We start from the raw sequence: 42252 nt of genomic DNA on the forward strand, positions 1-42252 counted from the left end.
CCACCAGGTGCTTCACGATGGCCAGCCCCAGGCCGGTGCCCTCCACGCTCCGGTTCTTCTTGGAGTCCACCTGGCGGAAATCCTCGAAGATCTTCTTCAGGTCCTCCTGCCGGATGCCGCAGCCGGTATCCTCCACCCGGAAGGTGATCAGCTCCTCGTCCTCCCGCTGGCCGGGCCTGCCGGTGACGTAGGCCCGCACGTAGCCCTCCTTCGTGAACTTGATGGCGTTGTTGAGGATGTTGATCAAGATCTGCTTGATCCGCCCCTCGTCGCCGTTGTACCGGCAGGGGAGGGAGCCGTCGCACTCATATTTCAAGATCAGCCCCCGTTTGGAGGCGGCCATGTCCATCATGCCCACCACCGCGTCCACCACGGTCTTCAGGTGGTAGTCCGTGTACACCAGCTCCATCCTGCCGGCCTCCACCTTGGACAGGTCCAGGATGTCGTTGATGATGGCCAGCAGGTTCTTGGCCGCGGACTGTACGTCCTTGGCATGGGCGTAGATCTGGGGATCTTGGCACTCCTCCATGATGATGTCGTTGAGCCCGATGATGGCGTTCATGGGGGTGCGGATCTCGTGGGACATGTTGGCCAGGAACTCGCTCTTGGCCGTGTTCGCCTTCTCCGCCTGCTGGCGCACCCGCTTGATCTCGTTGATGTAAGCCTTGATGTCGGTCATATCCAGGATCAGGATGACGCAGCCCTGCTTCCGGCCGTTCTCGTCCACGATCCACTTGCTGTGGCTCTCGTAGTGCTGTCCGTTGATGGAGAAGCTCCAGGGGACGTCCTCGTTGAGCATCTCCCTCCGGAACCCCTCCAGCGCCCGGATATCGTCCCCGATCTTGTGGTGGGGCAGGCTGGTGAAGATGTAGGCGGCGGCCCGGTTGTAGCTGATGAGCCGGTCATGGTCGTCCAGGGCGATCACGCCGTCGCCCAGGCTCTCCAGCACCTTCTCCGCCGCCAGATGGCGGAAATCGTAGTTGCGGCGGCTCCACACCACGATCACCACCATGGACATGGCGATGGCCAGCGTCACCGGGGTGAGATCGAACACCTGGATGAGCTTGGACACATAGGCGATGAGCACCACGATGGGCAGGGAGGAGATGCCGAGGATGGTCCAATACTGGCGGCTGATCTGCCGGTCCGACCGGCCGCGGGCCGCCCGCACCAGGGTATAGATCGAGAGGACGTAGGGGATGGCGACGCGGGTGACCAGGAAAAAGGAGTACAGCGGGCCGTAAGAGATGCGGATGTAATGGAACCCGTCCGCGGTGGACAGCCACTGGAAGTCCCGGTAGAAAAGGTCGTTCCAATTGAAGAACACCGTGGGCAGCACGAAGAAGTTGATGATGCCCAGGGCGTTGAGCAGCTTTTTCGGGGGAGGCGCGTAGCAGTAGGTATAAGTGAACCAGCAGTAGCACAGCGGGACGAAGGCGGAGCCCACGTTTTCCACCGTCACCGCCGCCATGGCGGCCTCCACGGTGGGCGCGGTCAGCTCCAGCAGATAGCCCACGTTCTGCACCAGCGTGCCGCACATGATGAAGATCAAAAGCTTTTGTTCCTTGGCCCCGTCCCCGTTGAGCAGGAGGAGCAGGGCGGCGAACGTCAGGCAGACAGCGAAAAACTCCAGCGCGGTCACGAAATTTACCATCCCACATTTACCCGCCTTATATCTCTTGTTCCAGGGCCCGGCTGGGTGAGCCGGGGCCTGCCGCCATTTCAGCATTTATAAGGATAGTATATCTTTCCTCTGATGTCAAGGAATACGGCGGTAAGTATTTTGGATTTTTCCCCGTTGACACGTCCTCGGCCGGCCATATATAATGGTACATGCCATCTTCAGATCTTCCGCCCCGTCCCGGCGGGGGCGCCCGCGGGCGGGACGGGACGCGATCTGGATCTTCGAATACGGGAGGTGTACGGCCGGTGGATGAACGGAGGAAGCACCGCAGGGTCACGATCAACAAGCGCGTATGGATATGCGATCTTGGCGAGGATACGCACCCGGCCGACCGGCAGGACTGCCTGGTCGTCGATATCAGCGAGGGCGGAGCGTGCATCCAATGTGCCGCATGCTTCGAGGTGAGCCAGCCGATCGCGTTCACGTATCAGGATTTCATGGAAGAAGGATCCCGCCCGGTGGTCGGTATGGTGATGTGGAGCAAGCGGTATTCTGAGCGGGACTGCCGGTATGGCATCAAGTTCCTTGGGCTGAGCACGAAGATGCTCCGAAGGATCCAGGATATCGTCGCCAGGTCGGCCGAAGGGACGGACGTGTCAGGAGCATAGCCGCTCCGGGGCTGCCGCATGGGACCGGTCCGCGCCGGGCCGCCGCACGCGGCAGCGGCCGGGAGGCCGCTCCCTCCATGAGGGGGAGCCTGGCGAAGGGCCCGGCATAGAGGCGGTCCCGGATGGAGCGGGTGGAGGGACGCGGCCGCTCCATCCGCTCATGGCGGGGCCCTCCCGGACGATGCGGGGCTCGGCCTCGCCCCGGTCCTCCATGAAGATCTTGTCCCCAAGGAAAAAACATCGCTCACACAGAGGTCCCGAGCTGTCCCGGCACTGTCAAGCCGAGTCCTCCCGGCATAATCTGAGCATGTAAAAAAACTTGGGAGGGCAGATCTATGGCACGAGTGACCAACTTTTTCGTGGGCGCCAACAGCGGGGAAGGGTTCCGAGACCTCTTCCCGGAGATGGTGGATATCGAGGATACATACGATCTCATGGTCCTGAAGGGGGGCCCCGGCGTGGGGAAGAACACCTTCATGCGGGAGATCGGCCGGGTCATGGAGGAGGCCGGGACGGCGGTGGAGTACCTCTGGTGCTCCGGGGACCCGGACTCCCTGGACGGCGTGGTGATCCCGGACCTGCGGTGCGCGGTAGCGGATGGGACTTCGCCCCACGTCATCGAGCCCAAATACCCCGCGGCGGTGGACCGCTATGTGGACCTGGGCTGCTTCTATGACCTCACCGCCGCCAAGGAGGGCGCGGAGGAAGTCAAGGCCAGGACCCGCGCCTACAAAGCCGCCTACGTCCGGGCCTATCACAGCCTCAAAGCCGCCCGCCAGGTGGAGCTGGACGCGGTGGAGTCTGTCCGGAGGTCCTTTGACGGCGAGCGGCTGGAGCGGCGGGTGAGGGGCATCATCGCCCGTGAGCTCCGCGCCAAAGGGGGACAGCGGGGACGGACCACGCGCCGCTTCCTGGGCAGCATCACCCATAAAGGCCATATCTGGCGCTTCGACAGCGTGGATGTCCTGTGCAGCAAGGTCTATGAGTTCGCCGACACCTGGGAGCTGGCGGGCCCGGCGCTCGCCCTCCTCCATGCCGCGGCGGCAGAGAAGGGCTGGGACACCATCGTCTGCCCCTCTCCGGAGGATCTCGAGCGCATCGAGCATCTGCTGATCCCCGGCCTCGGCCTGGCCTTCGTCACCTCCTGCCCCGGCATGGACTACGGCAGGAAGCCCTACCGCCGGCTCCGCCTGGACGCCATGACGGAGACGGAGGGGCGGTCCCGCCTGCGGTTCCAGGCCCGGATGGTGGCCCTGCTCAGGGAGGAGGCGGTGGACGCTTTGAAGGAGGCCAAGGGGGAGCACGACGCCTTGGAAGCGGTCTATAACCCTTACGTCGACTTCGACGGCGTCCGGGCCAAGGCGGCCCTGGAAGCGGGGAGGCTGCTGAGTTATCTGAGATGACGGGGAGACGGCGGCGGGAGGTCCCGCCGCCGTTCCAGCCTGTCGAAAAAGGAGAGGGGACTCCATCGACGGGAAGGAAGAGAGTTACGAGAGGGACCCAGGAAGGGTCCCTTTCGTTTTTGATAAAAAAGTTTTCAGGACTTTCAAAAAAGGCCTGAAAACTTGCTCAGGCTGTCGAAAAGACTTTTTCGACAGCCTGAGACGGCGGCGGGGGGATCCCGCCGCCGTTCGCGGGAGCCGTGATGCCGCGATCTTTTCCGCGCAGTGCGCCGCGACCCGGCTGTGGTCGCCCCAAGGCCCGGGGTTTTGTCCTTCGGCTTCTCTCAGTGATCGTCCCGCCTCGGTCCTGGTGGGCATCATATCCTCATCTACCTCCTCGGCGTTCGATCAGATCGGTACGTACGAAGCATACCACCACCGCGGGCGGTCTTCCACCCCTATTTGCAGGCGCTGCCGGCGGCAGCGTCTGTAGATGGAGGTTGAAAGCCGTCCGCGGCGGTGGTATACTTGGCTCATCTCGATATCGACCCGGCAGGTTTGAGCGGAAGGATGCGTGAGGAGGGGATCTTGATATGGAGTTTCGGACGGTGTATCCGTTCCGCCTCCCCAGGGGCTATGTGGACGCAGAGGGGACCCTCCACCGGGAGGGGCAGATGCGGCCGGCCACCGCCATCGATGAACTCAGCGCCATGCGCGATCCCAGGGCCAAGGCGGACGAGGGATACATGGAGCGGCTGCTGTTCAGTAAGGTCGTCATCGCGCTGGGCACCCTGCCGGAGGTGACGCCGGAGGTGATCGGAGGGCTGTCCCCCGCCGATATGGGGGCCTTGCGGGATATGTACGAGGCTATGGACCGGATGGAGCCCCCCGGATTTCGGTGACGCGCCTCCGCTGCGGGGAGGCGTCCGCCGAGGCCCCGGACGTTCAGGGGACGGGAGGGCCCCCCGGCCGCTGCGGGGCGGGCCCCCCTCCCTGCCGCGGGAAATACTTCTCCCGGAAGGGCACGTCCTCCACCGTGAACTCCCTGCCCCGCAGGTAGTCCAGGATCCCCGCGTCCGTAGGGAGAGGGAAGGCCAGCTTATAGGCGTAGAGCGCCTGCCGGGTCTCGTGGTATCTCCGGTTCACGGCCCCGTCCCCGTACTTCCCGTCCCCCAGCAGCGGACAGCCGATCTGCGCCATGGAGGCCCGGATCTGATGGGTCCGGCCCGTCAGCAGGCGGCATCCCACCAGGGACAGCTCCCCCCGCGTCTCCAGCGTCTCGTATGAGGTGACGGCGCGCTTCCCGCCGGGGACGGGGCGGCGGTGGAAGGTCACCAGCTTCTTCGCCTCGTCCTTGAGGAGGAAGCCCTCGATCGTCCCCGCCGCCGGGCGGGGGCGGCCCACGGTGACGCAGAGGTAGGATTTCTCCAGCTCATGGGCCCGGATCTTCTCGTTGAGGATCCGCAGGGCCTCGGCGCTCTTGGCGGCGATGACGATGCCCCCGGTGTTCCGGTCGATGCGGTTGCACAGGGCCGGGGCGAAGGCGTTCTCCTGCCGGGGGTCCCACTCCCGCTTCTGGTAGAGGTACGCCTGGATGTGGTTGATCAGGGTGTCGACCTTCTCCGTCTCGTCGGCGTGGACCACCATCCCCGGACGCTTGTCCGCTAGGAGCAGGTGCTCGTCCTCATAGACGATGTCCAGGCGGGGCCGGAAGATGGAGAGGAACAGGTCTCCCTCCTTGGGCTTGTCAAAGAACTCGTCGTTGATGTATAATCGTAAGACATCCCCGGCATCGAGCCGGGTGTCCCGCTTGGCCCCTTTGCCGTTGACCTTCACCCGTTTGAGGCGGATGTACTTCTGCAAAAGGGCAGGGGGGAGGAGGGGCAGGTTCTTGGACACGAAACGGTCCAGCCGCTGCCCGGCGTCGTTCTTCCCGATGATGAGTTCCCGCATGGCGGACCTCCTGTATGTGTGGTCTTACCATCATACCTGTTTTTGGGGGGATCGTAAAGGGGGGACGGGGGAGGACGGAGGATCTTTTGCGCGCGGCGCTTCCGCGGACGGCCAAGGGGCCGTCCATGGCGGTGGTCCGCGCCCGGATGAGCGGAAAGGGAGGATGGAGATCTTGAGTGAAGTGTGTGTGGAGGCCCTGCTGGCCGCGATCCAGGACGGGAAGCCCTGGCTGGAGCGGTTCACCGGGAAGGAGTACGATCGGGCGTTCCGGGAGTACCGGGACCGTTTCGCCCCCGTGTACCGGGAGGCGGTGCTGGCCGCCGGGGAGGAGGGGCTCCCCGCTCTGGCGGAGGTGCTGCTGGACGGCCTGGCGGAGGGCTGGGCCGCGCGGAGGCCCTGGGACCGTTCCCTGGCCCGGATGGAGGACAAGCAGCTGATTGTCTGCTACCTGGCCCCCATGCTGCTGGAGGACCCCGTCTGCGTCCCGCTGGAAGAGCGGCTGCGGGAGGGCTGGGCCGCCCGGTGGCCCAAGGACGCGTATCGGGAGCCCTCGCTGGAGAAACTGAGGAAGGGGTTCCGCCCCACGTTCCTGGGGATCCCCCTGCCGTTCGGGGACAAAGAGCGGGACGATCAAAAAAAGGACGGGGAAAATGAAAAAATCATTTGACATCGGCGGGATCATCCTTTATAATACGGAAGGTATCGTTACGAGGCAGTTCATATGGATGGGATCATGTTGATCGATGTAAGACCGATATTGCACGCCCCGGGCCGGCGCCTGGACTTCCGGTTCGAGCTGGATCTGTCCGGCCTGGACTTCGACGGCCGGGCCCCCGTCAGCCGCCCGGTGGAGGTGGAGGGGGAGGTCCGCAACACCGCAGACCTCCTGGAGCTCTCCCTGACGGCCCGGACCACGCTGGACGCGGTCTGCGACCGCTGCGGGAAGGCGTTCCTCCAGGACAAGGAGATCGAGTACCGCTGCATGCTGGCGGAGGAGCTCCAGGACGAGGAGAACGATGAGATCGTCCTTTTGGAGGACGGCAGGGTGGACGCGGGCGACCTGGCCCGCACGGCGTTCGTCCTCGGGATGGACAGCAAAACACTGTGTTCGGAAGATTGCAAGGGATTGTGCCCCCGGTGCGGAGCCGACTGGAACCTCGGCCCCTGCTCCTGCGGGAAGGAGCCGGACCCCCGGCTGGCGGCCCTGGCAAAGCTTTTGGATAAGGACTAACGAGAAGCGCTCCGCGTCTTTTTGTATGATTAGGAGGTGTCACAATGGCAGTACCCAAGGGTAAAGTATCCAAAGCGAGACGGGACAAACGGCGCAGCTCTCATTGGAAGCTGACGGCTCCGAACCTGGTCGTGTGCCCCAAATGCGGTGCTATGCACCTGCCTCACAGAATGTGCCAGGAGTGCGGTACTTACAACGGCCGGGAGATCAAGGTCGTGAAGTCCGTCGTCTCGAAATAAGGTCGACTTCTGTTGGATGAAGAGAGAGGGGCTTGGCGCCCCTCTCTTTTTTCAAAGAGGGAAAGGAGCGTCCCATGCGTCCGATCAAGCGCGCCCGGAGGCCGGTCCGCCGCTACAGGTCCCTGCTGTCCCCCGGCATCGCCGTGCTGGCGGTGCTGGCGTTCTATGCCGCCTTCGCCCGGCCGGGGCCGCAGAGGGGGGAGACCGCACGGTTCGAACAGGACGGGCTGTGCCTGGAGATCACGGGGGTCCACCATATCGGGGGCTTTTTGGGCAATTTCGACCCGGAGCGGGGGGTGGGTGTGCCCTTCGATACGTACTATGTCTATCCCGGCTCGGCGGTGACCGTCCTGGCGGCGCCCGGGGAGGGCGCGCGCTGGGGACTGCGGTGGGGAGAGGACGGGACGCTGGCCCTGGCGGACGGCATGGGGCCGGTGGAGCTCACCGAAGATCTGGACGGCGCGGCCGTGTACGACCGGGACACCGGGCTGACGGTGCTGTCGTTCGAGGTGAGCGAGGAGGATGAGGTGTATTGGAGATAGGCGGGGAGGGACCCCGCCCCGCCCCGGCGTCCGGCCGGGGCGTGTCCGATGCCGCGCCGGCGGCCCGCTCCCCGCGGATCGGGCCGGCCCACCATCCCGGGATCCCTTCACGAAGGGCGAAAGCGCCGGCCTGCGGCCGCGGCGAGATCTTGAACGATATGGTTTCCGACCAACGAGCCCTGCCGGGATCCGCTCCCGACAGGGCTCCTCATATTTTCGGCAGGAGGCGGATCCCGCGATATCCGAGCGGCCCTGGGGCCCGCTCCGGCATCGGGCACAGCCGGCGTGAGGCCGAGCCCGCCGGTATCCGGGAGGCCGGCCGCCTGGAGGCGGCGCCGGGACTGAGGGACGGCATCCGATGCCGGCCCCTGCCGGCTCCCGGCCGCTCAGGCGTTTTTGGCCTTGTATCCTTCCCCCCAGACCTCCATCGCGTCTAAGACCGGCTTCAGGCTGCGGCCCAGCTCCGTCAATGTGTACTCGACCCGCGGCGGGACCTCCGGGTATACCGTCCTCGTCAGCAGGCCGCTGCTTTCCATCTGCCGGAGCTGGGAGGTCAGCACCTTTTGACTCACGCCGCCGACGGATCTTTTCAGTTCCCCGAACCGTTTCGTCCCCGGCAGCAGATCCCGGAGGATGAGCACCTTCCATTTGTCGCCGATCAGCGTCAGCGTCGTTTCCACCGGGCAGGCGGGCAAAGCTTTCCCTTCCATCATCGTATCCTCCTGTCTGTCGATCCTTAAGATCCCTCACGCCCCCATTTTACCGTATCTCCTCCTCCGGGGTCAAGGCGGAAAAAGATCCCCCCTGCCCTCCCAAAGGCCGGGGGCCCCTGCGGCCGCAGGATCGTCCCCTCCCGGCAACGGCCGATCGTTACCTCCGGGTGCCTATGGCACAATATTGTGCGTACTTTTCAAATGGTCTCCGGTGTCGTATGATGCAGATACGAGGACGGGGGATGCCCCGCTTCGGAAAAACGTATCCATGGAGGAACACATCATGAACAAGAAAGACTTTACCACGGTCCGGCTGTCCCAGGGCGAGATGCACATCTACGATCTCGGCGGCGTGAGGCTCCATGCCTATCAGACCGGCGATCCGCTGGCGGACGAGGTGTTCCTGGTGGAGAAGGCGGGGAAGTTCGTGGCCATCGAGTCCCCCTGCTTCACCGCCAGCGTGACCGCGCTGAACGAGTATCTGGCGGGCCGGGACGTGGCCGGCGTGCTGGTGGCCTATCACGGCGCGGGGGCCTCCTTCCTGCCGGAGGTCCCCAAGTACGCCACCGCCAACGCGGCGGAGTATGCCCGCCGGGGCGGCGGCAAGGCCCTGATCGACCAGTTCACCGCCGCCTTCGGCAGCGCCTTCGACGGCTCCATCCATCCCATCACCCACACGCTCACCGAGGGGGAGGCGACCATCGGCGGCATCCGGTTCATCATCCACCGGACGGCGGAGGCCTTCGACGTGGAGATCCCCGAGATCGACGCGGTCTACACCCACATGCTGGGCCACGACTGCCATTCCATCGTGGCCGGGCCCGGCCATGCCGACGCCATGATCGCCCAGCTGCGGGGCTACATCGAAAAGGGCTACGGCCTGATCCTCACCTCCCACTACACCCCGGAGGACCTGAAGGACGCGGAGACCAAGATCGGCTACCTGGAGGAGCTGAAGGCCATCGCCGCCTCCTGCGACGGCGCAGAGGCGTTCAAGGCCGCCGTGCGGGAGCGGTATCCGTCCTACAGCGGGGAAAACTATCTGGAGATGACCGCCGGAGCGTTCTTCGGCTGACCGCATACAGGCCCTCCCTCCGGCAAAGGCCGGAGGGAGGGCGGCTAAAGGAGGGTATGGGATGGACCGTTCGGCGAAGATCCGCATCTTGAACGACATGCTGCTGGCAGAGATGCCCGGATACCGCCGGCAGGCGCAGGCGTTCCCGCAGGACGCGGACAGCCAGCGGCGGCTTCTGCGCAGCCTGATGAACGTCCGCCCGCCCATGCCGCTGGATAGGGAGTTCCTCGTCCTGCAGGACGAGCTCCTGTCCGCCGAACGGGAGGAGAAGGGCGTCGTGGAGGGCGCGGCGCTGCCCGCCGTCAGCGGCCATCCGCAGATCGCGGTTTGGAGGGGGGATATCACCCGGCTGAAGGTGGACGCGATCGTAGACGCGGACAACGCCTCCCTGCTGGGCTGCTTCTGCCCCTGCCACGGCTGCATCGACAACGCCATCCATTCGGCGGCGGGGCTCCAGCTTCGGGACGAGTGCAGCCGGATCATGGAGGCCCAGGGCCATCCGGAGCCCACGGGCCGGGCGAAACTGACGAAGGGGCATGACCTCCCGGCCCGATATGTCCTGCACACGGTCGGCCCCATCGTCCAGGGACGCGTCACCCCCCGGGACCGGGCGGAGCTGGCGTCCTGTTACCGTTCCTGCCTGGAGCTGGCGGCGGAGCACGGGCTGGGGAGCGTGGCGTTCTGCTGCATCTCCACCGGGGAGTTCCGCTTCCCCGCCGAGGAAGCGGCCGAGATCGCGGTCCGGACCGTTACGGACCTCCTCCGGCAGGGCATCCCTATCGAGAAGGTGATCTTCGATGTTTTCAAAGAGAGCGACGAAAGGATCTACCGCCGCATCCTCGGCGCAGATCGAACGGCTGAAAGAGGCCCTTGACCGCGCGGAGGCGGTGGTGATCGGCGCGGGGGCGGGGCTGTCCGCATCGGCGGGCTTCACCTACAGCGGAGAACGGTTCGAGACATATTTCAGTGATTTCCGGGAGAGATATGGCATCCGGGATATGTACAGCGGCGGCTTCTCCCACTTCTCCACCGCTGAGGAGCATTGGGCCTATTGGAGCCGCTATATTTGGATAAACCGCTATATGGACGCGCCGAAGCCGGTATATGAGGACCTGCTGTCCCTGGTGGAGGGGAGGGACTATTTCGTGCTGACCACCAATGTGGACCACTGCTTTCAAAAGGCGGGCTTTGACAAAACGAGGCTGTTTTATACCCAGGGGGACTATGGCCTCTGGCAGTGTTCGGGGCCCTGCCGCCAGCGCACCTATGACAACGAAGAGACGGTGCGCCGGATGTTCGAGGAGCAGCGGGACAGGAGGGTGCCGGCGGAGCTCGTCCCCTGCTGTCCCCTCTGCGGCCGGCCGATGACCATGAACCTGCGGGTGGACGACACCTTCGTGCAGGACGAGGGCTGGTATCAGGCCCGGAGGCGCTATCGGGACTTCCTGAGGCGGCACGAAGGACGGCGGGTGCTCTTCCTGGAGCTGGGGGTGGGGTATGATACGCCGGGCATCATCAAGTTCCCCTTTTGGAGGATGACGCTCCAGGCCCCCGATGCCATATACGCCTGCGTGAACGAGGAGCGGGCGTTCGTCCCCGAGGGGATCGCCGGACGGGCGGTCGTCCTGGAGGCGGATATCGGCGCGGTGTTGACCCAGATGGGCGCTTGACCGGCGGGACGGCGCGGCGGTGAGAGGCCCCCGCGCCGGGATCTGCGGATCCGTGGGCGCCGCCTGCCGGCCCCCGGCCGATCCCTTTTTGAGAGGACCGCGATTTGGCTGCGGCCTGGGCCAAAAGGGCAGCGAGCCCCTGCCGATCCACAGGATCGGCAGGGGCTCGCCCGTTCGGCAGGCCATGGAGCCGGACGAAGGACGGGTAGTGGGGACCGGCCGGTCCTCCCGGTCCTCCCGGCCCGCCGGACCGCCCGCATGGACGGCCGGGGGCCCTTCCCGGTCAGCCGCAGACGATGGAGAGGCCGCCGTCGATGAAGAGGGTCTGCCCGGTGATGTAAGAGGCATAGGGGGACGCCAGGAAGAGGGCCCCGTCGGCGATCTCCCGGGCCTCGCCCCGCCGCCGGAGGGGCAGCTTATCGCACATGGCCTGGTGGACCCGGAGATCGGAATACTGCTCCCGGTTCATCAGCGTGGGGATGCTGCCGGGGGCCACGCAGTTGACCCGGATGCCGCCGGGCCCCCACTCCCTGGCCAGGTTCTCCGTCATCTTGGAGATCCCGGCCTTGGTGGCGGCGTATACCGTCTCTCCGACCGTGACGATCGCCTTGTTCACGGAGCCGATGTTGACGATGCAGCCCCCGCCCTGTCCCAGCATGACCTTCGCCGCCGCCTGGGCGCCGAAGAAATATCCCCGCAGGTTCACGTTCACGGTGCTGTCCCAGTCCTCCTGCGTGACCTCCAGGGACGGTTTGGGGAAGTGGATGCCGGCGTTGTTCACCCACACGTCGATGCGCCCATACTGCCGGACCGCCGCTTCCGCGAAGGCCCGGATGGAGCCGACGCTGCCGGTGTCCGCCTCCATGGCGAACATCCGCCCCGTGTCTTGGCCGGCGATCTCCTCCGCCGCTAGGCGGATGCGGGCCTGGTCATGGCTGCATATGGCCAGCTTCGCCCCGGCGGCGTAGAAATGCCGGGCGATGACGTTCCCGATGCCGATCCCGGAAGCGCCGGTGACCACGACCACCTGATCTCGAAAATCGAACATAAAGACCTCCATGCGCGTTTCGCGCCGTTCGTTCAAAGGGGATAGGGCCGGATGGCTCGAAAACAGCGGACCTATCCTTCCGCCGGGCGCCGCCCGCCGGCGGGTGGGGCGTCCTGCGTCCGGCCGTAACGTCCGCGGCACGCCGCCGCGGTCTCGTACTGCGTGGAGAACTCCTCCAAAAAAGCGGCCGCCGTGACGCAGGCCCCGCTGCCGACGGGCTTGCCGCCCTCCCTCCGGCAGAGGTCGGCGGCCAGCTCCCCCAGGCGGAAGCCCCGGGGATGCGCGTCCAAGAATGCCCGGGTCCACCGGTAGAGGCGCTCCACGCAGAGCAGGCCCTGGCGGAGCTGCTCATGGTAGGCGGCCAGATCCCAGACCTCCGGGGCATGGGCGCTGTACACCCGGTCGGCGTCCAGGGACCCCAGCCGCTCCAGCGTGGCCCGATAGGGCCCCACCTGCTCGATCTGGGGGAGCACGCCGAAAAACCCGCTGCCGCAGACCGTGTCCCCCGTGAAGAGCACGCCCTCCTGCGGCAGGTGGATGCAGACGCTCCCTCCCGAGTGCCCCGGCGCGGCGGCGATCCGCATGGGGACGCCGCCGAGGGTCAGCTGCTGCCCGTCATAGAGCTCCCGGTCGGCGGAGACGGGGGCCGGGACCTCCCGGCGGCAGACGTCCCGCCGGGCGGGCGGGATGTCGAAGTCGCCGGAGAACTGCCCGTAGAGGAGGTCCCACTGCCGCTCCGGCCCCTCCAGGAGGGGCCGGTCGCCGGGGTGGGCGTATACCAGCGCCCCGCGGGCCTGGAAAAAGCGGTGCCCGCCGGTGTGGTCCCAGTGCCCGTGGGTGCTGAGGACCGCCTCGGGCCGGGGCGCCAGGGCGGCGATCCGCCGGGCGCCGCTGGAGAGCCCGGTGTCGATCAGGACGCCGCCCCCCGGTCCGGGGACCAGGAAGCTCTTCGTGTACTGCCCCAGGTAGGGGTGCTCGACACAGATGATGTCCAAGGCCGTCCCTCCTCCGCCTCAGCGGCCGGTCTCCCGGGGGATGATGAATTCGAAATCCCCGTTGCGTTCCGACCGCGTTTCCTCGCCGCCGGCGATCTCCAGGACCCGCTCCAAAAGGGCGGCGCCCACCTCCGGGAGGGGGGCCCCCTCCAGGGCCGTGCCGGCGTTGAAGTCGAAGAGGCTGGGCATCTCCCGGAAGCTCTGGGGGTTGCCGGTGAGCTTGAGCACCGGCATGACCACGTTGCCTAAGGGGGAGCCCCGCCCGGTGCTGAACACGTCGATATGGGCGCCGGACATGGCGAAGCCGCTGGTGGCGTTCCCGTCGATGCCCGGGGCCCGGAGGTCCAGCATCCACAGCCCCGGATGGGGGACGGTCTCCCCCGCGCGGATGAGGCCCTGGATCTTGGAGACGGTGCCCATCTTCTTCACGTTGCCCATGGATTTCTCCACCAGGGTGGTGATGCCTCCGGCCTTGTTGCCGGGGGTGGGGTTGACCTCTTCGATGGCCTGGCCGTGCGCGGCGGCATATCCCGCCCGGAGCTCGTCGCACATCCGGAGGATCTGGAGGCCGACCTCGGGCGTGGCCGCCCGGCCGGCCAGGACATGCTCGCTGCCCGGGAAGCCGGCCACCTCGCTGATGATGACGCTGCCGCCCTGGCCGACCAAAAGGTCCGTCATCGCGCCGATGGCGGCGTTGCCGGACAGGGCGGTGGTCCAGTCCGAGCCGCCGCACTGGACGCCCAGCACCAGCTTGGAGATGGGGATGGGCCTCCGCGTCTGGGCCGCCGCTTCCCGCAGGAAAGCCTCCACGATGGAGACGCCTTTTCCCACGGCCTCCGCCGGGCCGCCGGATTCCTGGATGCCGACGTAGGCCACCGGCCTGCCGGAGGCGGCGATCTGGCGCATCAGGGCGTCGTGGTCCGTCTGTTCGCAGCCGAGGCCCACCAGCAGCACCGCGTACACGTTGGGGTTCAGCGCCGCGGACAGCAGGGCCAGATGGGTCCGGGCGTGGCTGTCCGCGAACTCGATGCAGCCGTACTCGTGGGTGATGGCATGGGTCCCGGTCTTCCAGGCAATCTGCTGGGCCACCGTGTTGGAGCAGTGTACCATGGAGATCGGCAGCACGTAGTTCCGGATGCCGGCCCCTCCGCCGGTCCGCTCATAGCCTTGGAAGGTCCTGATCATGCCCCCGCCTCCTTCCGGAACGCCGCCGCGTACTCCCGGCACAGCTGCGTCGTGATGTCCTCCACGTTCTGGGTATGTACGTGGCTCCCCTGGGGGATGTCCCGGGACGCCCGCCCGATGGGGACGCCGTATTTGATCACCATATCGCCGGCGGCGATGGCGCACAGGGCGATCTTGTGGCCCAGGGGGATCTCCTCCCCGGCGGTCACGGTCAGGCCGCTGCGGATCTCCACCAGGCCGCCGGGGGGGACGGTCTGGGCGGCCACCGCCACATTGTCGGCGGGGTCGACCTGCAATGCTCTCATAGGGTCGCCTCCTTCGCAGATCCATAGTAAGGGCCCCTCCCGCCCGGGGAGGCGGAGGGGATCCTTCGTTCGCAGTGGGCCGCCCCCCGAAGATCCGGGGGACGGGCAGGGGGGCTCCCCGCCCCGCCCGGGGACGAGGCGGCGGGACGGGGAGGGGGGCGCTCAGACGATCAGCAGCTGCTTGCCCAGCCGCCGGAGCTGGCGCTGGATATCGGGGGAGAGCCCGCTGTCTACGATGATGGTGCTGACGGCGTCCAGCTTTTCGAAGGCGAAGCGGGCGTTGGCGGAAAACTTGGAGTGGTCGCACAGGAGGATGGCCTCCCCCGCCTTGGAGATGCAGCTCTTTTTCAGGTTGATGTCGTCCAGGGTGTAGTTCAAGAGGCTCAGGTCGGGGCTGATGGCGTCCACGGAGAAGAAGAGCTTGTCGATCACCAGGCTGTTCAGCATGGCCTCCGCGAAGTAGCTGTAAGAGGAGTAGAACCCCTTGCGTATCATCCCGCCGACGAACAGCATGTCGAGATGTTTGTGGGCCCCGAGGGTCATGGCGATGCGAAGATCGTTGGTGATGAGGGTCCCGTGCAGGTCTTTATCCAAGATCTTCGCCAGCTCCAGCGTCGTGGACCCGGAATCCAGCATGATCCGGTCCCCGGGGGAGATCAGGCTCCGGGCGGCCTGGGCGATCCTCCGCTTCTCCTCCTGGGAGAAGGAGTCCTTCGTGGCCAAGGGCGGTTCCTCCTCATAGGCGGGGAAGGCGGCGGACCCTTCGGGCAGGATGGATCTGGCGCCGCCCCGGACCTTGACGATCTGCTTGCGGGCGTCCAGGGTGCTGATATAGCGGTGGGCGGTGGTCTTGGATATGTGGGAAAGGGACATCAGCTCTTCCACCGAGACGATCCCCTTCTTGTTGACCAGGTCGACGATCTTCTTTTCTCGTTCCAAGCTCAACATGCTGATCTACCTCACAATCAATGAGAGCTGGGAAGCCGGGGGAGAGGGGGCCGGCTTCCTCAGGAGAGGGTGGCGCGATAGGCTTTCACGACGTCCATGAAAGCCTTGACCCGGGAGACGTCGACGGCGTTCTCGAAGACGCCGTCATATTTGAAGGTGGTGGCGCAGACGGCCCCGTCCGAACTGGAGAGCTGGCGGACGATGTTGTCGATGTTGCACCCGGTGTTGCAGAGGATGGGGGTGCGCTTCACGGCGGACTTGACCCGGGTCAGGACCTGGGTGTCCGTCTCGGCCCCGGCGGTGAGGCCGGACACGCAGATGGCGTCGGGCCGGTTGTTGAACTCCGTGGAGCGGGCGATCTCCTCGATGGGGCGGTCGGCCAGGTATTTGGCGGCCTCGGGCACGATGTTGTAGAGCATCCGCACGTGCTGCGCCCCGATGTCCGCCCGGTGCCGGACGGTCCGGCCCACGTTGGTGTTCCACAGGCCGAAGTCCGAGGCGTAGACGCCGGTGATGATCTCCCGGATGAACCTGCCGCCCACGGCGGCGCACAGATCCAAGGAGGCGATGGGGTCCCAGAGGCAGTTGACGCCGTAAGGCACTGCGATCTCATCCTTCAGTGCGCCGATGATCCAGCCCATGGAGGCGATGGTGATGGGCTCCACCTCGGTCAGATAGGGGAGGCTGAACTCGTTCGAGAACATGACGCCGTCCACGCCGCCCTCCTGCAAGGCGCGCAGGTCCCTCCGGGCACACTCCAGGACGTAGTCCATCCCCTTCTCCCGGTCATAATAAGGGTCGTGGGGCAGCGGCTGGAGATGGCACATCGCGATGATCGGTTTTTTCACGCCAAAAAGTTCTTCCATCCAGTTCATGATTCGCTCGATCCTTTCATCGTTTTACTGCATTTACCATGCATATGAACCATTTTAACATAGTCTGATTCAAAATGCAACCAGAGAATGAAAAATTTGAATCAATTTGGAAATAAGTGTTGCAAAATGGTTCAAAGCATATTAAAATGAAAGGAGCGAGACCGGAAAGACCCATTTTGGAGAAGGAGGACAGGGCGGTGATCAGACTCATACCCTCGCTGGCGTCGGCAGATCCGCTGGATCTGAGAGGCGCGATCGACAGCGTGCCGGAGGCGGGGATGCTCCATATGGACATCGAGGATGGGAACTTCATCCCGAACATCACCTTCGGCCTGCGGACGGTGGAGGCGGTCTCCGGGCGCTATCCGGACCGGCGCCTGGACGTGCACCTGATGGTCTCGGACCCGGGGGCGTATCTGGAGGGCCTGCTGGAGGCCGGGGCGGCGCGCATCGCCTTCCAGGTGGAGGCGGCGTCCTATCCGGCGGCGCTCCTCAGCCGGATACGGGCGGGCGGGGCCCAGGCCGGGCTGGCCTTCGACCTGCGGACGCCGCTGGAGCTGGCCGGGATCTACGCGGACCGGCTGGACCACGTGCTGCTCATGACCGCGGAGCCCGACGGGGAGGGGCAGAGGTTCAACCCCTGGGCGCTGTCCAGGATCGCCCGGGCCCGGGCGATCCTGCCGGAGCGGGTGGGGATCGCGGTGGACGGCGGCATCTCGCCGGAGCTGCTGCCCCAGGTGGTCCGGGCGGGAGCGGACACGGTGGTCCTGGGCCGGGCGGTCTGGGGAGCGGAGCGGCCGGGGGAGCGCTATCGGGAGCTGACGGCCCTGGCCAACGAGGCGCGGCGCGGATGAGCGCGGGAAAGGAGGAGCGGATGTACGAACAGGGGAAGGCGGCGGTGCTGAGCGCCGCGCTGGAGATCAAACGATGCGGGCTCGTGTCGCTGTCGGGCGGCAACGTGGGGGTCCGAGCGGCGGAGGACCGGTTCCTGGTGACGCCGTCGGGGATGATCTATGAGGAGATGGTCCCGGAGGACGTGTGCCTCATCGACGGGGAGTGCCGCACGATCGAGGGGAGGCGGAAGCCCTCCTCCGACTCGGCGGCGCTGGCGTATATCTTCCGGCACATGCCGGAGGTGGGGGCGGTGATCCACACGCACCAGCCTTGGGCCACGGCGGCGGGCTTCGTGATGGAGGAGATCCCGGAGCGCCTGGTGACCATCATCGACGCCTGCGGGGCGCCGGTCCATGTGGCGCCCTTCACGCCCTCTTCCGCCGTGGGCATGGGCGTGCTGGCGGTAGAGCATGCCGGAGGGTCCCGGGCGGTAATCTTGAAGCACCACGGCGTGATCGCGTTGGGAGCGGATCTGAAGGAGGCGCTGTACGCCGCGGTCTACCTGGAAGAGGGCGCGAAGACGCTGATGCTGGCGCGGATGGCGGGCGCCGCCGTCCCGCCCCTGGACCCGGAGCTGGTGGCCCGGGAGAAAGCGGGCTGGGAGACGTATGGACAATAAGGGGATGGACGTCCGCAGGGGCCCCGGGCTGTTCCTCAGCGACGTGGATGGCACCCTGCTCAAGACCCGGGAGCCTGTCCCGCCGGCGGCTTTGGCCGCGGTCCGACGGTGGATGGAAGCGGGCGGGCGGTTCGCCCTGTCCACCGGGCGGTGCCTGCGGTCGGCCCGGCGGCTGGTGGAGGAGATCCCGGTCAACGCCCCCTGCATCCTCTGCGGCGGAGCGCTGGTCTACGACTTCTCCCAGGACCGGGCCCTGTATGCCCGGCCGCTGGAGGAGGGGACGCTGGGGAAGCTGGAGGCGGTCCTGGAGGGATACCCGGGCGTCAGCGTCACGGTGACCACGCAGGAGGAGGTATACAACCTCCGCGTGAACGGCCGGCTGAGGGCCCGGGGGGTGGAGGAGGACGCTAATGCGCCCCTGGCCGCCCTGGGGGACGTCCGGGGAGCGGTCGTCAAGGTGCTGTTCACCGAGGACGATCCCGCGGTGCTGGAGGAGCTCCGGGAGCGCCTGTTCAGCGGGGGCGGGGAGACCTTCAGCTTTGCCAGCCGGCATTTCTGCGAGCTGACGGCCCGGGGCGTGGATAAGGGCAGCGCCGCCGCCTTCCTCCGGGGCCTCTTCGGCGGCTGCCGGATGTATACGGCGGGGGACGCGATGTCGGACGTGTACATGGCGGAGATCTCCGATCGCTTTTTCGCGCCGCTCAGCGCCCCGGGAGAGGTGCGGGCCCGGGCGGACCGGCTCTTCCCCCCGCCCTGGGAGGGCGGGATCGCGGAGGCGTTCCGCTGCGCGCTGGAGGACGGCGGGGCCCGGGGAGAGCGGCCGGGAGACGGACAGCAGGGATGGAGGGAGACGTGATGGCGAGATTGATCTGCCCGGCGGAGGGCACAACACCGCGGAAGAGGACCTATCTGGGCATCGAGCTGGGCTCGACCCGGATCAAGTCCGTGTTGATGGACGAGCAGTACCGGATCGTCGCGTCCGGCGGGTATACCTGGGAGAGCACGCTGGAGGGGGGGATCTGGACCTATTCCCTGGAGGAGGCCGCGGCCGGGCTGCGGGCCGCCCTGCGGGAGCTGCTGGCGGACCTGGAGGAGGACGCGGTCCTCCAGTGCGTGGGCCTGTCCGGCATGATGCACGGTTATCTGGCCTTCGACGAGGACTGGGAGCTTTTGACGCCCTTCCGGACCTGGCAGAACACCATGACCCGGGAGGCGGCGGAGGAGCTGACGGAGCTGCTGCAGTTCAACATCCCCCAGCGCCTGAGCGTGGCGCACCTGTATCAGGCGGTGCTGAACGGGGAAGAGCACGTGCCCCGGCTGCGCCACCTGACCACCCTGGCGGGGTATCTCCACTACCGGCTGACCGGCGTGGATGCCGTCTGCGTGGACGAGGCGTCGGGGATGTTCCCCATCGACTGCGGGGAGCTGGCCTATGACAGGGGGATGGCGGCGAAGACGGAGGCCCTGCTGGCCGCCCACGGGGCGGCGGTGTCCGTCGAGGCGCTGTTCCCCGGCGTCCTGGCCGCCGGCGCCGCCGCGGGCCGGCTGACAAAGGAGGGCTGCGCCTTCCTGGAGGGGCTGCTCCCCGAGGGGGTCCCCTTCGCCCCCGCCACGGGGGACGGAGGCACCGGCATGGCGGCGACCAACAGCGTGGCCCCCAGGACGGGGAACGTATCGGCAGGGACGTCGATCTTCGCGGACATCGTGCTGGAGCGGCCGCTGAAAAAGCTCTATCCCGAGATCGACATCGTCACCACCCCCGCCGGCAGGCCGGTGGCGGAGATCCACGGGAACAACTGCACGGCGGACATGAACATGTGGGTGAGGCTCTTCGGCGAGCTGCTGGCCCTGTTCGGGCGCAACGTGTCGGAGGACGAGCTGTTCCGGCGGCTGTACGTCCTCAGCCTGGAGGGCGAGGCGGACTGCGGCGGGATCGGCATCCTGAATTATCTGGCGGGGGAGTGCGTGACCCACATCGATGAGGGCCGCCCCCTGATGATCCGCCGGCCGGACAGCGCGCTGGGCCTGGCGAACTTCATCCGGGCCCACCTGTACAGCGTGTTCGCCACCCTGAAGGTGGGCATCGACCTGCTGCGGGACGAGGAGGTGCGCATCGACCGCCTGATGGGGCACGGCGGCGTGTTCAAGACCAAGGGGGTGGGCCAGCGGTACCTGGCTGCGGCCTGCGGCACCGAGGTGACCTGCCTGGAGCACGCGGGAGAGGGCGGCCCTTACGGCATGGCGCTGCTGTGCGCCTATGTGTTCCAGAGGGACGAGGGCGAGTCCCTGGAGGATTTCCTGGCGTCGAAGGTGTTCCGGGACGCCGGTATGGAGACCGTCCTGCCCCGGGAGGAGGACGAAGAGGGCTTCCGGCACTATTTGGAACGATTTGAGAATTGTATCGAATTGGACCGCCGCGCGCTGGAGCTGGGGCTGTGAGCGGGCGGGTCAGACCAGGATGACGTCGATCCCCATCTCGGTGAAATAGGAGTGGGTATGGTCGTCCAGCTCCCGCCCGGTGATGATGTGGTCGATCTCCTCGAGGCTGCTGATGGTCACGAAGGCGATCCTTGAGAATTTGGTGTGATCGCAGAGGAGGATGACCTCCCGGGCCCCTTGGATCATGGCCTTCTTCCCGGTGACTTCGTCCAGGGAGAAGGCCATGAGCCCTTTTTCGGAGTCCACGGCGTCGGTGCTGATGAAGGCGGTGTCCGCGTGCATCTGGGAGATGATGTTGTCGCTGAAATAGCCGATCATGGAGTTGTGCCGCTTGCGCAGCTTCCCGCCGATGACGATGATCTCCAGGTCCTCGTTGTCCGAGAGGGCCATGGCGGAGGAGAGGTCGCTGCTGGCCACCATCAGGCTGTGGTGGTACTCCTTCAGCTTCACGGCCAATTCATAGGTCGTGGTCCCGGAATCCAGGAATATGGTGTCGTTTGGATGGATGAACCGCATCGCCGCCTCGGCGATGCGGATCTTTTCGTCCCTATTTTCCGACTGGCGCACCTGGACGGAGGCCTCGGAGGTCACGTTGAACTGTTCGACGTCGTCGCCCAGGGCGATGCCGCCCCGGGTGCGGGTCAGATGGCCCTCCTGTTCCAGCTCATAGACGTCCCTGCGGAGGGTGGATTTGGACGCGTTTATCTTTTGGGTGAGTTCGTTGAAAGAGATGTACCTCCGCTCATTCAGCAGGCTCAGGATCTTGTCGTGCCGTTCGGCAGGTATCATATCGGTCTACTCCTTCGTGTTGATTTTTGAGAGAAAGGGCATCGGGGACAAGCATAGCGGAGCGATAGGGACGAGAAACGCTGTAAATACCTTATTTTTATGATAACGGATAACTATGCGTTTGTAAAGGATCAAAGTAGTAAATTTTTGATAAAAGCCCAGGGATCGGCACCCGGCAGGACCACCAAAAAAGGGAGAGGGGAGGGAGGGGAGATCCTGCGATTTTTGCCAAACAATGAGAAGAAATTTCTACGATTGTTCCAAAAAGATCTAATTAATTCCAAAATGAGCCAAAAAGAGTTGACGCGTTTTAAATATTATTGTAAAATACGATTACCAAATGAGTGGTGCGATTTGAGCCGAGCCGGCAGGGAACTGCAAGATATGCCCCTGCTTTTGAAGGGACTGCTGGCTTTTTGGTCGATTTTGATCCAAAGATCCCCGTTTTAAAGCGATGGACGATACACTTTGAAATTTCAGGATCGAGGGAACGGTATGGAACAAAGCAAACAGAAGGCGACCATCTTCAACAATGTCATGGGTCCTGTTGGCATCGGGCCTTCCACCTCCAACACCTGCGGCCCCTGCCGGGTGGCCTATCTGAGCGCGAAGCTGTGCCGGGGGCCTCTGAAAGAGGCGGAGATCGTGTTCCCGGCGGAGGGTGGCTATTCCTCTCCCAACGGGAAGGGGATGCGCTCCGACTATGCCTTCGCCCACGGGCTGCTGGGGCGGCTCCCGGACGCGGGCGCCCCCCTGCTGGACGCCTTCGACGATCTGAAAGCGGCGGGGGTGGAGCTGCGCTTCACCGTGGACCCCGCTCTGGAGGCCGGCGGGGAGCACCTGCTCAGCCTGCTGAGGCTGACGGACGCGGGAGGGGAGACCACGGTGGTCCGGGGCCTGTCCAAGGGCGGCGGCATCATCGAGCTGACGCAGATCGACGATCTCCCGGTCTCCATCGGCGGGGAGCGCCATCTGCTGCTGGTCTTCACGGAGGCGGCAGCCGCCGCCGGACTGACGGAGGCGCTGCGGAGCGCCTGGCCGGAACTGGCGGACTACGAGAGCGCCTGCTCCGTGGCCGGGGGCCGGGCACTGATTCAGATCCCCATGCGCGAGCCCTTCGCTCCGGAAAAGCTGGGGCAGGTGCGGAGCATGGACGCCGTCCGGCGGGCCTGCGTGCTCCCGGCCATCCTGCCGGTGGTGGTGGTCCCCCGGCCGGAGCCTCCCTTCGAGACGGCCGACGAGCTGTCCGGCTACTGCGAGAGGACCGGGGCCTCCCTCACGGAGGCGGCGGTCGCCTATGAACGGAGCGTCAGCGGCTGGAGTGAGGAACGGATCCGGGGATATGCCCGATCCGTGCTGGAGGCCATGCGGGACGCCGTCCGCCATGGCCTGGAGCCCGGCCTGCGGTTCGACGGGATCGTGGAGCCCTCCGCGGCCCGGATGCTGGGCGGCCTGGAGGGAGGGACCGTCATCGACGACGGCATCGTCTCCCGGGCGGCGGTCTATTCGCTGGCGGTGATGGAGTACAGCAATGCCTCCGGCGTGGTGGTCTGCATGCCGACGGCGGGGGCCTCCGGCACGGTGGCCGGGGCGCTGCTGGCGGCGGCGGAGCGGCTGGGCAGCACGGACCGGGAGCTCGTGGACGCGCTGCTGGCGGCAGGGGCCGTGGGCGTATCCATCTCGGAGGACAACGACTTCTGCGGAGGCGTCTATGGCTGCCAGGCGGAGGTGGGCTGTGCCTCCGGCATGGCGGCGGCGGCGCTGGCGGTCCTGCGGGGCGGCACGGCGAGGCAGGCGATGGACGCGGCCTCCATGGCGCTGCAGAACATGCTGGGGCTGATCTGCGACCCGGTCTGCGGGCTGGTCCAGGTCCCCTGCTTCTCCAGGAACATGTCGGCGGTGGCCAACGCGGTGGTCTGCGCCAATGCCGCGCTGTTGGGATACCCCGGGACGATCCCCCTGCAGGACGCCTTCGAGGCGATGAAGTCCTCCGGCGCGTCGATGCCGGCGGAGCTGAAGGGGGGCGGCGGCGGCCTGTGCCGGACCCGGCAGGGGCGCTGCCTGCTGGAACGGTATACGGCCGGGAGAGGCGGCACTTGAGCGCCTTATTGAAAGAGGAGGACGGCGCCGGCCCGCCGGAGGCGGGCGGCAGGCGCGGGAGAGATCGAACGGCTTAAGGAGGATGGATATTTATGGAAAAGAACTATGAGACGATCCAAAAGATCATGGAGCGGGAGCTGATCCCGGCCCTGGGCTGTACGGAGCCGATGGCGTTCGGGCTGGTCTCCTCCGCCGCGCGGCACTATGCCGGCGGGGAGAAGATCGAGAGCATCCATGTAGAAGGATCCCCCTCTTTGATCAAGGGAGTCGCCTACGTCAAGATCCCCCATTCCCACGGACTGCGGGGCGGGAAGTACGCGGCCTCCATGGGCGCCGTCGGCGGGGACTATACCTTGGATATGGAGGTCTTCGCCTCTGTGACGGACGAGCACGTCAAGGAGGCGGTGGCGCTGGCGGAGTCCGGGGCCGTCACGGTGGAGAAGGTGGAGGCGGACCGGAAGATGTACCTGCGCTCCACCGTGGTCACGGACGCGGGCACCGCCACGGCGCTGATCCAGGACTCCCACAACAACATCTGCTACATCGAGCGGGACGGGGAAGTGATCAAGGACACCCGGATCACGGCGGAGGAAGCCACGAAGGTCCTGGACGAGATGCCGGACTACTCTGTCCTCAGCGTGGGGTCCATCTATGAGTTCTGCAGGAACGCGCCCTTGTCCTGCTTCGGCCGGATCCGGCAGGCCATCGAGCTGACCAAGGCCATCTCCAAGGACGGCATGGACCATCCCTACGGCCTCCGGGTGGGGCAGAACCTCCGGGACGCGGCGGGCAGGGACATCATGGGCCTGGACCTTGCGGCCAAGGCGGTGATGTGGGGCGCCGCGGGCGTGGACGCCCGGATGGGCGGGAGCAGCTTCCCCGCCATGAGCAATTCCGGGAGCGGCAACCAGGGCATCACCTGCACGATGCCGGTGGTGGCGGCGGCGGAGCACCTGGGGAAGAGCGAGGAGGAGACGATCCGGGCCGCCGCGGTCAGCAACCTGCTGACGATCTTCGTCAAGACCCACTACGATGTGAACTACGGCCGCATGGCTCCCGTCTGCTGCGCGGCGGTGGCGGCCGGCGGTGCGGGCGCGGGCGTGGGCTATCTGCTGGGCATGGAGGCGGAGGAGCTGGCCATGGTGCTGCAGAACATCCTGGGCGCGGTGTCCGGCCTGTTCTGCGACGGCGCCAAGAGCAACTGCGCGCTGAAGGTCTCCATGGCCCTCCAGGGGGCGATGCAGAGCGTGATCCTGGCCTCTCAGGGCTGCGCGGCCAACGAGTTCGACGGGATCGTGGGCCGCACGGTAGAGGATACCATCCGCAATTTCTTCCTGATCCAAAAGGAGGGCATGCCCAATATCGAGGACGTGCTCTGCCGGATCGAGGCGGAGAAAGAAGAGGTCTGCTGACCGCTCCCCATGTAAGGTATGTCCGTTTTTACGAACATATAAATTTTTTAAGAAAGAAGGAAAAAAGTGTGAAAAAGGCATTGTCTCTCGCCCTGGCTCTGGTCATGGCCCTGTCCCTGTGCGCTTGCGCGAACTCTGGTGGGTCCTCCTCCGCTCCCGGCGGCGGCAGCTCCGGCGGATCTTCCTCCGGCGGCGGCTCCTCCTCCTCGGGCTCGGATACCATCCGCCTGGCGGTGGTGGGCCCCATGACCGGCGCGGACGCCGACTATGGCGCCGGCTTCAAGAACTCCGCCATGGTCATGGCCGACAAGTGGAACGCGGAAGGCGGCGTCCTCGGCAAGCAGGTCGAGATCGTGGTCTTCGACGACAAGGGCTCTCCCGAAGAGGCCGCCAACGTGGCCGAGCAGATCGTGGCGGACGATTCCATCGTCGCCGTGGTGGGCCACTTCACCAGCTCCTGCTCCATGGCCGCGGCCCCGGTCTATCAGGACCACAAGATGCTGGAGGTCTCCCCCTGCTCCTCCCACGCCGACTACACCAAGACCGGCGACTGGATCTGGCGCGTCAGCCCGCTGACCGCGGATGAGGCCCGCACCGTCTCGAAGTTCGTGGCCAACTACTGGCAGGCCAAGAAGGTGGGCATCCTGACCATGAACACCGACTGGGGCCTGGAGGTCGCCAACCTGGAGAAGGAGTACATCAAGCAGTTCAACCCCGACATCGAGATCGTGGAGGAGCTGGTGGTCGAGGGCAACGACGACTACGGCCCCGTGGTCACCAACTTCACCTCCGCCGGCGTCGACACCGTGATCCTGGCGTCCACCTATACCATCTCCGCCCCCTTCCTGAAGCAGATGCGCACCGCCGATCCCGACGTGAACGCCATCGCCCACGGCAACTGCCAGGTCACGCAGCTGACGGACATCGTCGGCGAGGACTGCAACGACTTCTGCTGCTCCTGCTCCTGGTCCCCCATCTTCACCGATGACGCCACCGCTTATTACCTGGAGAAGTACGCGGAGCTGGATCCCAACAACGCGCCCATCGGCGACTATGCCCAGTACTATGACACGGTGGGCGTGGTCCTCGAGGCCATCAAGGCCGCCGGCACCACCGACCGTGAGGCCGTCCGCACCGCCCTGGCGGGCATCGAGTACACCGGCCTGTCCGGCATCATGAAGTTCGACGAGAACCGCGACTGCCCCCGTGACTATGGTGTCGTTTATTGGGATACCTCCGATAACAACTGGCATCAGAACACGGAGTGGAACACCTGATCCCATCCACGCCCAGATGATCTCCCGGACCTCTGCGGAGCCAAAGCTCCGCAGAGGTCCGGGAAGGATATGATTATGGCGGAAAGGAGATAAGTTGCTATCTCGCATAACAACGGACATCGAATATGACCAATATCTTAATGTACATCATCGACGGGATCGTGCTGGGACTTATCTACGCGCTGGTGGCCTGCGGCTACTCTTTGATCTTCAGCATCCTGCGGATCGTGAACTTCGCCCACGGCGCCATCTACGCCTGCGGCGCGATGCTCACCCTGTTCTTCATCCGCCAGGGCGTCAACCCCTGGCTGAGCGTTCTCATCGCCATGGTGATCGACGGCTTGCTGGAGATGCTGATGGATAAGATCTGCATCGAGCCGCTGCGCAAGAAAAACTCCCCCGGCGTGTCCACGCTGATCGCGACAGAGGGCTTCTCCTATGTCGTCATGAATATGCTGATCATCCTCTTCGGTTCCAACCGGGCGACGTTCGAGCCCTTTTATGACCTGGGTTTTTCCATCGACCTCGGTCCCATCTCCATCACTTCCACGAAGATCGTCCTATTCGTCATCTCCGGCGGCCTGATGCTGCTGATGACGTATATTATCAATAGGACCCATTTCGGCCTGGCGATCCGGGCGGTGCAGCAGAACACCCAGTCTGCCAGGCTCATGGGCATCAACGTCAACCTTGTGGTGCTGGCCACGTTCTTCATGGCGGGCGCGACCGCCGCGGTGGCCGGCGCGCTGGTGGCCGGCTATTACCAGGTGGCCTATCCCACCATGGGCACGGTCATGGGGAACAAGACCCTGGCCACGGCCCTGCTGGGCGGCCTGGGCGCCATGCATGGCGGCCTTTTGGGCGGCATCATCATCGGCATCCTGGAGTGCATCGTGGCAGGCGTCCTCGGCGCGACCTACCGGGACGCGGTCTCCTTCGTGATCTTGATCGTGATCCTGGTCTTCCTGCCTTCCGGCTTGTTCGGGAAGAAAGATATTATAAAGGTGTGACGGCATGAAGAAAAACGAGAATAAAAAGAGCCGGCTGAACTCTTTTGAAAGGTTCGTGGACCGCTATAAGCTGATCATCGCGCTGGCGGTCACGGCTTTGCTGGTGGTCCTGCCCTTCCTGATGCCGAACGATTACCTGATGCGGGTCCTGGTCATCATCCTGCTGTATGTGGGCTTCGGCTTCGGCTTGAACCTGCTGCTGGGCGAGATGGGGCTGATGTCCCTGGGCCAGGCGGGCTTCGTGGGCGTGGGCGCTTACACGACGGCCATCTTGATGACGGAGTTCGGGTGGAACTTTCTCCCGTCCATCGTCAGCGGCGCGCTGATGGCGGCCCTGGTGGGCGTGCTGATCGGCCTGCCGACCCTGCGGCTCCGGGGATCCTATCTGGCCATCGTCACCATCGGCTTCGGCGAGATCATGCGCACCATCTTCCTGAACTGGACCTCGGTCACCGGCGGCGCCCTGGGCATCAAGGGCATCCCCCGTCCCAAGGTGCTGGGCATCGAGATGAATTTCACCAACAAGGGCTTCTATTTCGTGGTGCTGCTGACGGTGTTCCTGGTGGGCGTGTTCTGCCACACGCTGCATAACTCCAAGTACGGCCGGGTCTTCGCCACCATCAAGCAGGATGAGCTGGCGGCCACGATGATGGGCGTGGAGACCACCCGCTATAAGGTGATGGGCTTCGTGTTCTCCGCGGCGATCAGCGGCCTGATGGGCGGCTATTACGCCATGATGCAGCGCTACATCGACTCCAACAGCTTCATCTCCGACATGTCCGTCATGATCGTCAGCTGCCTGGTCATCGGCGGCGCGGCGACGCTGCGGGGACCGATCCTGGGGGCCATCCTCCTGGTGACGGTGCCGGAGGTGTTCCGCAGCCTCCAGGCGTACCGCTTCGTCTTCTACGGCGCGATCTTGATCGTCATGATGCTCGTCCGCCCCGCGGGCCTGCTGGGCTGGGACAGCACCCTGCCCTATAAGCTGCCCAAGGGCACGATGGAGCATAAAGCACAGCTGGAAAAAGAACACGAGAGGAAGGAGCAGGCCGTTGACGGACAGTGATCCGACGGCGAAGGGCTATGTCATTACTTGATGTAAAAGATTTGACGATTCATTTTGGCGGGCTGATCGCCGTCGACCACGTGACTTTCCACGTTGAACAAGGCGAGATCATCAGCATCATCGGCCCCAACGGCGCGGGGAAGACGACGATCTTCAACCTCCTGACCGGGCTGTACAAGCCCACGGAGGGCAGCATCGAATTCGACGGGCACCAGATCGCGGGCAAACGTTCCCAGGACATCGTGAAGCTGGGCATGGCCCGGACCTTCCAGAACCCCAAGGTGTTCACGAAGCTGCGCGTGATCGAGAACATCATGGTCGGCTCCCACATCCACACGGATTACAACGTGCTGGACGCGGTGTTCCGGACGCCGAGATACCGCCGGGAGGAGAAGGAGCGCTGCGGGGAGGCCCTGGCGTTCCTGGACCGGATGGGCTTTGAGGACAAGAGCGATATGTACGCCGGCTCCCTCCCCTACGGCGACCTGCGCCGGCTGGAGATCTTGCGGGCCATGGCCTCCAACGCGAAGCTCTTGCTGCTGGACGAGCCGGCGGCCGGTATGAACCCCCAGGAATCCGCCCAGCTGGTGGAATTCATCCAGAAGATCGCCAAGGAAGACGGCTATACGGTCATCCTCATCGAGCATGATATGAACGTCGTCATGAACGTGGCGGACCGCATCTACGTGCTGGACTACGGGAAGCTGATCGCCCAGGGGCTGCCGGAGCAGATCCATTCCGATCCGGACGTGATCCGAGCGTATCTGGGAGGGAAGACATCATGATTTTATCGATCCAGGACCTCCATGTGTATTATGGGAGCATCCATGCGCTCAAGGGGATCAGCCTGGAGGTGGACGAGGGCGAGATCGTCACCCTGATCGGCGCCAACGGGGCGGGCAAGACCACCACCATGGGCGCGATCAGCGGCCTGCTGCCCATCAAGAGCGGCGTCATCACCTTCGAGGGCCGGCAGATCAGCGGCATGAGCGCGGAGAAGATCACGCCCCTGGGCATCTCCCTCTCTCCCGAGGGGCGGGGGCTGTTCCCCGGCCTCTCCGTGGAGGAGAACCTCCGCCTGGGCGCGTACCTGAAGAAGGACAAGGACTTCATCGCCCAGCGCTTCGAGGAGATCTATACCATGTTCCCCCGGCTGAAGGAGCGCTATAAGCAGCTGGCGGGCACGCTCTCCGGCGGCGAGCAGCAGATGGTGGCCGTGGGGAGGGCGCTGATGTCCGGCCCGAAGCTGGTCATGCTGGACGAGCCCTCCATGGGCCTTGCGCCGAACCTGGTGGATTTCATTTTCGAGACCATCACGAAGATCAATGAGAACGGCGTCAGCGTCCTCCTGGTGGAGCAGAACGCGAACATGGCGCTGCAGATCGCGGACCGGGGCTATGTGATCTCCACCGGCGAGATCATCCTGTCGGGCACCGGCAGGGAGCTGCTGAACGATCCGGAAGTGCGCAAAGCGTATTTGGGAGGCTGACGAGATGGGATCTGAGATAAACGCGGGCCTGGCGCAGAGGCTGAGCTCCCCGAACCCCTTCGCGCTGGTCACCTCCTGGGATGGGAGCAAGACCAACGTGATGGCCCTGTCCTGGTGGACCTATTGCAGCAACCATCCCCTGACGCTGGCGGTGTGCATCGGGGAGCGGAGCTATTCCGGAGAGTGCATCGCGAAGGAGGAGGAGTTCTGCCTCTGCCTCCCCGGCGAGGGACTGAAGGGAGCGGCCCTGGCGGCGGGGACCCGTTCCGGCCGGGACCGGGACAAGGCGGCGGAGCTGGGCATCGCCCTGACGCCGGCGGAAGCCGTGGCCCCGGCCTATGTGGAGGACAGCCGCCTGGTGCTGGAGTGCCGGGTGAAGGCGTCGCTGTCCCTGGGCGACCACCGCATGTTCATCGCGGAAGCGGCGGCGATGCATACGAAAGAAGACGTGAAGAACCTGATGGCGGCAGACGGATACGCCAGGCTGACGGCGGTGGAGCTCCGCCGGGACTGACGGACCAAGGCGGGGCCCGCGGGGCCCGGAGCCTGGGGGAGAGAGGACCGCTGTAGGACGGAGATGGGCGGCGTCCATCGGCGCCGCTCACGGTCTCCTGCGCCCTTTTTGCCCCCAGATCCCGGTCACGCCGGGGCGGGACGCCGATTATCGAAGGAGGGAACCTATGAAGATCGAGGAGAGATTGGAAGCGCTTGGGATCGAGCTGCGGGCCTTGGAGGCCCCGGTGGCGAACTACCTGCACGCGAAGGTCTTTGGCGACTGCATCTATGTTTCCGGCTGCGCGCCGGTCAAGGACGGGGTGTCCCTTTACCGGGGCAGGCTGGGCCGGGACCTGACCGTGGAGGAGGGCTATCAGGCCGCCCGGGAGGCGGCGGTCAACCTCATCAGCGTTTTGAAGTTCGAGCTGGGCGACCTGGACCGGGTCACCGGCATCGTGAAACTCCTGGGCTTCGTGGCCAGCGCGGACGACTTTTTCCAGCAGCCCGCGGTGATCAACGGCGCCTCGGACCTCATGGTGGAGGTCTTCGGCGACGCGGGCCGCCACGCCCGCGCCGCGATCGGCGTCAACGCCATCCCGGGGGATCTCCCGGTGGAGATCGAGATGATCGCTCAGTTCCGGGACTGAGCGGAGGAGGAGAGCGGCTATGTGGACCAAAGAGCTGTTCGGCGTCGAGAAGCCGATCATCGCGCTGCTGCACCTGAAGGCCCTGCCGGGCGATCCCGGCTATGACCGGGAGGAGGGCATGGCCGGGGTCCTCCGCCACGCCGGCCGCGACCTGGCGGCCCTCCAGGAGGGCGGGGTGGACGGCATCCTCTTCGCCAACGAGTTCAGCACGCCCTTCCAGACGGCGGCGCCCTATGCCCTGCCCTGCGCCATGGCGTGGGTGATCGGCAGGCTGCAGGGTTCCATCCGGGTCCCCTTCGGCGTGAACGTGGTGTATAACCCCATCGCCACCATCGACCTGGCGGCGGCCACCGGGGCCAGCTTCGTCCGCAGCGCCTTCAGCGGCAGCTATATGGGGGAGTACGGCGTGATGCACGCGGACCCCGCCGCCGCCGTCCGCCGGAAGATGGAGCTGGGGGCCGGGGATCTGAAGATGCTGTACAAGATGAACCCGGAGTCGGACGCGTATCTGGTGCAGCGGGACCTCCGGGCGGTGGCCAGGTCCATCATCGGCTCCTGCGCGCCGGACGGGCTGTGCGTCTCCGGGGCCAGCGCGGGCTCCGAGACCTCCGACGAGCTGCTGGAGTCCATCCACCGCGCGGCGGGGGAGGTGCCCGTGTTCTGCAACACCGGGTGCAGCATCGAGACCGTGGGGAAGAAGCTGAGCATCAGCGACGGCGCCTGCGTGGGGACCACCTTCAAAAAGGACGGCGCGCTGCACAGCGACGTGGACGTGGAGCGTGTCCGGGCGTTCATGGAGGAGGTGCGGGCCATCCGGGAACGCTGCCATGGCTGAACGGGTGCGCACGCCCTGCTATATGGGCATCGACACGGGCACCTATGAGACCAAGGGGGTGCTCCTGGACGCCGGGGGCGCGGTGATCGCCCAGGCCGCGGCGGCCCATGCGCCGGAGTCTCCCCGGCCCGGCTATTTCGAGTGCGACGCGGAGGAGGTCTTCTGGGAGGACCTGTGCCGCGTGTCCAGGCGCCTGCTGGAGACGGCGGGGGTCTCGGCGGAGGATGTGTCGGTCCTGGGCATCAGCGCCATGGGGCCGGACGTCATCTGCGTGGACGGGGACGGCCGCCCCCTGCGCAAGGCTATCCTCTACGGCGTCGATTCCCGGGCGTCGGAGGAGATCGCCTGGCTGAACGGGTATTACGGGGAGGAGCGGGCGTCGGAGCTGTACGGCCACCGGATCTGCTCGGACGACGGCGCGCCGAAGATCCTCTGGATCGAGCGGCACGAGCCGGAGGTCTATGCGAAGGCCCGCTATTTCCTGACGGGGACGTCCTTCCTCTGCGCGAAGCTCACCGGCCGCTATGTGATCGACGCCTTCCTGGCGCAGGCGGACTTCCGGCCCCTTTACGACGGCGCGGGGCGGATCAGCGGCGAGTGCCGCCTCTACTGCCGGGAGGACCAGCTGGCCCCGGCCCGGCCCGCCCACTCCATCGCGGGGACGATCACGCCGGGAGCGGCGGCCCGGACGGGCCTTTCCACCAAGACCCGCGTCATCACCGGCACGGGGGACTCCACGGCGGAGTCCATCAGCTGCGGCATCGTCAAGCCCGGGAACCTGATGATCCAGCTGGGTTCCACCATGTTCCTTTATTACTGCTCCGACCGGGACGTCCGCAGCGAGAAGATCCACGGCGGCAGCTTCGTGGTGCCGGGGACCTATAAGCTCTCGGCGGGCACCAACGCGGCGGGGGCCCTGACCCGGTATATCCGGGACAGGTTCTACACGGATCTCGTGGAGGAGGAACGGGCCGGGGGAGAGGACGCCTTCCGCCGGATGGCGGAGCTGGGCGGGCGCGTCCCGGCGGGCAGCGAGGGGCTCCTCATGCTGCCCTACCTGGCTGGGGAGCGCGATCCCATCCACGATCCGGACGCGGTGGGCATGCTCTTCGGCCTGACCCTCCGCCACACCCGGGACCATATCTACCGGGCGGGACTGGAGGCGGTGGCCTATTCCGCGAAGCAGATCCTGGCCTGCATCGAGGAGCTGGGGCTCCCCATCGGCACGATCATGGTGGTGGGGGGCGGGAGCCGGAACGCGCTGTGGCTCCAGATCCTCTCCGACGTGCTGGACCGGCCGGTGCACACGCCGGCGGTCTCCCTGGGCGCGTGCTACGGCGGGGCGCTGCTGGCGATGCTGGCGGACGGGGCGCTGCGGGACTATGACGAGCTGGCCGAGCGCATCGCCCGAGGGGGGACCTGGCTGCCCGACGGGGAGCGGGCGGCGCTTTACGCCCGATATTTCGAGATCTACAGGGGACTCTATCCAAAGACCTGCGAGCTGATGCACCGGCTCTGCGGAGCCGGGGATCGATGAAAGGAGCATCTGATATGGAAAGATCAGGAAAGATCGTCCGGGCCATCGAGGCGAAGACCATCATGGACGAACAGGAGCTGTTCCGGGAGTATTTCCACACGGAGAAGATCACGGTGGGCGTGTCCAGGCTCCGCCCCGGCGCCGTGGGGGGGCTGGACACCGGCCACGCCGAGGCGGACGAGGTGTTCTACTGCGCGGCCGGCCATGTCCTGTGCTATTTCCCGGAGGACGACAACTACTATGAGCTGCTGGCGGGGGACGCGCTGCTGATTCCGCCGGCCACGGGGCACAAGCTCTACAACATCGGGGACGAGGACGCGGTGATCGTGTGCAGCTGCGCGCCGCATCCCTGAACGAAGGAGGAGCGAGGCTATGGCAAACTATATCATCGGCCTGGACCTGGGCACGACGGCCCTGAAGATCGCCATCTTCGATCAAGACGGCAGATCCATGGGCGTCTCCACCCAGGAGTACCAGCTGATCACGCCCGAGGTCAACTATGTGGAGGAGGACCTGGAGGTCTATTGGGACTCCTTCAAAAAGGGCCTGGGGGCGCTGCTGGAGGAGACCGGCGCGGATCCGGCGTCCATCGTCGCCCTGGCCATGAGCGCCCAGGGGGAGACCCTGGCCTTCCTGGATGAGGAGGGCCGCCCCCTGCGCAACGCCATCGTGTGGCTGGACAACCGGGCGCAGGCCCAGGCGGACGAGCTGCGCAGGGCCCTGGGCGGCGACGAGGTCTGCTACCGCAGGACCGGCCAAGTCAGCTTCGAGGCCTGCTGGCCTGCCTCCAAGATCTTGTGGGTCCGGGAGAACGAGCCGGAGATCTTCGCCAGGACGGCGAAGTTCCTCCTGCTGGAGGATTACTTCATCTACCGCATGTGCGGCAGGTACGTGGCGGAGGGCTCGCTCCTCTGTTCCACTACCTATTGGGATATCAACACCAAAAAATACTGGCCGGAGATGCTGCAGGTGCTCGGCATCCGGGAGGACCAGCTCCCCGAGATCCGGGAATCCGGCGAGACGGTGGCCCCGCTGCTGCCGGAGATCGCCCGGGAGCTGGGGCTGACCACGGACTTGATGGTCTGCACCGGCGCGCTGGATCAGGCGGCCGGGGCCATGGGCGTGGGCAACGTGCGGGAGGGCATGATCTCCGAGAACATCGGCGCGGCCCTGGCCATCTGCGTCCCGGTGGACAAGCCGGTGTTCGACCCCAACCGGCAGATGCCCCTGCATTATTTCCCCCTGCCGGACACCTATATGATCCACACCTTCACCAACGGCGGCATGACCCTGCGCTGGTTCCGGGACGTGTTCTGCCAGGCGGAGCTGGACGTGGGCGGCCTGTCGGGGACGGACGCCTATGACATCATCGGCCGGGAGGCCGCCCAGGCGCCCCCGGGCAGCGACGGGCTCATCCTGCTGCCCCATCTGGCGGGCTCCCTGGCCCCGGACGTGAAGTCCAGCGCCAAGGGCGTGTTCTACGGCTTCACCCTGCTGCACAAGAAGGGGCATTTTGCCCGGGCCATCATGGAGAGCCTGGCCTATATCGTCCGGCGGAACCTGGAGGCGCTGGAGAGCATGGGGATCCGGGTGAGCGAGATCCGCTCCCTGGGCGGCGGGTCCAAGAGCCCGGTCTGGAACCAGATCAAGGCGGACGTCCTGGGCTGCAAGCTGATGACCATGACCACGAAGGAGGCGGCCTGCCTGGGCGCGGCCATCCTGGCGGGGAAGGCCGTGGGCCTGTTCCCCAGCGTCCAGGAGGCCGTCGAGGGCATGAGCCATGTGAAGGAGGAGTACTTCCCCGACCCGGAGGTCAAGCCGGTCTACGACCGGTGCTTCGCCGGGTATAAGGATCTTTTCAAGAGCCTGGACGGGATGTTTGACCAGTATTGACGGCTTGGGACGAGCCGGCTATTTTGAACATGAAAGAGAGGACACATACCATGAGACCTGAACTGATCGTCATGCTGACCCATAACGACCGGACCGTGGAGGACGCCATCGAGATCTACCAGGAGTGCCGGAACAGCAAGGCCAAATTCTGGGGCTTCAAAGAGGTGGGCCTGCCCCTGGACAAGATGAAGGAGCTGTGCGCCATGATGAAGGCCGACGGCAAGACCACCTTCCTGGAGATCGTGGCCTATACGGAGGAGGAGTGCCTGGCCGGGGCCCAGTACGCCGTGGACTGCGGCTTCGACTACCTGATGGGCACGATGTACTTCGACTCCGTGCGGGACCTGGTGCGGGGCGCGGGGATCAAGTACATGCCTTTCGTGGGCGACGTGCGGGAGCGGCCCAGCGTGGTCTACGGGACCATCGAGGACACCATCCGGGAGGGCGTGGAGCTGACGAAGTCCGGGAAGGTCGACGGCATCGACCTGCTGGGCTACCGCTTCGTGGGCGACGCGGTGAAGCTGAACCACGACTTCGTGGAGGCGGTCCAGCCCTATGGCCCGGTGTGCCTGGCGGGCAGCGTTTCCAGCTATCAGCGTCTGGACGAGGTGGCCTACGCCGGGGCCTGGGCGTTCACCATCGGCGGGGCCTTCTTCGAGAACAAGTTCGAGGGCACCTTCGCCGAGCAGATCGACAAGGTCGTCGACTATATGGCCGCGAAGTGAGCCGGGACGGCGGGAGCCCCGGCGGGAGGAGGAGCACATGAAATTTGGATGCATGTCCCTGGACTTCAAGCGGTTCCCCCTGGAGCATTGCTTCCGGCTGGCGGGGGCCTACGGCATGGACGGGCTGGAGATCTTCTGCGCCAGGAAGCACCTCCACCTGCCCAGCTTCACCGCGAAGGACGCGCAGACGATCCGGGGATATGAAAAGCGCTATGGCGTGGAGGTCCCCATGCTGACCCCCAACACCCTGGGGCAGGACCTGAACATCTGCTCCGACGACCCCGCCGAGCGGGAGGAGGCCCTGACGCTGCTGAAGCGCGGCGTGGACGCGGCGGAGATGATCGAGGCGCCGCGGCTGCTCATCACCGCGGACCACCCGGGCTTCTTCCGGGACGACCGGGAGGTCTGGTCCGTCCTGGTGGAGAGCGTGAAGGAGCTGACGGCCTATGCGGAGGGGAAGGGCGTGCGGATCGTCATGGAGCCGGTGACCCCCATGGAGAGCCCGGTGGTGACGACGGCCCGGGACTGCCTGCGGCTGTTCCAGGACGTGGACAGCCCGGCCCTGTACGCCATGCTGGACGTGGTGCCCCCGGTGGTGGTCCACGAGCCCTTCTCGCAGTATTTCGAGCTGCTGGGAGAGCGGATGGATTACATCCATATCTGCGATACGGACGGCGTGACGGACGCCCATATCCGCCTGGGGCGGGGGGTGCTGCCGGCGGCGGACGCGATCAACACCTTCCTGCACCACGGCTATCAGGGCTATGTCACCGCAGAGCTCTATACGGAGGGCTTCCGGGATCCGGAGCTGATGCTGTCCAACACGGCCCGGGCCCTGGGGCAGATCCGCGCGGAGCTGGGCCTTTGACAGGCGTGCCCCCAGTTGTTTTGAAAGGACGTACGATCGATATGTTGAAACTGACACCCTATGAACAGCAGATGCTGGACGGCGAGTTCGGCCGTTATAAGCAGATCGCCATGGAGCAGGTGGTGAAATACGCCAAGGTGCTGGGGGCGGAGGAGCTGATCCCCATCACCAAGGTCCACCTGAACATGGGCATCCCGCCGCTGGATTACGGCGTGGACGACGACTTCAACGAGGCGTTCCGCCGGGTGTACATGGCGGTGGACGAGAAGATCCGGTTCGAGGGCTTCTCCCCGGAGTGCTTCGTCCAGACCGACGGCGGCGCGGTGGACCAGTATGACCCCAAGCCCATGCGGCATCCCCAGGCGATGTGCGACCTGAACCGCGAGCGGGAGCTGATCTCCGCCAGGGGCGGCACCAGCATCGTGGGCTCCTGCACGCCGTACCTGGCGGGCTGGCTGCCCATGCGGGGGGAGCACTTCGTCACCACGGAGTCCAGCAACGTGCTGTTCTGCAACGCGGTCCTGGGCGCCATGGGCAACGCCAACGGCACCGCCTCCTGCGCCTGGTCGGCCATCACGGGCCGGGGCCCCAAGTGGGGCCTGCACATCCCGGAGAACCGCCATGCCGCCGTGGAGTTCAAGGTGGAGTGCCGCTGCGAGACGCCCCAGGACTGGGACGTGATCGGCTATACCCTGGGCCGGATGTCCAAGCTGAACAAGATCCCCGTGCTGACGGGGGAGTTCCACGGGCTGGACATCATCCGGCTGAAGCGGATGTTCTCCGCCATCGCCACCACCAGCGGCCTGGAGATGCTGCACATCGAGGGCTTCACCCCCGAGGCGCCCACCAAGGAGGCCGCCCTGGGCGGGAAGACCGACTGGCCGGTGTACCACATCACCCAGGAGGAGTATGACGAGTCCTTCCGGCGGCTGTGCGACAAGGGGAGCGCCCCGGTCCAGCTGGTCTCCTGCGGCTGTCCCCACTATACCCTCCAGGAGATCCGGGACTGCGCCAACTATATCCAGGGCAAGCACGTCAAAGAGGGCGTGACGCTGATCTTCTGGACCAACGCCTCCATCCGGGAAGCGGCCCGGCTGTCCGGCTATCTGGATACCATCGAGGCCGCCGGGGCCACCATCGGCACCAACGGCTGCCCGCTGGTGCAGGGGGCCGCCTGCTATGAGGGCGTGACGGGCATGGCGGTGGACGCCGCCAAGCAGGCCCACTACAACCGCTCGTATCTGAAGGACGGGCATATGTTTTACGGCACGATGGAACAGTGCGTGGACGCGGCGGTGAGCGGCGTTTGGGAGGAACGGTGACATGGGAAAGACGATCGTGATCAAGGGCCGCCCGGCGCTGGGCGGCGTGGCGGAGGGCTATGCCATGGTCTGCCCCAACAGCATCCAGGGCTGGGCGGGCATCGACCCGAGGAGCGGCAAGATCCTGGAGAAGGGGCACGTCCACGAGGGGGAGCTGTATGACGGCAAGATCCTGGTGGTCCCCTGCTCCCGCGGCTCCTGCGGCTGGTCCTGCCAGTTCCACGGGCCGCTGGACAACCTGAACATGCGCCCCGCCGGCTGGGTGGTGACCCAGATCGACTCCAAGATCGGCACCGCCGCCGTGATCGTGGACCGGCCGATGGTGGCCGACTTCACGGACGTGGACCCCTGCGAGGTCATCCGGGACGGGGACTATGTGGTGGTCAACGGGGACGACGGGACCGTCACCATCACGCGGGAAGGATGACCCCAAAAAAATTTTGAACGATAAAGGAGCGACGAGCATGAGCAAGCCGATGGTGAAATGGGAGTACAAGGAGCTGATCGCGGGCTCCGCCAAGCGGTTCTACAAGGACCACTGCAGCCCCGCCATGGACTCCGGCGACATGAGCATCAAGGATGTGGAGAGCGGCCTGATCTACATCTATCCCCGGCCCCATGACGGTTTCGAGATCACCAGCTGGGACATCCTGAAGCCGGAGAACGTGGTGGTCGTGGACAGTGAGGGCAACTATGTGGAGGACAACGGCTACCTGGCCACCGTGGAGCTGCCGATGCACCTGGCCATCTACAAGGCCCGGCCCGACATCCATGTGATCCTCCACAGCCACCCCATCTGGTCCTCCATCTACTGCGCCTGCGGGAAGAACATCCCCCTGACCCTGGCGGAGCAGGCGCTGTATCTGGGCGGTGAGATCGTCTGCGCGGAGTACGGCCTGGTGGGCAGCCAGGAGATCGCCGACAACGTGGTCAAGGCCCTGGGCAAGGACAAGCGGGCGGCGCTGATGCGCAACCATGGCTCCGTAGTGCTGGGCAACAGCTTCGCGGAGGTGTTCGCCCTGTCCGGTTACCTGGAGCACGGCGCCCAGGTGGCCATCTTCGGCCAGCTGCTGGGCGGCGTGATCGAGGTCGCGCCGGACAATATCTTAGATCCCAGCCTGATGTGAGTATGAAAGGGCCCCGCCCTCCGGATGGAACATCCGGAGGGCGGGGCCTCTCCATGCGCGTCCGCCGCTCCCGCCGGCCTGCTGTCCGGGGGCTTGGCCCCCTTGGCCGGCCCCCGGGTGGGATGCCGGGGATGGGAGGCGGGGCCCGGCGCTCCCATATGCAAATTTTGCGGAAACGTTTAGGGGATATGTAAAATATACAAAGGGAAACCGCGCCGGCGGGACGCTTTATGTAGAAAATGTCAAGAACGGATTGACAGGAGGGGTGAGAGGACCTATCATGATGGGGATACCTCCGCCGGGATGGAGGGAAAACAAGGAGGAGTCCGAGATGAAACATACACCTGCGAAGATCCTGTCACTGCTGCTTGCCTTCGCGATGCTCCTGCCCCTGCTGGGGGCCGGCGCCTCGGCCAAGGAGGACGCGGGAGGCTGGTGGACGGAAGAGGTCTGGGACACGGAGACGCTGGTCTCCCTGGGTGCGGAGATCCCCACCTATGACCCCGCCGGGAAATGTTATGAGATCGGCACGCCGGGACAGCTTTTGTACCTGTCGGGCAGCTGGAAGGCGGACGACACGAACGGGGACGGCCGGCCCGACGCGCCCCGGGACGGGCACTATGTGCTGACGGCGGACCTGGACATGGGCCCGCTGATGGAGAAGATCGGCAAGGCGATCACCGCCGCCTCCGGAGAGGAGACGGAGGGCTTCATGCCTCCCATCTCCGGGGTCAAGAAGGAGAACGCCGATAAGACCGACGGCTGGTTCCAGGGAGAGATCGACGGCCGGTATCACACCATCTCGGATCTGCGGATCTGCCGGACGGAGGAGAAGTATGCCGCCTTGGTAGGGTATCTGGGCGACGAGACCTTCACCAGCCCCGCCATCCGGCGGCTGGGCCTGGTCGACCTCGAGATCGAGGGCAAGAAGACCTGCGGCGCGTTCGCGGGCGTCAGCTTCGGCACCATCGAGGACTGCTTCGCCACCGGCTCCATCAAGGCCAAGGAGACCACGGGGGGCCTCGTGGGGAAGTGCGAGGGCGCCGTGCGGGACTGCGTCTCCTACATGGATGTCAAGGCCAAGGAACTGGTGGGCGGCATCGCCGGATCGATCGAGACCGGCGGCTCCGTGGAAAACTGCTACGTGGGCGGCTCCGTGAAGGTCTCCAATGACGGCAAGGTCTCCGCGGGCGGCGTCAGCGGCGCCTTCGCCGCTGCCGAGGGCCTGGAGGGCACGGTCTGCGTGGTCAAAGAGGTCTCCGGCGAGGAGGGGGCCCAGGACATCGACCGCTTCGTAGGGACCCTGGCCAGCGAGAGCGGGGCCAACATCGCCCGCAACTACGTGTGGGAGGGCATGGTCCTCTCCGGCGACCGGCCCCTGGAGCATCCCGACCGGGAGATCTTCACGAGCGTCGGCGCCAAGGCCCTGCAGGGCCGCGCCCTGTACGAGGGGACCCTCGGATGGGACTTCAAGGATACCTGGGCCTGGGTAGGCGGGCCCGACGCGGGCTATCCCATGCCCGCCGGCTTCGTCAAGGCCGGGAACGCCCCGGGACTGGGAGTGGCCGGGGACCTGGTGATCGAGGAGCCCGTCCTGCTGCTGGACGATGTGCTGGTGGACTGGGTGGCCAAGGGCACCCTCCCGGAGATCGAGGTCCGGCTCCTGCTCCCCGAGGGGAAGACGGCCGAGAGCGTCAAGGTCTTCTACAGCAAGGATCCGGAGGCGTTCACCGATTCCGTGGACGTGACGGGGAGCGGCAAGGCGGAGCTGCCCCTGAAGGCCCCCGGACAGTATTATTACTACGCCGCCGCCGTGGTGGACGGCGAGACCGTCAGGGTCCCCGCGGATCCCTCCGCGTCTTTGCCCCTGGAGGTGGACGACGGCGTGATCGACGCCGATCCCCGGGAGATCCTCTGCCAGGTGGGCGAGACCTATGCCGAGGTGGGCCTCAACTGGCTCACCGACCCCGCCGTGACGGATTCCAAGGTCTGGTACCGGGTCAAGGGCGAGAGCGCCTGGCAGACCGTCAAGGGCGAGAGCGTCCTCCACTATCTGGACGAGGGCTGGGAGGAGACCCAGAGCCACTCCGCCGTCCTCACCGGATTGGAGGCAGGGACCACCTATGAATACTCCGTAGGCGGGACCTATCAGGGCAGGGACTGCCGCAGCGAGGTCCACAGCTTCACCACCCTGCCGGAGTCCGGGGCCTTCACCTTCATGCAGTACGGCGACCTCCAGGCGGAGGAGCCCTCCGGTTACGACCCCTTCCTGGACACCATGGAACAGTTCGTGGCCAAGCTGCCCCTCCAGCCGGACTTCCTGCTGAACACCGGCGACATGGTGGACGCGGGGTATAAGAGCGCCCAGTGGGCGGACTACTTCGACAAGCTGGGCGGCCACATGGCGGACCGGCTGAACATCCTCCTCCCCGGCAACCACGAGAACGCCGGCGACCTGCTCTACAAGCAGTACGGGGCCCGGACCAGCCTGCCCAACGAGGCGGAGTACGGCCCCCTGGAGGGCACCGGCTGGTGCGTCATCGGCGACGCCTGCTTCGTCTTCATCAATGCCGACCCCTACTCCGGCCGGAAGGGCGCGGACATCGAGGCGGACCGGGCCAAGTTCTTCGCCGAGCAGGCCGCCTGGGCCAAAAAGGTCTATGAGGAGGCGGACTGCACCTGGCGCATCATGGCGGCCCACGTGGGCACCTATATCGTGAACTTCAACGACCCCGCCGACTATCCCTATATCCCCGCCCTGTGCGACGAGCTCCAGGTGGACCTGTATATGAACGGGCACGACCATGAGTATATCCGCACCACGGCCAAGGGGGACGAGGTCGTGGATATCGGGGAGGGCACCACGTTCATGACTTGCTCGTCCCTGGGCGAGAAGCTGGACGAGTTCGAGGAGGACACCGCCGGCGGCAAGTTCGCGGTGGTCCACAAGGACGGCGCGGAGAACTCCCAGCAGATCTTCAGCATGGTCACCGTGGACGGGAGCGGCATCCATGTCACCGCCTACCAGAGAGGCGAAGCGGAGGACTGGTCCAAGTTCGACGTGATCGACCAGTATGACATCACCTCCAGCCTCAGCAAGGGCGCGGTGAAGGGCCAGGCCGCGGCCTGAGCTCCTGGACAGGGATGGTACATTAAAGAAGGATGAGAGAGGTCCTCAGAGCGTCAAAAAAGTAGAGAAGACTTCCTCGACGGGAAGGAAGAGAGTTACGAGAGGGACCCAGGAAGGGTCCCTTT

At 65.6% G+C, this 42252-nt stretch carries 43 protein-coding genes; 33 read left to right on the plus strand and 10 right to left on the minus strand.

The features are described from left to right. Positions 1-1654 (minus strand): histidine kinase N-terminal 7TM domain-containing protein (locus tag QZ332_RS06000; protein ID WP_295763613.1); only part of this gene is annotated, 1654 nt, incomplete at its 3' end. 275 nt (positions 1655-1929) lie between these two features. On the opposite strand from QZ332_RS06000, the gene QZ332_RS06005 reads away from it, so the two are divergent. From QZ332_RS06005 to QZ332_RS06015, 3 genes are all read left to right on the plus strand, one after another. Beyond that, positions 1930-2292 carry a PilZ domain-containing protein gene (locus tag QZ332_RS06005; RefSeq protein ID WP_295763616.1) on the plus strand — a complete coding sequence of 121 codons (363 nt, stop codon included), beginning with the start codon at positions 1930-1932 and terminating at the stop codon, positions 2290-2292. Between the two features lie 335 nt (positions 2293-2627). Continuing rightward, positions 2628-3695 (plus strand): hypothetical protein, encoded by a 1068-nt coding sequence (locus QZ332_RS06010; protein WP_295763618.1) that lies wholly within the window; start codon positions 2628-2630, stop codon positions 3693-3695. 572 nt (positions 3696-4267) lie between these two features. After that, the gene (locus QZ332_RS06015) at positions 4268-4576 is read left to right on the plus strand and encodes a phage tail assembly protein (RefSeq protein WP_295763621.1); all 309 of its coding nucleotides are present in this window, start codon (positions 4268-4270) and stop codon (positions 4574-4576) included. 43 nt (positions 4577-4619) lie between these two features. Here QZ332_RS06015 and QZ332_RS06020 read toward each other — a convergent pair whose 3' ends face one another. Then, entirely contained in the window at positions 4620-5627 is a 1008-nt protein-coding gene (locus QZ332_RS06020; RefSeq protein WP_295763623.1) for an RluA family pseudouridine synthase, read from the minus strand. Between the two features lie 172 nt (positions 5628-5799). Here QZ332_RS06020 and QZ332_RS06025 point away from each other — a divergent pair, with 172 nt between their 5' ends. The 4 genes from QZ332_RS06025 to QZ332_RS06040 all read left to right on the plus strand — a co-directional run bounded on the left by QZ332_RS06025 (position 5800) and on the right by QZ332_RS06040 (position 7639). Then, positions 5800-6294: a hypothetical protein gene (locus QZ332_RS06025; RefSeq protein ID WP_295763626.1), complete on the plus strand. Its 495-nt coding sequence runs from the start codon at positions 5800-5802 to the stop codon at positions 6292-6294. A 54-nt stretch (positions 6295-6348) separates the two neighbouring features. After that, the gene (locus QZ332_RS06030; protein ID WP_295763628.1) at positions 6349-6858 is read left to right on the plus strand and encodes a DUF177 domain-containing protein; all 510 of its coding nucleotides are present in this window, start codon (positions 6349-6351) and stop codon (positions 6856-6858) included. Positions 6859-6902: 44 nt separating this feature from the next. Beyond that, positions 6903-7097, plus strand: coding sequence for a 50S ribosomal protein L32 (gene rpmF, locus QZ332_RS06035; RefSeq protein WP_295748018.1), 195 nt, complete (start codon positions 6903-6905; stop codon positions 7095-7097). A gap of 74 nt (positions 7098-7171) precedes the next feature. Next, entirely contained in the window at positions 7172-7639 is a 468-nt protein-coding gene (locus QZ332_RS06040; RefSeq protein ID WP_295763630.1) for a hypothetical protein, read from the plus strand. Positions 7640-8025: 386 nt separating this feature from the next. Here QZ332_RS06040 and QZ332_RS06045 read toward each other — a convergent pair whose 3' ends face one another. Continuing rightward, complete coding sequence (locus QZ332_RS06045; RefSeq protein WP_363324006.1) at positions 8026-8352, minus strand: helix-turn-helix domain-containing protein; 327 nt, start codon at positions 8350-8352, stop codon at positions 8026-8028. A gap of 283 nt (positions 8353-8635) precedes the next feature. On the opposite strand from QZ332_RS06045, the gene QZ332_RS06050 reads away from it, so the two are divergent. The 3 genes from QZ332_RS06050 (at position 8636) to QZ332_RS06060 (ending at position 11097) form a co-directional block, all read left to right on the plus strand. Further along, positions 8636-9427: a hypothetical protein gene (locus tag QZ332_RS06050; protein WP_295763633.1), complete on the plus strand. Its 792-nt coding sequence runs from the start codon at positions 8636-8638 to the stop codon at positions 9425-9427. A 61-nt stretch (positions 9428-9488) separates the two neighbouring features. Beyond that, on the plus strand, positions 9489-10301 hold the full coding sequence (locus QZ332_RS06055; RefSeq protein WP_295763635.1) for a protein-ADP-ribose hydrolase: 813 nt from the start codon (positions 9489-9491) through the stop codon (positions 10299-10301). Further along, on the plus strand, positions 10225-11097 hold the full coding sequence (locus QZ332_RS06060) for a Sir2 silent information regulator family NAD-dependent deacetylase (RefSeq protein ID WP_295763637.1): 873 nt from the start codon (positions 10225-10227) through the stop codon (positions 11095-11097). The genes QZ332_RS06055 and QZ332_RS06060 overlap by 77 nt, the downstream gene beginning before the upstream one ends. A 283-nt stretch (positions 11098-11380) precedes the next feature. Here the strand turns inward: QZ332_RS06060 and QZ332_RS06065 are convergent, their stop codons facing one another. The 6 genes from QZ332_RS06065 to QZ332_RS06090 form a co-directional block, all read right to left on the minus strand. Next, the gene (locus QZ332_RS06065) at positions 11381-12145 is read right to left on the minus strand and encodes an SDR family NAD(P)-dependent oxidoreductase (protein ID WP_295763638.1); all 765 of its coding nucleotides are present in this window, start codon (positions 12143-12145) and stop codon (positions 11381-11383) included. A 71-nt stretch (positions 12146-12216) separates the two neighbouring features. Continuing rightward, positions 12217-13140 carry an MBL fold metallo-hydrolase gene (locus QZ332_RS06070; protein ID WP_295763640.1) on the minus strand — a complete coding sequence of 308 codons (924 nt, stop codon included), beginning with the start codon at positions 13138-13140 and terminating at the stop codon, positions 12217-12219. A gap of 18 nt (positions 13141-13158) precedes the next feature. After that, on the minus strand, positions 13159-14325 hold the full coding sequence (locus tag QZ332_RS06075; protein ID WP_295763642.1) for a UxaA family hydrolase: 1167 nt from the start codon (positions 14323-14325) through the stop codon (positions 13159-13161). Continuing rightward, positions 14322-14630: a UxaA family hydrolase gene (locus QZ332_RS06080; RefSeq protein WP_295763644.1), complete on the minus strand. Its 309-nt coding sequence runs from the start codon at positions 14628-14630 to the stop codon at positions 14322-14324. Before QZ332_RS06080 ends, QZ332_RS06075 begins: the two co-directional genes overlap by 4 nt. Before the next feature lie 162 nt (positions 14631-14792). Continuing rightward, positions 14793-15578 (minus strand): DeoR/GlpR family DNA-binding transcription regulator, encoded by a 786-nt coding sequence (locus QZ332_RS06085; protein ID WP_295763646.1) that lies wholly within the window; start codon positions 15576-15578, stop codon positions 14793-14795. 59 nt (positions 15579-15637) lie between these two features. Then, positions 15638-16444 (minus strand): BtpA/SgcQ family protein, encoded by an 807-nt coding sequence (locus QZ332_RS06090; RefSeq protein WP_363324008.1) that lies wholly within the window; start codon positions 16442-16444, stop codon positions 15638-15640. 206 nt (positions 16445-16650) lie between these two features. On the opposite strand from QZ332_RS06090, the gene QZ332_RS06095 reads away from it, so the two are divergent. From QZ332_RS06095 to QZ332_RS06110, 4 genes are read left to right on the plus strand one after another with little or no spacing between them, the layout of a single operon-like run. Further along, positions 16651-17307, plus strand: coding sequence for a ribulose-phosphate 3-epimerase (locus QZ332_RS06095; protein ID WP_295763648.1), 657 nt, complete (start codon positions 16651-16653; stop codon positions 17305-17307). Further along, complete coding sequence (locus QZ332_RS06100) at positions 17304-17966, plus strand: class II aldolase/adducin family protein (RefSeq protein ID WP_295763650.1); 663 nt, start codon at positions 17304-17306, stop codon at positions 17964-17966. Before QZ332_RS06095 ends, QZ332_RS06100 begins: the two co-directional genes overlap by 4 nt. Then, a complete protein-coding gene (locus QZ332_RS06105) occupies positions 17956-18822 on the plus strand; it encodes an HAD family hydrolase (RefSeq protein WP_295763652.1) in 867 nt (288 codons plus the stop codon). The genes QZ332_RS06100 and QZ332_RS06105 overlap by 11 nt, the downstream gene beginning before the upstream one ends. After that, positions 18822-20405 carry an FGGY-family carbohydrate kinase gene (locus tag QZ332_RS06110; protein WP_295763653.1) on the plus strand — a complete coding sequence of 528 codons (1584 nt, stop codon included), beginning with the start codon at positions 18822-18824 and terminating at the stop codon, positions 20403-20405. The genes QZ332_RS06105 and QZ332_RS06110 overlap by 1 nt, the downstream gene beginning before the upstream one ends. Positions 20406-20414: 9 nt before the next feature. Here the strand turns inward: QZ332_RS06110 and QZ332_RS06115 are convergent, their stop codons facing one another. Next, complete coding sequence (locus QZ332_RS06115; RefSeq protein WP_295763655.1) at positions 20415-21194, minus strand: DeoR/GlpR family DNA-binding transcription regulator; 780 nt, start codon at positions 21192-21194, stop codon at positions 20415-20417. Between the two features lie 495 nt (positions 21195-21689). Here QZ332_RS06115 and QZ332_RS06120 point away from each other — a divergent pair, with 495 nt between their 5' ends. From QZ332_RS06120 to QZ332_RS06210, 19 genes are all read left to right on the plus strand, one after another. Next, positions 21690-23294: an L-serine ammonia-lyase, iron-sulfur-dependent, subunit alpha gene (locus QZ332_RS06120; RefSeq protein WP_295763658.1), complete on the plus strand. Its 1605-nt coding sequence runs from the start codon at positions 21690-21692 to the stop codon at positions 23292-23294. 92 nt (positions 23295-23386) lie between these two features. Next, positions 23387-24706 carry a serine dehydratase subunit alpha family protein gene (locus QZ332_RS06125; RefSeq protein WP_295763659.1) on the plus strand — a complete coding sequence of 440 codons (1320 nt, stop codon included), beginning with the start codon at positions 23387-23389 and terminating at the stop codon, positions 24704-24706. A gap of 68 nt (positions 24707-24774) precedes the next feature. Continuing rightward, positions 24775-25983: an ABC transporter substrate-binding protein gene (locus QZ332_RS06130; protein ID WP_295763661.1), complete on the plus strand. Its 1209-nt coding sequence runs from the start codon at positions 24775-24777 to the stop codon at positions 25981-25983. Between the two features lie 125 nt (positions 25984-26108). Then, the gene (locus QZ332_RS06135; RefSeq protein WP_295763663.1) at positions 26109-26993 is read left to right on the plus strand and encodes a branched-chain amino acid ABC transporter permease; all 885 of its coding nucleotides are present in this window, start codon (positions 26109-26111) and stop codon (positions 26991-26993) included. Positions 26994-26997: 4 nt separating this feature from the next. Further along, on the plus strand, positions 26998-28059 hold the full coding sequence (locus QZ332_RS06140; protein WP_295763665.1) for a branched-chain amino acid ABC transporter permease: 1062 nt from the start codon (positions 26998-27000) through the stop codon (positions 28057-28059). Positions 28060-28100: 41 nt separating this feature from the next. After that, positions 28101-28844, plus strand: a complete 744-nt coding sequence (locus QZ332_RS06145) for an ABC transporter ATP-binding protein (protein WP_363324010.1) — start codon at positions 28101-28103, stop codon at positions 28842-28844. Then, a complete protein-coding gene (locus QZ332_RS06150) occupies positions 28844-29548 on the plus strand; it encodes an ABC transporter ATP-binding protein (protein WP_295763695.1) in 705 nt (234 codons plus the stop codon). Before QZ332_RS06145 ends, QZ332_RS06150 begins: the two co-directional genes overlap by 1 nt. A gap of 4 nt (positions 29549-29552) precedes the next feature. Beyond that, positions 29553-30062: a flavin reductase family protein gene (locus tag QZ332_RS06155; protein WP_295763669.1), complete on the plus strand. Its 510-nt coding sequence runs from the start codon at positions 29553-29555 to the stop codon at positions 30060-30062. Between the two features lie 166 nt (positions 30063-30228). Then, on the plus strand, positions 30229-30690 hold the full coding sequence (locus tag QZ332_RS06160) for a RidA family protein (protein WP_295763671.1): 462 nt from the start codon (positions 30229-30231) through the stop codon (positions 30688-30690). A 19-nt stretch (positions 30691-30709) separates the two neighbouring features. Then, the gene (locus QZ332_RS06165; RefSeq protein ID WP_295763673.1) at positions 30710-31525 is read left to right on the plus strand and encodes a BtpA/SgcQ family protein; all 816 of its coding nucleotides are present in this window, start codon (positions 30710-30712) and stop codon (positions 31523-31525) included. Continuing rightward, positions 31518-33062: an FGGY-family carbohydrate kinase gene (locus QZ332_RS06170; protein WP_295763675.1), complete on the plus strand. Its 1545-nt coding sequence runs from the start codon at positions 31518-31520 to the stop codon at positions 33060-33062. The genes QZ332_RS06165 and QZ332_RS06170 overlap by 8 nt, the downstream gene beginning before the upstream one ends. 14 nt (positions 33063-33076) lie before the next feature. After that, positions 33077-33415: a cupin domain-containing protein gene (locus QZ332_RS06175; RefSeq protein WP_295763677.1), complete on the plus strand. Its 339-nt coding sequence runs from the start codon at positions 33077-33079 to the stop codon at positions 33413-33415. Between the two features lie 19 nt (positions 33416-33434). After that, positions 33435-34955 carry an FGGY-family carbohydrate kinase gene (locus QZ332_RS06180; protein WP_295763679.1) on the plus strand — a complete coding sequence of 507 codons (1521 nt, stop codon included), beginning with the start codon at positions 33435-33437 and terminating at the stop codon, positions 34953-34955. A gap of 50 nt (positions 34956-35005) precedes the next feature. Continuing rightward, positions 35006-35680 (plus strand): hypothetical protein, encoded by a 675-nt coding sequence (locus QZ332_RS06185; RefSeq protein ID WP_295763681.1) that lies wholly within the window; start codon positions 35006-35008, stop codon positions 35678-35680. A 37-nt stretch (positions 35681-35717) separates the two neighbouring features. Next, positions 35718-36548 (plus strand): TIM barrel protein, encoded by an 831-nt coding sequence (locus QZ332_RS06190; RefSeq protein WP_295763683.1) that lies wholly within the window; start codon positions 35718-35720, stop codon positions 36546-36548. A gap of 41 nt (positions 36549-36589) precedes the next feature. Next, positions 36590-37870, plus strand: coding sequence for an aconitase X (locus QZ332_RS06195; protein ID WP_295763685.1), 1281 nt, complete (start codon positions 36590-36592; stop codon positions 37868-37870). Between the two features lies 1 nt (position 37871). Beyond that, positions 37872-38297, plus strand: a complete 426-nt coding sequence (locus QZ332_RS06200) for an aconitase X swivel domain-containing protein (protein WP_295763687.1) — start codon at positions 37872-37874, stop codon at positions 38295-38297. Positions 38298-38334: 37 nt separating this feature from the next. Continuing rightward, on the plus strand, positions 38335-38997 hold the full coding sequence (locus QZ332_RS06205; protein ID WP_295763689.1) for a class II aldolase/adducin family protein: 663 nt from the start codon (positions 38335-38337) through the stop codon (positions 38995-38997). 331 nt (positions 38998-39328) lie between these two features. Next, a complete protein-coding gene (locus QZ332_RS06210) occupies positions 39329-42127 on the plus strand; it encodes a metallophosphoesterase (protein WP_295763691.1) in 2799 nt (932 codons plus the stop codon). Positions 42128-42252 lie beyond the last annotated feature (125 nt).

The organism is uncultured Oscillibacter sp. (genome assembly GCF_910584465.1).
GTDB lineage: Bacteria > Bacillota > Clostridia > Oscillospirales > Oscillospiraceae > Oscillibacter.

Excerpts from the sequence above, each read along its gene's own strand:
- QZ332_RS06155 (WP_295763669.1), top strand. The coding sequence starts at position 29,553 with ATGGGATCTGAGATAAACGCGGGCCTGGCGCAGAGGCTGAGCTCCCCG.
- QZ332_RS06160 (WP_295763671.1), top strand. The coding sequence starts at position 30,229 with ATGAAGATCGAGGAGAGATTGGAAGCGCTTGGGATCGAGCTGCGGGCC.
- QZ332_RS06185 (WP_295763681.1), top strand. The coding sequence starts at position 35,006 with ATGAGACCTGAACTGATCGTCATGCTGACCCATAACGACCGGACCGTG.
- rpmF (WP_295748018.1), top strand. The coding sequence starts at position 6,903 with ATGGCAGTACCCAAGGGTAAAGTATCCAAAGCGAGACGGGACAAACGG.
- QZ332_RS06120 (WP_295763658.1), top strand. The coding sequence starts at position 21,690 with ATGGAACAAAGCAAACAGAAGGCGACCATCTTCAACAATGTCATGGGT.
- QZ332_RS06045 (WP_363324006.1), bottom strand. The coding sequence starts at position 8,352 with ATGATGGAAGGGAAAGCTTTGCCCGCCTGCCCGGTGGAAACGACGCTG.
- QZ332_RS06090 (WP_363324008.1), bottom strand. The coding sequence starts at position 16,444 with ATGGAAGAACTTTTTGGCGTGAAAAAACCGATCATCGCGATGTGCCAT.
- QZ332_RS06010 (WP_295763618.1), top strand. The coding sequence starts at position 2,628 with ATGGCACGAGTGACCAACTTTTTCGTGGGCGCCAACAGCGGGGAAGGG.
- QZ332_RS06180 (WP_295763679.1), top strand. The coding sequence starts at position 33,435 with ATGGCAAACTATATCATCGGCCTGGACCTGGGCACGACGGCCCTGAAG.
- QZ332_RS06190 (WP_295763683.1), top strand. The coding sequence starts at position 35,718 with ATGAAATTTGGATGCATGTCCCTGGACTTCAAGCGGTTCCCCCTGGAG.
- QZ332_RS06140 (WP_295763665.1), top strand. The coding sequence starts at position 26,998 with ATGAAGAAAAACGAGAATAAAAAGAGCCGGCTGAACTCTTTTGAAAGG.
- QZ332_RS06115 (WP_295763655.1), bottom strand. The coding sequence starts at position 21,194 with ATGATACCTGCCGAACGGCACGACAAGATCCTGAGCCTGCTGAATGAG.
- QZ332_RS06060 (WP_295763637.1), top strand. The coding sequence starts at position 10,225 with ATGTTTTCAAAGAGAGCGACGAAAGGATCTACCGCCGCATCCTCGGCG.
- QZ332_RS06195 (WP_295763685.1), top strand. The coding sequence starts at position 36,590 with ATGTTGAAACTGACACCCTATGAACAGCAGATGCTGGACGGCGAGTTC.
- QZ332_RS06175 (WP_295763677.1), top strand. The coding sequence starts at position 33,077 with ATGGAAAGATCAGGAAAGATCGTCCGGGCCATCGAGGCGAAGACCATC.
- QZ332_RS06065 (WP_295763638.1), bottom strand. The coding sequence starts at position 12,145 with ATGTTCGATTTTCGAGATCAGGTGGTCGTGGTCACCGGCGCTTCCGGG.
- QZ332_RS06030 (WP_295763628.1), top strand. The coding sequence starts at position 6,349 with ATGGATGGGATCATGTTGATCGATGTAAGACCGATATTGCACGCCCCG.
- QZ332_RS06135 (WP_295763663.1), top strand. The coding sequence starts at position 26,109 with ATGACCAATATCTTAATGTACATCATCGACGGGATCGTGCTGGGACTT.
- QZ332_RS06205 (WP_295763689.1), top strand. The coding sequence starts at position 38,335 with ATGAGCAAGCCGATGGTGAAATGGGAGTACAAGGAGCTGATCGCGGGC.
- QZ332_RS06125 (WP_295763659.1), top strand. The coding sequence starts at position 23,387 with ATGGAAAAGAACTATGAGACGATCCAAAAGATCATGGAGCGGGAGCTG.
- QZ332_RS06075 (WP_295763642.1), bottom strand. The coding sequence starts at position 14,325 with ATGATCAGGACCTTCCAAGGCTATGAGCGGACCGGCGGAGGGGCCGGC.
- QZ332_RS06055 (WP_295763635.1), top strand. The coding sequence starts at position 9,489 with ATGGACCGTTCGGCGAAGATCCGCATCTTGAACGACATGCTGCTGGCA.
- QZ332_RS06110 (WP_295763653.1), top strand. The coding sequence starts at position 18,822 with ATGGCGAGATTGATCTGCCCGGCGGAGGGCACAACACCGCGGAAGAGG.
- QZ332_RS06015 (WP_295763621.1), top strand. The coding sequence starts at position 4,268 with ATGGAGTTTCGGACGGTGTATCCGTTCCGCCTCCCCAGGGGCTATGTG.
- QZ332_RS06040 (WP_295763630.1), top strand. The coding sequence starts at position 7,172 with ATGCGTCCGATCAAGCGCGCCCGGAGGCCGGTCCGCCGCTACAGGTCC.
- QZ332_RS06200 (WP_295763687.1), top strand. The coding sequence starts at position 37,872 with ATGGGAAAGACGATCGTGATCAAGGGCCGCCCGGCGCTGGGCGGCGTG.
- QZ332_RS06165 (WP_295763673.1), top strand. The coding sequence starts at position 30,710 with ATGTGGACCAAAGAGCTGTTCGGCGTCGAGAAGCCGATCATCGCGCTG.
- QZ332_RS06080 (WP_295763644.1), bottom strand. The coding sequence starts at position 14,630 with ATGAGAGCATTGCAGGTCGACCCCGCCGACAATGTGGCGGTGGCCGCC.
- QZ332_RS06210 (WP_295763691.1), top strand. The coding sequence starts at position 39,329 with ATGAAACATACACCTGCGAAGATCCTGTCACTGCTGCTTGCCTTCGCG.
- QZ332_RS06050 (WP_295763633.1), top strand. The coding sequence starts at position 8,636 with ATGAACAAGAAAGACTTTACCACGGTCCGGCTGTCCCAGGGCGAGATG.
- QZ332_RS06020 (WP_295763623.1), bottom strand. The coding sequence starts at position 5,627 with ATGCGGGAACTCATCATCGGGAAGAACGACGCCGGGCAGCGGCTGGAC.
- QZ332_RS06105 (WP_295763652.1), top strand. The coding sequence starts at position 17,956 with ATGGACAATAAGGGGATGGACGTCCGCAGGGGCCCCGGGCTGTTCCTC.
- QZ332_RS06085 (WP_295763646.1), bottom strand. The coding sequence starts at position 15,578 with ATGTTGAGCTTGGAACGAGAAAAGAAGATCGTCGACCTGGTCAACAAG.
- QZ332_RS06100 (WP_295763650.1), top strand. The coding sequence starts at position 17,304 with ATGAGCGCGGGAAAGGAGGAGCGGATGTACGAACAGGGGAAGGCGGCG.
- QZ332_RS06170 (WP_295763675.1), top strand. The coding sequence starts at position 31,518 with ATGGCTGAACGGGTGCGCACGCCCTGCTATATGGGCATCGACACGGGC.